We start from the raw sequence: 57671 nt of genomic DNA, 5'->3' as shown, positions 1-57671 counted from the left end.
GTGTGCCACGCGTCCAGCGTCGTGCGCAACCACGTCCCGTTGCGCGTGACGGTCAGGCTGTCCCGGTCCGGCTTGCCGTTGCGCAGCATCAGATCGGGCACCGAATGCCCCGACACGACGAGCGTACCGAGCGCGTCCCCACCCGCCGGATTCAGATGGGTGTCGGCCACGAACACGGATTCATTGGCCGATTTTGCCGATACCACGCCCGATTCGACGCGATCGAATCCATCGGCCGACGACACCGCATGCGGGAGCGACCACGCGGGCCAGCACAATCGTCGCAAGCGTTTCGCGCCGGGTGCGAGCTCGACGAGCCGCGCGGCGTCCGCACGCGTCAACGAGCGTGCATCGACCACGATCCAGTCGGTGCGAAGCGCGCCGGCCGACAGCATCGAGGAAGCGCGGACGATATGACGCGTCGCTTCCGGGCTGAGGACGATACCGTGCCAGTGCGCGTCCGCAGACGCCGCCCGCCGCACAAACGCGGGATCGCCGGCGCTCGCGATCTGGTGCAGCGACAGCCCGGCACTCAGTGCGCCCAGTACCGTCCACAACGCCGTATGCGACAGCGGCCCGTCGCCGAGCGCAACATCCCGCGACGCACCGGCCGGTAACGTCGCGCCGAACGCGCGCGCGGCTTCGACAAGCTGGGCGTGCGTATAGCGCATGACATGCCAATCGCCATCGATATCGCGCCGCAGCAGCGAGCAGGCGCCCTGCACCGGATCCGACCAATCGTCGAGCGTACCGTCGATTTGCCCGTACATCGGATCCTGCTCGTCGAATACGTAACACATGACGCCGGTCAACGGCGTATGCTGCGCGGTCGTCACGCAGCTTCGCAGCGGTTCCGGCGACCAACCGCCATCGACGATCGCATCGAACGTGGACGACGGCAGATTCGGGTCGGTCATCACGCAATCGACGCCATACGTCAGTCCGGACAGCAGCAACACCAGCCCCGACACGGCGTCATCGCATGCAATCAGCACGCGCTCGCCCGGCCGATAGCCGAAACGTCGCCATTGACGCACGGCACGCTGCACGCGATCGGCAATCGTTCCATAGGTGACGCCGTGCGCGTCACCCGGCGACTCGCGCCCGTCCGGTCGGGAAAAGGCGATCCGATCCGGCGTGCGAGCGGCCTGCGCGGCGATATGCGCGGACAACGTCGCGTCGCCGATCGATGCGTGTGCGGATGCGTCGGGCGCGCCGCCGGCACCCGTCGACGATCGCGCATCGAGCACGAGATCGCATACTTTTCGCGGCGTCGCGTCGATCAGGACTTCGAGGAGTCCGCGGTATTGCGAAGCCATGCGTTCAATGAATGCCGCGTCGAAGCGGGCGGTGTCGTAGGTCAACTGAAACGTCAGCGTATCCGTCGGCAATACGACCAGCGCCAGTGCATAACTCGTTTCCTCGACGGCACGCGGCTCGTCGATCCGCCACCCGCAACTCGCCGCGAGCCGGTCGAACGCATCCCGGCCCGGATAGTTCTCGAATACGTAAAGCGTATCGAACAGCGATTGCTGGCGCGGCACTTCGCTGCATTTCAAGACGTCCGTGAGTGCGCTGGGCGCATGCTGTTCCAGCCGCTGCGTATCGGCTTGCAAGCGCCGCAACCAGTCGGCCGTATCGAGTTCGCCGTCGAGCGTCGCGCGCCACGGCAGCGTGTTGATGAACAGGCCGGCCATGCGTTCGATACCGTCCACCTCCGCGGCACGCCCCGATACGACGATGCCGCCGACAACGTCGTTGCAACCGCCGTAGCGCGCAAGCAGCATCGCCCACGCACCCTGGCAAAGCGTGTTGAGCGTCACCCGGGCGGCGCGGCATGCGCGACTGGCCGCCTCCATCCATCCGGCCGGCATCGTGTCGGCCCGAACCGACAGCGTGCGGCGCGTGTCGGCGCCGCCTGCTGCGCCGTTTGCCGGCGAAGGGCATACCGACGGCGCGAATCCTGCCGGCTTGCGATAGCCGTGCAACAGATCGCGCCAATAGTCGAGCGAACTGTCGCCATGGCGCGTGCGCAGCCACGCAACGTAGTCGCGATAGTCCCGCGCGATGGCAGGAAGCGGCGCGTCCGGGCGGGAATAACGTTGAAACACCTCGCCGAGCAGCAACGGCATCGACCAGCCGTCGAGGATCGCGTGGTGATAGGTCCAGAGGAACCGATGCCGCTCGTGACCGAGCTGGATCAGCGTGACGCGCATCAGCGGCGCGACGCTGAAATCGAAGCCGCGCGCACGATCGCTCGCCAGCAGATGTTCGAATCGATCGGCTTGCTCGTCGGCCACGTGATCGCGCCAGTCGATCACCTCGAACGGCAATCCGACCGTATGCCGGACGACCTGCAACGGATTCTCTTCGTGCAGGCGAATGAACAGCGTCTTGAGTGTGTCGTGGCGATGCACGACCGCTTCCCACGCGCCGCGGAATCGCTCGAGGTCCAGCGGGCCATGCAACACGCAGGAAAATTGCTCGACGTAGATGCCGGAGGCCGGATCGAGTCGCGAATGGTGAAGCATGCCTCGCTGCAGAGGCGTGAGCGGGTAAATCGTATCGACGTTTCGGGTCATCCTGGATTCCTGGTGCGGTCATGCTCGACGAACGCGCGGTATCGCGCGCCGCCGCGTTCAGCGCTCGAGTGCGTCGATTTCTTCCAGCAGCGCGTCGAGCGCGTCCTGGTCGACATCGAGTTGAGGAACGTCGTCGGGTGTCAGACCGCCCACCCCGTCGGCGCTGCAATGGCGAATCAGCATCGTCAACGCCTCTTCGACGCGGCACATCAGGCAGCCGATGCTTTCGTCGACGCCCGGCACCCCGAAGAAGCTCGACTCGACGGTCAGCCTGCCGCGCGACACGTATGCGACGACGTCCAGCAGGTGCGTGCGCCGCTGGCGCGGGCTGCGGATACCCGGCGCCGGTTCGGGCGGCCCGCCGTACAGCGGCGACGACGGCCCCGACAATTGCTCCAGTTGACCGAGATAGGTAAACAGGATCGGTGCGCGCGGAAACGACGTCAGCGCATCGGCGCCGGCCTGCGGCTTCGTGTCGAGATAGCGCAGCACGCCATAGCTCGCGCCCTTTCGCGGCACCTCGCGCAGTCGGGCCTTGACCGACTTGACGAGCGCCGACGGATCCGACGCGTTAGCCGGCGTGTCGATCAACACCGGATAGATCGACGTGAACCAGCCGACCGTGCGGCTCAGGTCGATCGCGTCGCCGAGTACGTCCCGGCCATGCCCCTCGACGTCCACCAGCAACGCGTCGCTGCCGCTCCATGCATGGAAACCCGCGTGCAACGCGGCGATGAGCAGATCGTTTGCATCGGTGCCATAGGCACGCGGCGCCGTGGTTCGAAACGCGTGCGTCAGATCCGCATCGAGCGTGATCGCGCAACTGAGCGACGATTCCTGATAAGCATGCTGAACGATCGAGGTCAGCCCGTGACGCATCAGCGCCACCCGCTTCGGCCCGCCCAGCACCTCGCGCACCTGTGCGTTCACGTTGCGCCAGTAGAGGCGATCGTCGTCGAGCGCGTCGCCCTGCGCCAGCGCAAGCCACTGGTCGACCCAAGCCTTCACGGAACTCGTCTTCAACGGCAACGCCGCGGCCGTGCGGGCACGCAATCGCAAATAACAATCGGCCAGATCCTGCAGCAGGATGCTCCAGGACACGCCGTCGATCGCCATGTGATGGACGACGATCAACAGCCGGCTGCTCGACACACTCGTGCTCTCGAGCCACCTGACCGCGATGAGCCGGCCGCCCTCGAGGTCGAGGCTGCTCTGCGCGGCGTCGATCGCGCTGCGCCACATGCGTTCGCAATGCCGGCCGGACGAGTCGATACACGGGACAACCGCAAAATCGACGGCGTCGGCGTCGCCGGCGAACACGTGCCGCATTCCGTCGCCGTGCGCGACGAACCGGGAACGCAACACGTCGTGATGGCGCATGACGACGCGAATCGCCTCGGCCATGACGTTCGCGTCGGGCGTCTCGCCGAGCGGAACGAGCAGCGCCTGGTTGAAGTGCGAACGATCGACGTCGACGCGCTCGACGAACCATTGCGCCGCCGGACCGAGCACGGTCTCGCCCTGCACCGGCCCCTGATCGACATCGAGACCCGGCGTCTCGCGCACCACCGTCGACAGGCTCGCCACGGTCGTATGCAGGAAGATGTCCTGCGGCTTCAAATACATGCCGTCGAGCGCGGCCCGCGACACGATGACCGCGGCCAGAATCGAATCGCCGCCCAGTTCGAAGAAATCCTGATCGACGCCGACGGACGGCTGGCCGAGGACATCGGCCCAGATCGCGGCGAGTTTGCGTTCGATGTCGGACGACGCGCCACGGTCGGCCCGCTCGCTCGCGCGAGGCAGCGGAAGCCCGCCTGCGTCGAGTGCGCCGCCCGCGTCGAGCGGCAGCCGGTCGAGCACCATGATCGCGTCGGGGTGCATCGAGTCCGGCAGCGCATGCTTCAGTGCCGAACGAACCGCGTGTTCGAGTGCATGCGCATCCGCGCGGCCATCCTCCGCGACGAGATAGGCGACCAGCATTTCCTGCGTGTCCCGAACGACGCACGCACCGGCGACGGCGGCCACGCCGGGAATCGCGGAGATGGCCTGCTCGACCGTGCCGATCTCGATCGGCACGGGCCGGTGACGCGCGACCCGCGACGAAGGATCGGCGCACAGCAGGTCGCCGCCACGGCGGACGACCGACACGCCGGTGGGTATCAGCGTCGTGTCCGGGCGCGCGGTTTCGAGCGGCGCCCCCGCACCCGATGCGCGGATCGACGCGCCGTCGAAGAAATGCAGTTTTCCGGCCTGACGATCGTCTGCGAAACTTCCGGACGATCCGAGCGCGAACGCAACGCGCCCCGGATACGACGGCGCCAGCAATTGCCAGCCGTCCGGCCCGGCCGCGAACGCACACAGCGCCGAACCGGTGTCCGAGTGCTGCACCGGAACGAAGTACGCCGCTGCGGCTATCCGGTTGGCGGCGGCGAACGACTTCAACGGTTGCGGATGCTCGCCGTACGCGACGAGCGCGCGTGCCCGCCCCATGCCGGCGACATCGGCACGTTGCAACAGAAGCGACGGCACGAGGAGCGACGGGCCGTCCGCGAGCAACCGGTCGAGCGCCGCGTACGCGCTGTTCGCGATCGCCGGGTCGCCGGAAGCGAGCGCACCGATGGCGGCCTGCCCGGACAGTCGAGCCGTGCCGCCAACGAGTACGACCTGGGCCAGCGCCGCTGCCGACAGCCCGTCATGCGCGCCGTGCGGAACGAGCGTCGTTACGTTGGCGTCGAGATGAAGCAATTGACCGACATAGTCGAGCAGCGGCTCGACCGCCGACGCGTTGCCTGCGGCAACGCCGTCGGCACGCGCGGCGGCCTCGCGCGCATGCACCACTTCGATCGCGTCGATCTCCCAGCCGGACCACCCGTTGCTACGACCGCGGCACACTGCGTCGGCCGTGTCGTCCGACACCGTATAGCATGCGCCCACGGCACGGATCGCGAGCAACGCGACCGCGCGCTCGGCGACACTTTGCAGTCGGAGTTCGACACGTTTTCCGGCACCGATTCCGAGGGCATCCAGTTGCGCACGGACGGCACGAATCGCATCGCGGACCTCGCCGTCGCTGATCGCGCGATGGTCGAATTGCCAGACCACGCGCGAGGCATCCTGCGGCATCTCGGATTCGACATGGGACGTGCGACGCACGAATGCGTCGGCCGCGGCAATGCGGTTTCGCGCATCGTCGCTCGGTGCGGTCGCGAGCGTGTAATGGTGCAGAGAACGGCTGGTGTCAGCCACCACCTGCTCGACGAGATGCGCATACTGGCTCGCGAATCGCTCGATCGTTCCGTCGTCGAACAGATCCGTATTGAACGTCCAGGCGGTCAGATATTCGTCGCCGAGATCCTGTACGTTGAGCGTCAGGTCGTGTGTCGCGCCGCGCGTACCGGTGCTCGATGCGGCGAGACGCTCACGATAGAACGGCACGCCATCCCCGCCTTCGGCGGCGAAATCGCCGCGAGCCTGGTTCCAGTTGTACATCACCTGGTAGATCGGCGACCGGCTCGGATCGCGCGCCGGACGCAGTGCCTCGACCAGCAACGGAAACGGATAATCCTGGTGATCGAGCACGCGCAGCATCATCTCGCGCGTGCGCCGCAGCAGATCGTCGAATGTGTCGTCCGGCCGGACTTCGCACGCGAGCACGACCGTGTTCACGAAATGGCCGACCACGCTCTCGCTGCCCGGCGCATTGCGCCCGGAAGTCGGTGCGCCGATCATCAAGCGCGCCTGCCCGGTATGAAGGTGAAGATGCAATTGATAGACCGCGAGCAGCAGCATGTACGGGGTCACGCGCAGCAACCTGGCCGTGTCGCGCACCCGATGCGATAGCGTCGCGCCGAGCGACCGGTCGTACACGCGGCCATGCTCGGTTTTGCGCGGCGGGCGCAACCGGTCGGTCGCCAGGCTCAGTGCCGGAAACCCGTGTGCCAGCTCGCGCCGCCAGAACGCCGCGAGATGCTCGCCGTCCGCGCCGTCGAGCCGGGCGCGCTCGTGTTCGACGCAATCCTTGTACTGCACCGGCAGAGGCGGCAATTTCAGCGGTTCGCCCGCGCGGGCAAGACGGTAGAGCGTGCGAAGCTCGTTGAGCAGGATCTCGAGCGACCAGAAATCGGCGGCGATGTGGTGGACGTTCAACAGCAGCACCACGCGAATCGCGTCGGCGCCGTCGTGCTCGTTCAGCAGCAGCTTGAGCCGGATCGGCGATTGCGTCAGGTCGAACGGGCGATTCGACTCTTCGTCGATCCACCGGCGGATGGCGGCTTCGTCGGCCGCGAACACGCGATCGACCGAGAACCGGGCGCGCGCTTGCGACCCGACCTGCTGGCGCGGCTCGCCATCGATCACGCGGTACGCGGTGCGCAGGATCGGGTGGCGTGCGATCAGATAGTCGACACAGCGACGCAGCACGGACAGGTCGACGTCGTCGTCGATGCGCGTCGCGTACGTCACGTTGTACGCCGCACTGTCGGGATTGAGCTGATGCAGCGACCAGAGCGATTTCTGCGCGAACGAGAGCGGGTAGGTGCCCGCCGTTCCCGCGAATTGCTCGAGCAGCGCGATGAGTGTCGCCTTGTGGGTCTTCAGCTCGTCGACGAGCGAAGGTGTCACCGCGCCCTTCGGCGCCTTGTATTGCAACTTGCCGTCCTGGGCCCAGAGCTCGATGCCGCGCCCCGCCAGTTCGTTGATGAATTCGATCGAGCTCACAGCTCTCCTCCTTCCATTTCGACGCCGAACGTCGCTTCTCCCGACACCACGTCGATCCGGTCCGCGGCGCGCGATGGCGGTGTTCCGTCGAGGGCCCGCGACTCGCCGCGGTCGAGCGTCGCCATGATCGTGCGCACGACGTCGTCGAGCGTCGCGCCTTCGAGCAATCGCCCGAACGGAACATCGACGCCCAGCTCGCTACGCAATGCATTGCGGAATTCCGCGGCCATCAGCGAATCGAGCCCGAGTTCGATCAGCGGGATATCCGGCGCGATCCGCTCGCTCGACGTATGCAGGGTCGCGGCGATTGCGTCGGTGAGATGTCCGCGCAGCAATTGCATGCGCTCTCCGTCCGGCAACCCCGCGATGCGCTCGCGCAAGCCAGGGCCGGTGCCGGCCGGGCGATGCGCCGGCGGCGGCGTCGGCACGAGTTCCGACAACAGTGCGCCCATCGCCCGGCTCGGGCTGCGCTTGATCAGCGTATCGACGTCCACGTTCCAGATCTGCGTCTGCCCGTCCGGTTCGGCGGCCAGCGTGTCGAACACGCGCAGTGCGACGTCCGGCTCGAGCGGCTTGAGACCGAACGATGCGATGCGGCGCAGTTGCCGCGCGTCGAGCTGATCGACCATCCCGTTGCCGCCCCACAGGCCCCAGTTCATCGTGTGCCCGGGCAGGCCGTCCTGGTTGCGCAAGGCCGTCAGCGCGTCCACGTAGGCGTTCGCGGCGGCATAGGCGCATTGCCCCGGGGAGCCGATGCAGGCCACGATCGACGAAAACGACACGAAGTGCCGCAGCGGCAGATGCGCGGTCGCACGATGCAGATTCAACGTTCCGGCGACCTTCGGCGCGAGCACCTTCACTACGTCGGTCATCGGCTGGGTCGCGAGCAGGCCGTCGTCAAGCGTGCCCGCCGCATGCAGGACGCCCACGAGCGGATGCGCGGAATCCGCCTCGAGCGCATGGACGAGCGCGTCGACGTCGGCGGCCGACGCGACGTCGGCCGCCACGAATTCGACGATCGTGCCGTGCGCATCGGCGATCGATGCAAGCCGCGCGCGTTCGCTGTCGGCCGGCACCTGGCGGCTGGCGGACACGATCTTCGGCACGCCTTTCCGGATCAACTGCTCGATCACCCGCGTGCCGATTGCACCGCGCCCGCCCGTCACCAGATAGGCGCCGTGCGCAAGCGGTTGCGCCGCGCCGGCGTCGCGTGCGACGAGCCGCGGGACGTATACGGTGTCGCCATGCGACACGAACTGCGTCTCGCCGGTCGCCGCGGCGCCCGCCAGTGCGGTCAGCGCGCTCGCGCAAGACACCGCATCCGGTGACGGCAGATCGACCACACACACCGGAACGTCGCCGCTCTCGTGCATGAGGCTGCGGGCGACGCCCCAGGCGGCCGCCTGAAACGGCGACACGCGCACGTCGATGCCGGGCACGCGCTGCGCCGCCTGGGTCACGATGCAGACGGTCGGCGTGCCCTGCGGCCAGCGGGTCGACTGCACTTCGCGCCAGATGTTCGCGAAGCGCCGGTAAGCTGCGCCGACCGCGGCGAGTTCGTCTTCGGATCCCGCATCGTCCATCGACGGCCACACGTAGAGCAGCACGGTCGGTCGTGCATTCGGGCCGTCGAGTGCGTCGTCGTCGAGCGCGGCACGAATGCGCCGGGCACCTGCATCGTCGTCGAACCGGTCGTCCACCGGCAGCGCCGCGATGGCACACGCGTTGCCAGCGTCTTCACATGCGCGCGCCAGCATCGCGTCCAGCGCGGAACCGCTGCCGATCAGCACGAAATTCGCGTGCGCGTCGTCCCCTTCATGTTCGGCCGCCGCAAACGGCCGCCAGACGAGCGTATTCAGCGCGACAGGCTCCGCAGCCCGCTGAAATCGGCGCGGATCGACGGCCATCAGCCGCAGTCCGGAGACGACGGCGACGCAGTTGCCCGCGTCGTCGTACAACCAGAGATCCGCGGTGGCAAGGCTGCGCTTCACCCGCGCACGCACCGCGCACCACACCGCCCGCACGCCGGGCATCGGCATGCAAGCGATCCGCTCGATGCCGATCGGCACGAAGGCGGTGTTCAGTTCCGCATCCCAGAGCGCGCCCGCGACGGTCTGAAACGCGTTGTCGAGCAGCGCCGGATGAACGATGCGGACGAGGTCGTCCGCGCCGTCCGGCTCCATTTCGATTCGGGCCAGCGCCACGTCGCCGTCCCGCGACAGCGCGCGAATCGAGCGAAATGCGCCGCCATATTCGAGGCCGGTGGCCTGCAAGCGCGCGTAGAAACCGTCGACAGGCAACGCGTCGCCGCATTGCGCGCGCCATGCGTCAAGTGCCGGCACGTCGGGAACGCCGTGCGTCGTCCCGATCTGCGCGGCGCATTGCAACGTCCATTCGGGTTCCGAAGCGGCCGTGTCGTGACAGGCGTGAATGTCGATCCGCGCGCCTGCTTCGCCCGGATGCGGAGTATCACCTGCGTGCACGACCGTGCCGAACGTCACCGCGTGGCCGGGCTCCAGCGTGAGCGCGTTATCGAACGACACGTCACGCGCGACCAGCCAGCGGCCGGCCATCGGTTCGGCATCGCCGCCATCGCGCCGCGATCCGGCGTCGAGCAGCGCCTCGACGAACCCTGCCGCCGGGAAAACGAGTTGCCCGTGCACGCGGTGTCCGCCCAGAAACGGCAGATGCCGATCGGATACCTCGCTCTCGTAGCGAAGGTGGTCCGATGCCGGAATCGCGAGACGCCGGCCCAGCACGCCGCGACCGGCGGTCCGCCGCGCGCCGGACGCGCTCGTCAGCACGTTCGCCCGCTGCGCCGGCTCCCGCGCATTCACCCAGTAGCGGTGTGCCTCGAGCGGATACGGCGGCAGCACGCCGCGGCGCGCGGCTTGCCGCATCGGCGCACCGGTTCGGGAGCGCTCGTATGCATGCCAGTCGACACGCCGGCCACACATATAGACATGTGCCAACGCACGCAACAACTGCTCGGTCTCGCGCCCGTCATGGTTCATCGACGGCAGCGCCATCACGTTGCCACGATCCGCCCGCTCCGCCGCGCATGCGGTGACGAGGCTCGAAAGCGTCTTGCCAGGCCCGATCTCGACGACCGTCGTCACCTTGTCGTCGAGCAGGGTGTCGACACCCGCACGGAAGGCCACCGTGGCCCGCACGTGCTCGACCCAGTACGCGGGATCGCACAGGCGTTCGCCCTCGAATCGACCCGTCACGTTGGACACGATCGGAATCGCGGGCGCGCGATACCGCACGGTCGCGGCGACGGCGCCGAATTCGGCGAGCATCGGCTCCATCAGCGGCGAATGGAATGCGCGCGATACCGCCAGCGCCTTCGTCGCGATGCCGCGCGACGCGAACAGTTGCTCGATCGACTCGATCGCGTCCGGGTCGCCGGACACCAGCACGCTCTCCGGTGCGTTGTCCGCCGCGATAGCGACCCGTCCGGGGTAGTCGCGCACGGCATCGGCCACCTGACGCACGCTCGCGAACACGGCGAGCGCACGGCCCGGCGCGGTGAGCGTATCCATCAAACGCCCGCGCGCCGTCACGAGGCGGCAGCCGTCCTCGATCGAGAACACGCCGGCGATGCACGCAGCCACGTACTCGCCGATGCTGTGGCCCATCACGACATCGGGCACGACGCCCCAGTGCATCCACAAGCGCGCGAGCGCGACCTCGAGCGCGAACATCGCCGGTTGCGTGTAACGCGTTTCGTTTATCCGGTCCTGATGGTCGCCCCACAGCACGTCCACGAGCGACAGTTCTCCTTGCGCTTCGATATGGCTGTCGCATGCGTCGAATACGTCGCGAAACGGCGCGAAATCCCGATAGAGCTGTCGAGCCATTCCGGCGCGCTGCGCGCCCTGTCCGGTAAACAGGAACGCAAGCCGATCGCGAACGCCGCCGGGCTGCCCGCTCCGGACCGTTAGGGCCCGCGCCGCGTCCGACAGCGCATCGAGCAGCGTGTCGCGAGCATCCGCGACGATCGCCACGCGATGGCGATGGCTGTCGCGCGCGAGACGCAGCGCGCGGGCGACCGCGTCGGGCGCCAGCGACGCGTCTGCCCGCACGTGCGCCGCGCAGTCTTCGATCGCCTGCTTCAACATCGGCGCCGTGTGGGCGGACAACGGCCAGATGTCGTGACGCGCGTGACCGGCCAACGCGACGTCCGCGTCGGGTTCCGCCGCGCGCGCCTCCTGCCATGCCTCGACGATCAGGTGTGCGTTCGTGCCGCTCATGCCGAACGAGCTGATCGCCGCCACGCGCCGGCCCGGTCGGGACGACGGCCACGCCGCATGCTCGGTCGGCACGCGAATGCCGTTCGCATGCCAGTCGACGTGCGTGGTCGGCATATCGAAATGCAGGTGCCGCGGCAGTTCGCCCTTCTGCAGCGCGCACACGACCTTCATCAGCCCGGCGACCGCGGCGGCCGATTCGAGGTGCCCGATATTCGTCTTGATGCTGCCGACGTACAGGTCGCCGGTGCGATTCGTGTCGCGGCAGTACACGTCCTCGAGCGCACGCAGCTCGATCGGATCGCCGAGCGGCGTACCGGTGCCGTGCGCCTCGACGTAGTCGACGTCGGCCGGCGACACGCCGGCGTGCTCGAGCGCCTCGCGGATCACGTCGCGTTGCGCGCGGCCGTTCGGCGCCGTCATCCCGTTGCTGCGCCCGTCGTGATTGACGGCGGAGCCGCGGATCACCGCCCGGATCGGCCTGCCCTGCGCCCGCGCATCGGACAGCCGCATCAGCGCGACGACGCCGCAGCCTTCCCCGCGCACGTAGCCGTCGGCGGCCGCGTCGAACGTCCGGCAGCGGCCGCTCGGCGACAGCGCCTGAAGCTCGCTCAGCGCGATCGTCATCTCCGGCGACAGCATCAGGTTGACACCGCCCGCGAATGCGACATCGGACTCGCGGGTACGCAGGCTATGGCAAGCCAAATGGACGGCGACGAGCGACGACGAGCACGCGGTGTCGAGATGCAACGCCGGGCCATGAAATCCGAACAGGTAGGAAATGCGTCCGGCCGCGAAGGGCCGCGCGGTACCGAGCGAGGTCTGCGCATAACTGAGCGTGTCGGCTGCTACGCCTTCGCTGACGCGCGCGTAGTCGTCGACCGACGAACCGACGAACACGCCGGTTCGGTACGACGCGATCGTTTCTCGCGAAAAGCCGGCGTCTTCGAGTGCTCGCCACGTGCATTCGAGCAGCAGCCGCTGCTGCGGATCGATGTGCGGCGCCTCGCGCTCCGACACGCCGAAGAATCCCGCATCGAAACGATCGACGTCGTCGATGAACCCGCCATGCCGGCTGTAGCTGGTATCGCGCCGGCCCGGCCGCGGATCGTAGATCGCATCGGTCCATCGGTCGGCCGGCACGGGGCCGACGGCGTCGGCCCCGTCCGCGAGCATCGACCAGAGCGCGTCGGCGGAATCCGCGCCGCCGGGCAGCCGGCAGCCCATGCCGACGATGGCGATCGGTTCGTTCATCGCGCTGCGCGCGTCGGCCAGTTCGCGTTGCAGCGCGTCGATCTTCAGCAACGCTTGCTTCACGGGGGTAAGGGGCGCGGCGGGCGCGCGGTTGGACTCGGTCATGTGTACCACTCCAGACGTTCGCGGAACGAGACTGCCGGGGATCGGCTCAGCGCTGCAGCGCTTTCAGCAGCAGCGCTTCGGCCTGCGCGTCGGAGAGCGCCGCAAGCTGATCCCGGGTAGGCGGCGCGTCGGCGCCGACGATCGGCGCGGGATGCGCGTGCGCGGCGGCCGACGCGGGCGCGTCGCTCGATCGCAACGCATCGGCCGCGCCCTGCATCCGCGCCAGGTGCGCCGCAAGCTGCTCGACGTTCGAACAGTCCCACAGCACGGCGGCGTCGAACGTCAGCCCGATCGTGTGCTGCACCTTCAACGAAAACTGGAGCGCGCTCATCGAGTCGAAACCCATCTCGACCCACGCGGCCGTGCGCGACACCCGCGTCTCGGCGATCTTGAGCCGCTCGGCGACGATCCGTACGATCCGGTCCGCGATCTCGCGCTCGATCAGCATCGGTTCGGAAAGGGTCTCCACCTCGGCGACAGCCGGCGCCACCGCACCGTCCCGTGCAGCGCCCGCCTCCATCGCGTAGGCGCCGTCGGTCCAGCTGGCGACGGCGCGCAGTTCGCCTTGCAGATACGCACGACGGCACAGCGCGCGCGCGATCTTGCCGCTGGAAGTCTTTTCGATGGTCGCCGGCTCGACCAGCACGATCGTGTGCGGCGTGACCCCGAAGTCCTCGCCGATCGCGACCACCATCGCGCGCAGCGTGGCGTCGAGGTCCAGCGTCCGGCGCGCGGTGCGACCGACTTCCTGGATGATCACGAGCTTCTCTTCACCGTCCGCCTGCACCGATACGGCGGCGCCGCATCCGCGACGCAACGCCGGCACGGCGTCCTGCACGCAGGCTTCGATATCCTGCGGATACAGGTTGCGTCCGCGAACGATCAGCATGTCCTTCACGCGGCCGGTCACGTACAGGCGGCCGTCGACGCGCGCGCCCAGATCGCCGGTGCGCAGGAACGGACGTGCGTCGGGCTCGTCATCGAAATGCGCGCCGAACGTCGACCGCGTTGCTTCCGGGTTGCCGTAGTAGCCCACGCCGATCGCGCCGCCGCGCACCCAGATCTCGCCGACACCGTTCGGGTCGGCGACCGGGCGACCATCGGGGCCCGCGATCCGGATCTCGGTGCCGGGCGCCGTGCCGCCGCACGACACGAGACTTTTCGCGTTCGCGGCGCCCGGCGGAACCGGTTCAACGATGCCGGCGGCGAGCTTCACGTTATCGACGTCCAGGTAGTGGGCGCCTTCGCCGTAAGGGACACCCGACACGATCAGCGTCGCCTCGGCCATCCCGTAGCACGGATAGAACGCCCCCGGGGCGAAGCCGTGCGGGCATGCGGCGTCGATGAACTCGGTGACGGTCTGACGATGAATCGGCTCCGCGCCGCAGAACGCGACACGCCAGCTGGACAGATCGAGCCGGCCTCCGTCATCGCTTCCGTCGAGCGCGGCAGCGGCAAGCGCATACGCAAAATTCGGGCCGCCGGACGTCGTCGCACGGTGTGCGGAAATCGCGCGCAACCATCGGCCCGGCTGCTGGACGAACGCAACGGGCGACATCAGCACCACCGACAGCCCGATCGACGCCAGTTGCAACGGCATCGACAGCCCCATGTCGTGATACAGCGGCAGCCACGACAGCATGCGGGTGTCGCGATCGTGCCGCATCAGCAGCGCGATCGACCGTTGGTTGTCGATGATGTTGCCGTGCGTGATCATCACGCCCTTCGGCGTGCCCGTCGATCCCGACGTGTATTGAAGGAACGCAAGATCGTCCGGCGCCGGCATGCGCGGCAACGCCGACGTGTCCCGCGCACCGGCGTCGACGAGCGCTTCGTATGTGACGAGCGTGCAGCCGGTGAACAGCTGCTGCGTCGCGCGCAGGGTCTCGATGGTATCGATCGAGGTCGCCGGCGCCACGATCAGCGTGGCGCCGCAATTGTCGGCAATCGCGTGCAGCTTCGCCCATTGCGCGACCTTGCGGACCTGCTGCGGATGATAGGCCGGCACGGCCACGCGCCCCGATGCCAGACATCCGTAGAACGCGCAGACGAACTCGGCGCTCGTCGGCAACAGCAGCAGCACGCGAGCGCCCGGCCCGGTCAATTGCGCGAGTCCGCGCGCCACGCGCATCATGCCGGCATGCAGATCCCCGAACGTGCTCTCGCTTTCGATCGCTTCGCCGTCGCGCAGGATGGTCAGCGCGACACGGTCAGGGTCCCGCTCGGTGTGATGGGCGAGCGTCTCGATGATGGAGGTCGGTTCGACTTCCATCTGAAACACGTTCGGATTCGGATGCGTCGTCATGGTGTATCCAGAATGAGGTCTGTGCGAGCCCCCGCGCGAAGGCGGCGGCTTGCGCACGGGGGTGATCTCATGCGTCTCGCAGGAACGCGTCCGCGATCGCGCGGCGATTGAGCTTGAGGTTGCGCGTGCGCAATCCGCCTTCGACGTCGAATGCACGGTCGGTGAAAATCACCTTCACCAGTTGCCGTTGTGCCGGCAGCGTGCCGTTGACCGCACGGACGAGTGCGCGCAGCGCGTCGGTGACTTCCGGATCGTCCGGCCGGCGCGTCGCGATGACGACGCCGAGCCCCGCTTGCGGGCCGGCCATCACCACGGCCACGTCGACACGCGGATCGCGATACAGCAGCGCCTCGATCGGCTCGGGATGGAATTTCTCGCCGTTGCTCGTGACGATCGCGTCCTTCTTGCGCCCGACGACGCGCAGAAAGCCGTCGCGGTCGAATTCGGCGATGTCGCCCGTCGCGACCGCATTCGGCGCGATGAATGTCGCGCGAGTGTCTTCTTCCGGCGCATCGAAGTAGCCGAGCGACAGCAGCGCGTTCCGTGTGACGACGACTTCACCGTCCTCCAGTAACGAGACGCTGCCCGGCTCCGCCGGCTGGCCGACCGTACCGACGCGCACGTGCCCGGGCTTGTTCCACGCAACCATGCCGGCCTCGGTGATCCCGAACGCCTCGTACAGCGCGATCCCGCAATCCCAGAAGAAATCGAGCGCCGCGCGCTTGATCGGCGCCATCCCGGTGACCATGTAGCGGATGTTGCCGCCGGTCAGCGCGCTCAGTCGCTCGGCGAGCGTCGACGGGTCGCTGCCCGGCCCGGCAGCCGCGCGCGCCAGCGTATGCAGCGTCTCGTACAGCACCGGCGGGGCGATCACGAACGTCGGACGGTGCCGTTTGAGACCCGGAAAAAGTCCGTGGAACGGCACCGACACGAGATCGATCCCGTGATACAGGCAGAAGTAGTACGTCATCCGTTGCTGATAGTTCGCGAACGGCAAGAACGTCAGGAACCGGTCGCCCGGCGCGACGCCGAATGCGTCGCCATACAGGCCGAGCAAGTGCGCGGTGCCGCGGCGGCTCATCACGAGCCCTTTGGTCCTGCCCGTCGTGCCCGAACTGAACACCAGGGAATGGGTATCGGGCGCATGCTCGACCCGCACCGGCTCGATACGCGTGTGCGAATCGCCGCGGCTGGCGGGATCGATATCCACGACGCGCCCGGCGATCGCGCCGGCGGTATCGAGCCATCGTGCGTCCACGGCCAGCACGCTCAGCCGGTAGCGCTCGATCAACGCGTCGCACGTGTCGATCAGGCCATCGTTCGGAAACGCGACCGATACGCAGCCGAGCTCGATGCATGCCAGATCCCACACCATCCACGGATACCCGTTCGGCGCCGCGATGCCGACGCGCGCCCCGGGTACGAGGCCGATCGCCTTGCCGCGCTCGACCGTGGCAAGCACGTCTTCGAACAGTTCGTGGAAGGTCCGGACGGTTTCGGCCCCCTTGTCGTCGACAAAGGTCAGCGTATGACTGCTGTCGCGCAAGCGCGCGACGAGATCGTCGAAGGTCATCATCGGCGTCGTCCCGTCACGCGTGCGCGACGCCCTCGGCGGATGCGTAATACTTCTGCGCGGCGCTTTCATACATGTTCCAGAACAGCTTGCACGTGTGGCGCACCGCGAACAGCGCTTCCTGTTGCATCTCCGCGGTCGTGCACAGGTCGGTCACGAGCGAGATGCCCTCGGCGACGTGCGCGACGTCCTCTTTCTGGTGAACCGAAAAGAATCGCGTGTCTTCCTCGGTGAGCCCGTAGCACTTCGCCAGAATGGAGTGGCGCGCGTCGCCCGCGCGGGTTTCCAGGCTCTGCCCTTCGCTCGCGATCATCACCGCGGCGGCGCCGATATGGTAGGTGCCCTCGCCCTTGCAGTTCTGAAGGCGATAGTCGATCAACTCGCGCGTGGCCGCGGACGGCGTCCATGCATCGCGCTCCTCGTCGCTGATGTTTTGCGCGCGAATGAAGTCTTCCATGAGCTCGACATGGTTCTTCGTTTTCGAGAAGCGCCCGGTTTCCTCTTCGAACAGGTTGTACAGCAGCCGGCGCTTGTGGTCGGGAAACGGGCAGCGGAAATACAGGTTCTCGATGTACTCGAGAAAGTACCGGGTGATCTGGTATCCCTCGAGCGAGATGATCTTCAGCAAGCGCCAGTTTTTCCGGGGCGTGAACAACTCCGCGAAGATCGGGTGATCGAGCGTGAGCTGCTCGTCCAGTGTTTCGCGCAGCGCGCGGGAAAACGTCGCTTTGTCCATCAGCACGGCTTCTTTGATGAGGGTCATGATCGTTCCCTGTCGGTGAGGTAACCGGCAATGTAATGGCGGCTTTCAAGACTGAAACCTGTCCGTTCGGGCGAGTGTTTCCCCGTCCGCGCCAACCCTGTACGTCAGTGCAGGTAGGCAGTGCGGTGCCTTGACGCTATAAAGCGGAACCCCTACGGCACTTGGAGAATCCGATGGACGACCACGCGAACGTGTTCGCTACGCTTACCGAACTGATTCCGCAAATTGCTGCGCTCGATATTGCGCCGGACATGCTGACGCGGGAAACGTCGCTGACGTCGGATCTGATGCTCGATTCGATCTCGCTGCTGTCGCTGATGGCGCTGACCGAGGATCGGCTCGGCATCAGCTTCGCCTCGCACACGGAGCAGGTCGCGAACCTCGAAACCATCGGCGATGCGGTCGATCTGGTGGACATGCTGTTGTCCGTGAAAGCGTAACGAGATGACGATGAACGATCATCCGCTCGACGCATGCAGGATGTCGTCGGCCGGCGGCGACCGTGTCTTCCTGCTGGATGCCGGCGACCTCGACGCGCTGGGCGCGGCGGCCGAGGCCGGCGACACGACTACGGCACTCGGCGCGTACCCGCGCATCGCCCGGCTTCGCGACGCATTGAACGCGCCCGATTCCGGGCGGCTCGCCATCGTCGTCGACGATCCCGAGATGCGTCGCACGCGCGAATTCGCGTCCTTGCCCCGCCTCCTGTCGGCCACGCTCGACGTTGCGTCCGCATCCGTTGCGAACGCATGCATCGTCGTGCTCGGCGACGCGCTCGCGGACGGCACGGCGGCCATCGGCGAAGCCGGGACGCGCTGGCCGGCGTCGCTCGACACGCTCGCCGACGCGGTCGCCGAAACCGTATTCGAGGTACGCCGCCGCGCCGACACGTACTTCGAGCAGGCACCGCTGGCGTTGCCCGCCGAAACGGCCGGCACGGCTCGCCTGCTGACGGCCGAAGCGGTGCTGGCCTGGCTTGTGACGGAAGCGTCGCCCGGCCTGCACGTCGTGCACGGCGACCGGCGTATTGCGTGGCGCGAACTCGCTGAAAGCGTCGCGCAAACGGTGCCCATTCCGACGCGAAGCGATGCCCACCAGGCCGGCGCCGATGCCATCCTCGCGCTGCTCGAAACGAATCTGAAGCATGCCGAGCACATGCTGGGATACCCGGATCACGCACACGTGCCGCCGACCGACATCCGTTCTCACCGGCTGCGCTGCGACGGCTTCGACTGGCGAGCCCGGATCGCGTCACGCGTCGCCGCTCACGCGGCCCGGCACGAACGGCGCGACGCGCCCCGGTTTGTCGACCTGCCGTCCGCGCGCCGGATCACGACCGGCAGCGGGCATGGGTATCTCTCTGCCGGGCGCGGCCCGCGGGCCATGTTGCTCATCAACGCATTCGGCATCCCGCACGACGTGTGGCACGACTTCGCGGCCGGATTGGCGCCGGATTTCTCCCTCTACCTGGCGGACGACGCAAGCGATACGCCAGCCGATGGAGAACTGACCCGCGCCTACTATTCGAGCCCCGATGCGCCGGACCGCTACGCGCGAAGCGTGGCTGAATTGCTGGACGTCGAGGGCATCGACGCGATTCACGTCGCGAGCTGGTGCGGAGGCGCCCGATACGCGCTGGCGCTGGCCCGCGCACTGCCCGGCCGCATCGCGTCGGTGAGCCTGATCGCTCCGTCGTTTGCCGGCGCGCAGGACTACGACGGCGCCGACAGCGCGTACGAAAACAATCTCAACACGATGTGCTCGCTCGTCGCGCGCATGCCGAAGGCCGCGGACAGCATGGCCAAATCGATGATCGGGTTGCTGGAGAAGCGGGCACGAAGCGACGCACGCGAGGGCGGCCACGCATCGATGTTCGCGCTACCCGATTCGGCGACCCGCCACTGGCTGCACGCACCGTTCGTGTCGCCGGCGAACATGATCGAATACAGCCGGCAATTGCTGAATTTCCGCGCCCATCGGATCGAAGCCGAACCCGACGGATCGATCGCCGGCATCCCCGCGCTGCTCGTGACCGGCGAATACGACGAAATGACCTGCGCGATACGTGCGCGAGCCATTACGTCGGCCCAGCTTCGCCCGATCCAGGTCGAGCTCCAGGCCGGCAGTCATCACATGGTTCACCAGAATGCGGCGCTGCTCGCGCAACTCGTCGGCACGTTCGTCGGCGCTCGGGCGCTGACACCCGACGCACTGCCGCATCCGAGGCTGCGTGTCCTCCGGGCGGCCGACCGTGGCGAGATGGGAACGGAGATGGAGATGGAGTCGGGCGAACTGTGACGCACGCGCGTTCCGATGCCCGTTCGGACAGTTACAGGCCCCGGGCATCGATCACTAAAGTCGCACTGTGAAGCAAGCCGGATCACACGCGGCCGGTCGCGTCGTACAACTCGCAAACGACGCACAAGCCAACGCCAACCCGCTGGTCGGAGATGTCGAATGTACGCAAACAGCCTTGTCGAACTGATCGGCGATACGCCGCTGCTGTATCTGAAAAGCCTGTCGAATGAACACAGGCGAATCCGCGTGTATGGAAAGCTCGAGTGCTACAACCCCGGCAACAGCGTGAAGGACCGGAGCGCGCTGCAGTTGCTCCGCCAGGCCGAGCGCGACCATGGCCTCAAGCCGGGCTGGTCGATCGTCGAATCGACGTCGGGCAACATGGGGCACGCACTCGCGATGCTGTGCGCCACGCGCGGCTATCGCTTCATTTGCGTGCTCGATCCGAAGACACCGAAGACGAATGCGAATCTCGTGCGCGCATTCGGTGGAGAGGTCGAGATGGTCGAACACCCCGACGAGACGGGCAGCTATCAGCGCAAGCGCATTGCGGTCGCGAAAGCGATTGCCGCGAGCGTGCCGAATTGCGTGAACCTCGATCAATACAACAATCCGGCCGCGATCGACGCCCACTATTACTCCACCGGGCCCGAAATCGTCGCCCAGCTCGCCGATCGGCTCGACGCCGTGATCGTGTCCGCCAGCACCGGCAGCCATCTGAGCGGCATCGCACGCTACGTGAAGGAGCGCGACCCGGCCACCCGCGTGATCGGTGTCGAGCCCGACGGCTCGGTCGTGTTCGGCGGCACCTACCGGCCGCATCTGCAGAACGGCGCGGGGCTGAGTTTTCAGCCCGGCAACATCCTGATTCACCTCGTCGACGAAACGATGCGCATCGTCGATCGCGATGCATTCGTCGGCTGCCGCCGCCTCGCGCTCGACGAAGGGTTGCTGCTCGGCGGTTCGTCCGGCGCCATCGCGCAGGCCGCACGCCGCTACGTCGCCACCTTGCAAGGCCCGGCCAACATCGTGCTCGTGCTGCCCGACAGCGGCACCAAGTATCTCGACACGATCTACGACGATCAGTGGCTGGTCGATCATGGCCTCCAGGCCGTGCTCGACGACCTGTGCACCATCGCGCCCCCGCCACGCGCCAAAAGCGCCGTGGCCCTCGAAACCACGTGATCCAGGGACACTCATGAACGACTCCATCCGTACCTTGCTTGCCGACGGCGCGCAGTATCCGATCGTGTTGCCGAAGGCCAACGTCACGCACGTCACCTATCGCTGGACGAACGCCGTCGACGATACGTTGGGCGCGCAGATCGTCGAACTGATGCGGCGCACGAGCGAAAGCGCGCCGATCATCGGCTTCGCCGAAACGATCACGGACGCGGAAGCGAACCGCTATCTCGAGGAACTGCGCTCGAATCTCGCCGCGGAAAAGGTGCGCCTGCTGACGATCTTCGCGAACACCGGGCAATTGATCGGCCTGTGCACGTTGCGCCGCAACCTGAACCCGAACAATCGCCATATCACCGACCTCGCGAAAGGCATGATCCACGACGCCTGTCGCGGCGGTGGCGTGCTGCCCGCCGCGTTCGTCGAGATTGCGCTGCAATGCGATCGGGACAATGTCGAACTGTTGACGCTCGACGTGCGGGACGGCACGCCCGCTCACCGCGTATGGGAACACTACGGTTTTCAGACGTGGGGCACGTTGCCGGACTACGCCCGCGCGAACGGGAAGATGCATGCCGGCCACTTCATGATGCAGCGCGTGGCGGACCTCAAGGAACGTGCGCTCGGCATGCTCTCGGGTCGCGACGCCGAACGCACCGCCCCCGCCAAAGCATCGGTATGAGCCACGCCATCTACGACGGGCCGATCATCGACTCGCACTGCCACATCGCGTCGACGCGCTTCATCCCCACCGCGTTCCTCGAGGGATTCTGCGCCAACGTTCATGTCCGGCTCGTCGCCAACGGCGTACGGAAATCGCGATCGGAACTGCTCGATACCTATCTCGCGCAAAGCCAGGACCACTTCGGCGATGCACTCGTGGCCGACATGACGTCGGCCGGGATCGAGCAGGCCGTGGTGTTGCTGCCCGATTTCACGTACGTGATGAAAAGCGATCTCACGATCGCCGAGATGTATGCCGAGCATCATGCGATTCTGCAGCGTCACGGCGAGCGCTTTCACGTTTTCGGCGGCATGGATCCGCGTTGGGGCGCGGACGGTGTCGCGTTGTTCGAGAAAGGCGTGGTCGAGTACGGCTTTTCCGGATTGAAACTCTATCCGCCGTGCGGTTACAGCCCGAGCGACAAGCGCCTGTACCCGCTGTACGAAATCTGTCGCGCCCACCGGTTGCCGGTTCTTCTGCACGTGGGGCCGACCAGCCCGGCGCTCGAGTTTGCGTACTCGCACCCGGATCTGCTCGACCGCGCGGCGTTCGATTTTCCCGACGTGAACTTCATCCTCGCGCACGGCGCCGTCCATCACGTCGACGCTTGCGCGCGACAGTGCGCGTATCGACCCAACGTGTATCTCGACGTCAGCGCATTTCTCGGCTCGCAGCATCCGCGGGGGTGGCCGGTCGCCCTCGCGGAGCTGTTCCGCATGAACATCAATCACAAGATTCTGTTCGGCACCGACTGGCCGGTCTTTCGCAATTCGGGCGGCCACCGCAAGGTCATGGAGCAGTTCCTCGCCGCCGATGGCCCGCTCGCGGCCGTCGCGCCGGTGCAACGCAAGTGGTTGATGTCGGGCAATACGCGCGCGCTGCTGCCGGCATCGCGCACGATCGATGCGATCGCGTGAGTCCGGCCGTCGCGTGCGACGGCCGTCCCGCACGCACTACGGGCTCACGGCCGCGTCGATGATCGGTGCCCTGCTCGTCTGGACCGCATGGCCGGGGCATCGGGCCGACGCGATGGCGGAAACCGCCGACGCGCCGGACCACTGGCGCGCCGACGAACGCGCACAGCTCGAATCGATGCGCCTGCCCGCGAACGTCGTCGCCAAAGTCGACCCGTCGAATCGCGTGGCCGCATCCCCACGGGCGGCCCAGCTCGGCAAGCAATTGTTCTCGGATCCTCGGTTCAGCCGAAACGGCGCGATCGCCTGCGCAAGCTGTCACACCCCCGATCGCCAGTTCGAAGACGGGCGACCGCTGGCGATCGGCCTGGGCATCGGCGCGCGTCGCACGATGCCCGTCGTCGGCACGACCGATGCGCCGTGGCTGTTCTGGGACGGCCGCAAGGATAGCGTGTGGTCGCAGGCGATCGGGCCGATCGAGGATCACAACGAACACGGCGGCACCCGGCTGCGCGCCGCCCATGTGCTTGCCGAGCACTACCGCGACGCTTACGAGCCGCTGTTCGGACCGTTGCCCGACCTGCGCGCGCTGCCCCGTGACGGGGGCCCGCTCGGCACGGACGCGGAGAAAGCTGCCTGGCAAGGACTCGACGAACGCACCCGCACCGACGTGTCGCGCGTGTTCGCGAATCTCGGCAAGGCGATCGCGGCGTACGAAGCGACGCTTCAATATGGGCCTTCACGCTTCGATACCTATGTCGACGGCGTCCGGGCCGGCGATCCGGTCAAGCTCGCCGCGCTGACGCCGACCGAAAAAGCGGGCCTTCGCCTGTTCGTGAACAAAGGCCAATGCATGACCTGCCACACCGGACCCATGCTGAGCGACCGGCAGTTCCACAACATCGGCGTACCGCCGCGTAGCGGAACGGCTGCCGATCCCGGTCGCGCGGCGGCGGTCGCCAAGGTGTTGCACGACGAATTCAACTGCATGGGGCCGTTCAGCGACGCGAAGCCCGAGCAGTGCGAGGAACTGCAGTTCATCTCGACCGACGATCCCCAAATGCTCGGCGCGTTCAAGACGCCGAGCCTGCGCAACGTCGCGCTGCGGCCGCCGTACATGCACGCGGGTCAATTCGCGTCGCTGGACGCCGTGATGCGCCACTACGCGGACGCGCCCGCGGCCGCGATCGGGCATAGCGAACTGAAAAGGATCGCGTTGTCGGACGAAGAGCAACGGCAACTCGTCGCGCTGCTCGGCGCGTTTTCCGGCCCCATCGTCGAGCGCTGATCGTCCGCGCCGTCGTGCGTCAGCGCGACGCGTCGCGAACGGCGACGCCCATCACCTTGACCTGGCCGCCGAACGGCAACGCAGCGGCCTGATAGACGGTTCGCGCAGGCCGGCGATCCTCAGGAAACAGATCGGCATACACGTCGTTCACCTCCGCGAGCGCACCGATGTCGGAGAACGCGATGTCGACGAACACGAGATCCCGCGGGCTGAATCCCGCCGCCTCGATCGCACGGAACAGGTTCGCGAACGCGCGACGCGCTTCTTCGGCCGGCGTGCCGGGCACATAGCGGCCGTCGACGTCCAGCGAAAGCTGGCCGCTGAGATAGCAGGTATCGTTCGCGACCACCGCATGGCTGATCGGCGACGGCCACTGCGGCAATTCATGGCCCGACGTTACATAGTGTTTCATGCAGTTCTTCTCCTTGGAGCAGGTGGCGCTGCCGCGTCACAAATAGTGCTTGACGAGCAACTGGAAGAGATTCGACTGTGGCAGCGCGCCGTATTCGGTCGACGACGCGCCCGCATTGATCTGCCATTGCAGCGCGACATCGGTTCTGGCGAAGCGATAACGCGCCTCGAGCCAGGTGAGCTGGCTGCGATCGGCGAGATTCAACCGCACGAAACCGGAGAGATCCAGACGCGGGATCCACGCGTCCTGCCACCTGACCATCGCGAAGAGCCCGTCGCGGGTCGTGGGATCCTGCTGGGCGGCCGCGAGGGTTCGATACGCGGCGTAACCGGCCGGCGGGCCATTGCGCAGCGCCTGCCAACCGGCACGATCGAGCGCGGCGCCGTCCCGGTCATACTCCAGCGTGACGGACAGATTGCGCGACGTCGTGCACGTTGCGCCGGTGGCGAGTTTCCAGCGGAACGCGACATCGCTGTACGGCTGCCCCAGCGCACGTGCCAGCGTCGACGGCCCTCGCCCGCCCGACCACTCCACGTATCCGACGCACGCATTGTTGACGAGATGGACCAGGTTGACGCCGAATTGCGGCGAACTGCCGGGCTTGCCGTCATCGTAGATCACGATTTGCGGCGACAGATCCGAGACGACGCGCTGGCTGAACTGAAGCATCCAGCGCGTGCGCTGGTTCGTCGCGCCGAAGTCGGGCGAGAACGATGCGTCGGTCGCGCGATCCGCGATCCGCGGCGCGACGAGCGCGCTGACGGAGCCGTCGGCCCACAATTGCTGGCCGCGCAGCATCACCGTACCGAGCCGGTTCTCGCGCAGGCTCGCGGGATCCACCGAGGTCACGGAACGGACGGCGTTGTCGCGGAAAAAGTCGGTGGGGTTGTAGCCGGTCGCCACGCCGAGCCGCACATTGACGCGGCCGGCCTGCAGCAGCGTGCTGCCGCCGCCAACGCGGCCGTCCACATACAGTTCCTTCAGCGTGTTGATCGCGCCCGAATCGCCATCGAAGCGCCACGGACCGTTCAGGTCGAGTCGGTCGGCAAGACTGATGCCCCAGCCGTTCGAGAATGCATGACGCGCGGTCAGGTCGAGCGACAGCCGCGTGGCCGTCCGCGTGCCGCCCGCGCGCAAGGTGGCGAAACGCAGGCCCGGTTCAAGACTGAACTGGTACTTGCCGTCGTCGACCTTCTGCACCGGCGTCGCGTCGGCCAGCGCCAGCCCGGCCTCTTCCGCGTCATTGGCATGGCATACGCTCGCCATGCCGGCCAACGCGATACAGGCGATGCTGATGCGCGTCATCATTCAGGCTGGAAACGCGCCATGAAATCGGACTGGAACCACGCATCCGGAATCTCCCGAGCCACGTAGTCCGCATATCGCATCACGGTCACGAGATTCGGATTGAGCCCGTCGATGATCACGATCTCGGTGGGCCGAAACGCACCGAGCTGCTGTTGAAAGCGTCGATAGAACGCCGTCTTGAGAAGCTTGCCGCTCTCGCTGAAGAAACGTGCCTTCACGGGTCGCGAGTCCGTCGTGTCGATCCACATCTCGATCGAGTGATACGTCATGTCGGATACGCTCTGGACCAGCTTCAACCGGTAGGCGCGGCGCGTCTGGCGCTCGCCGTCCTGCACGTCCTCCTCCGCCTCGACCTGGGCGCGATATCCCTGGGCGAAATTGACGGTGACCACGTCGCCGTTCGACGCCTGCCCGAGCAGCCGTTGCTGCGGCGAAATACGGATGGTCGCCTTGCTCGCCGGATCGAAAAACCACAGATCGTTGCCGCTCTTGAGCATCAGCTTGTTCGCATCGCGTGCCGGCGCGGCGAATCGAATCAGGCTGCGAAACTGACCGCTCGCCGGGTTGATCCGCGAATAGGCGGTCAGTGCGTTCGAATCCGTTTGCTTGCCGTCGGTGTACTGCGTCAGCGTGACATTCAGCGTGAACGGTTCGCTCGGGTTGCGAACGGCATCGCTCGCGGCGAGGATGCGTTGCGGATCGGGCGCGGCGTGTGCGGTACAGCAGGCGAGTGCGAGGATCGCGGCGGCGCCCAGGCGCGCCATCGAATGCGTCTGCATCGGAATCTCCGGGGCAAATACGGAATGACAGGGACGAGTTCGGCTCCCACCCGAAAACGGGTGGAGAACCGACAGGCTTGGGGAGGAACGGGTTGACGCTGCGGAGTGCAGCTCAGTAGCCCGGATACTGCATCTGCAGTGCGACCCATGCGGCCGTGCGCTTGCCGAACTCGGACGAGATCGCGTTCAGCGATGCATCGAGCGCATGCAACGGGTAGCGCGTGATCGGCGCGGACAGCATTCGCGTCGGCGCGTCGACGCCGGCCACGCGGTCGGGAACGATCGTCAGCCCACGCCGGGTGCGCACGGGTTCGCGGTTCGCGGCCACCGTGTAGGCGGTCGAGCGGAACGTCGTGGAATAGGCGTCGGCCTCGAGCACGAGCGCGATTTCGTCGACACCCGGCGCGATCGGGATACCGAAATCCTCATGCGACCAGAACGACACGTAGTTGGTCGCGATCGTCGCCATCGCCGGCAAACCGAGGTTGAAGCGGTCGCTCGCGATCTCGGACGACCATGCAGGCCGTCCGAGCCGCTCGCCGACCTGCAGCGCGCGTTCGCGCCCGGCGAGCGCCTCGACGAGCGCAAGCGATACCGGGATCGTCGCGGTGACGCCGGTCGTCGTGACGACCTTGCCGTCGGCAACGTAACGCTTGCCGTCGACCCAGCGCGTATCGGCAAACTTCTTGCGCAGATCGTTCATCGAATACCAGTGCCCCGTTGCACGGCGGCCTTCCAGGAGCCCCGCACGGGCGACCACCCAGACGCCATCGCACACGCCGATGATCGTCGCGCCCTTCTTCGCCTGCTCGGCCACCCATGCCAGCAGCGCCGGATCGCTGTCGCGATGCACGGCCGGCACGATCACGTAGTCCGCGCCTTCGGGCACGCGCTGATCGAACTGGGCGGTGGTTTCGTCCGGAATGACGTTCATCGGCGCCGGGAACATCCGGATGGGGCCGGGCTTCGTCGCGAGCGCGACGAGATCCGCCGCGCCCGATTCGGCCACGATGCCATAGGGAACGACGTAATCGGTCAGCTCGGTATAGTAGTTTTCGCCGACGACGGCGACGATCGGGCGCGTGCGCCCGAAGCGCGGCTGATAGGCGGGCAGCCGGTCCGCGCGTGCCGCCGCGGGCGCGGCGGCGGCCGGCGCCGACGCTTCGCTCGCCGGCCCCGCATGGGCAAGGTTCGCGGTACCCGATGCAAACGGCGCGAGCAGCAACATCATCCAGTACAGCATGACTTTTCGCATTGAAGCCTCTCCGTGTAGGGAACTCATCCAGTAATCAGGCATGGCGCCCGTGTCGACCGTCACGACGCCACCGCCGGCGGCAACACGACGTTGAACGTCACTTCGTCGTCGCGCTGCGCGTCCCGGACCTTCAGCGTGATCGTCCACCAGCCGGGCATGCTGAACTTCATCCCTTGCAGCCGATACGTTCCGTTTGCGTCGCCGTCGACCACGCGAGGGCGCGTCGGCAGGCCGTGCCCGTGCTGAGGCATCCCGCCGCTGACTTCGATGCGTGCACCGCGCACGGGCTCGCCGGATGCACGGTTCACGGTAACGGTCCACGCATGGATCCGGTTCAGCGGCGGCGGAGCCGTCGGCGGTTCGAGCGTCACGACGTACGCACCCGACGCCGTCGCTCGCGCCAACGACAGATTCAGACCCGCGGGAACCGGCTGCTCGGCCGGCGCGCCACATGCGCCGAGCATGGCGATGCCGCTCCCGGCGAAGGCTAACATGACAATCCGCCGACGAATCGATTTCATCGACATTTCATCGACGCCCGATCCGATCGTTCGATCATGCATAGCGGAGCGCATCGACGATCTCCATCCGCGACGCGCGGCGCGCGGGCAGCAACGCGGACAGCATCGCCACCACGAGCAGGCCGATCGCGGTACCGACGATCAGGTCGTTCTCGCCCCACACACGAATGATCAGCGGCACCGGCGAGCGGCCCGGCGGCGTCCATGTCAGCCCGCTGACGTTGATGACGCCGGCCAGCAACGCCGCGCTGGCGACGCCGAGCACCGCGCCGATCACGCCGAGCAGCAACCCTTCGCACAGGAACAGGCGACGGACGCCCGCGCGGCGCAATCCCATCGCGCGCAGCGTGCCGATTTCGACCGTGCGCTCGAACACCGCCGTGCTCATGGTGTTGCCGACGGTGAACAGCACGATCGCGGCGATCAGGAGCGCGACAAAACCGAACAGCGTCGCGAACATCGCAAGCGCCTGACCATAGAACGGGTTCAGCACCGTGTAATCGACGACTTCCGTGTCCGTACCGGCGAATTTCGTTTTCAGCAGCGTCTCGATCCGGGCCTTCGCGGCCGGCAAATCCGACGTATGGCGCAACTGGACGACGATCGCCGTCGCCTTCGGCTGCTCGGTGCCGTAGACGAGTCGTTGCGCTTGCGCGAGATGCAGGCCGACGTACATGTCGTCGTATTCCTTGATGCCCTGTCGCTCCGCCTTCACGACCTGCAGTTCCGCCACGTTCGGCGCACCGCGCGCGGTCGCCGCGAGCAGTTCGATCCGCCGGTCGCCCGCCGCGGCAGCCGGCGCCGCGCGCGTACCCTCGGCAAGGGCCGCGATGTCGCCCGGAAGCGGCGAGGCGGGCGTGGTGTCCGTGGGCTTCCTGGGCGGGTTGCAGTCGGGCACCTTGAGCGGTCCGCACAGTTCGAGCACCCGCGCGAGGCCCGTCCCGATCACGGCTGCGTCGCCGGTCGTTCCGGTCAGCGCCATCGGCGGGATCGTCACGGGGAAGTGATAGTCGTTCCAGGCGCGCATCCGGTTCTGGTCGTCGACGCGCACGCCGAGCGCGAGCGCGGTACGCGACAACCCCGCGTCGAAATTGCCCGCGATACCCTGCAACTGCAGCGTGGGCGTCGCGACGAGCACCATCTTCGCCAGTTCCGGATCGGCCTTCACCGCGTCGATGATCGCCGCGTAGTTGTCGATCCCGTACGCGGAAGGATTCCCGCTGCCGAACTCGTAGAACCCCTTGCGTTCGATCTGCAGGTGGCCGCCGTATTTCACGTAATCGGTTTGCAGACCATACGTGATGTTGCGCGTATAGCCGCCGAACAGCAGCACCGCGTGCGCGCCGACGATCATCGCGAGCAGGGTCGTGATCGAGCGGCGACGATTGCGCAGCAGATTGCGGAGCGCGAGCGAAAAAGTCTTCATGCGAACGCCTCCTGGTCGGCGGAGCGGGTCACGTCGGACACGATCCCGTCGGCAATGTGGACGACGTCGTCGCCTGCCGCGATGACCTGCGGATCGTGCGACGAAATCACGAACGACACGCGCCGCTCCCGTTGCAATCGCCGCATCAGCGCGATGATCTGCTGGCCGGTCTTGCTGTCCAGATTGGCGGTCGGCTCGTCCGCCAGCACGAGGTTCGGCGACGCGACGAGCGCGCGTGCGATCGCGACGCGTTGCCGCTGACCGCCCGACATCTGCCCCGGACGATGCTGCGCCTTGTCCGCGAGGCCGACCGCATCGAGCATGTCGCGCACCCGCAGCGCACGTTCGGATTCCGTCAATCGCGTGCCCGCGAGAAGCAGCGGATATTCGACATTTTCGTGCGCCGTGAGCACCGGCAGCAAATTGAAGTTCTGGAAGACGAAGCCGAGCCGTCGCGCACGAAAATCGGACAGCGCGTCGTCCGACAAACGACCGACCTCTTCGCCCGCCACGACGATGCGGCCGCGGTCGGGCCGGTCCACGCATCCGACGAGATTCAGCAACGTCGACTTCCCGCTGCCGGAAGCACCGGCGATGACGGTCAGTTTTCCGTCGCGAATGTCGAGCGTGACGTCGCGCAGCGCGGTCACGTTGACGGAACCCATCAGATACGACTTTTCAACGGCTTCGAGTATTACGGCGTTCATGGTCTCGATATACGAAGTTGGCAGGCCGCGACAGCACGGTGCAAGACGATCGCGCAGCGCAGAATACCAACTTGCATGCAGGGAAAAACCTGTTCGTTGGGGCAGCATCCGGGCGCGAACCCGATGCCGGGATCATATGTCGCGTCCCGCATTCGAGAACAATCACGGCCGGGAGGGATCGTCAACCTGTACCGTCGGACGGCACACGTCGCCGGCCCTTGCGATTACGCTGCACCGTCATCGGCGCGCCGCCCCGGACCGGATCGCGGCCGCGACGCGTCACGACTTCCGCTCTCAATCGGCATGCCAGTCAAGATAACGCCCTGGTTCATCCTGCATCGCCCGCAACCCGCGGCCACGCACCGGCTGTTCTGCTTCCCGTATGCCGGTGCCGGTTCGCTGCTCTATCGGCGCTGGGCGCTCGATCTGCCCGACTGGATCGAAGTCGTGGCGGTCGAACTACCGGGACGCCAGACGCGCTTCTCGGAAGCGCCCCCCACGTCGCTGGATGCGATGACGGATGCGTTGGCCACCGCCGCGAACGGGTTGCTCGACAAGCCGTTCGGCACCTTCGGATACAGCTTCGGCAGTGTCGTCGGGATCGAATGGCTGAAGGAACTCGATCGGCGACGGCTTCGCGGGCCCATTCACGCATTCTGCGCGGCGCACCGCGCACCGCATGTTGCGCCTCGTCCGTTAGCGCTTCATCGATTGCCGGAACCGGACCTCATCGATTGGCTGAAGACGATGGGCGGCACACCGGATGCGTTGCTGTCGGAGCCGGACTGGCTTCGGCATTTCCTGCGCGCGCTGCGGGCCGATCTGGCGCTGGCCGAAGGCTATTGCACCGACACGCCTTTCGCGTTGCGGTGCGGGCTGACCGTATTTGGCGGGCTGCACGATCCGCATGTCGATATCGACGCGTTGCGCGAATGGCGCCGCTACAGCGACGGGCCGTTTGCGCTTCATCGGTTCGACGGCGATCATTTCTTCATCCATGCCAGGGAGCGCGAGCTCCAGGATCACGTTGTCGCGATGCTGGCCGCACACGCATAGTCTCGATACAGCGAGCCGGTCGCGCCCGCGTTGTTCGCGAGGTCGTTTCCTCACAGCATCACGCGCTCGATCCCGCCATGGTTGGCCCATGCGACATAATCGGCCATCCAGTTCTCGCCGAGCACCTGGCGCGCAATTTCGACCACGATGTAGTCGGCCTCCAGGTTCGCGTCCTCGTTGTAGCGCGACAGCCCCTGCAGGCACGACGGGCAGCTCGTCAGGATCTTCACGTCCGGGCCGTTCGTGCCCGCATTGGCCGGCGCCGGCGCGTCGCCCGCCACCACCGGAATCGCGCGCAGCTTCGCCGCGCCCTTGCGGATCTCCTCTTCCTTGCGGAAGCGCACCTGCGTCGACACGTCCGGACGCGTCACCGCCAGCGTGCCCGACTCGCCGCAGCAGCGATCGTTCTTCTCGATCCTGTAGCCGTCCTTCTCCGCACCCATCAGTTCGTTGACCAGCTTCACCGGGTCGATCGTCTTGATCGGCGTGTGGCACGGGTCGTGATACATGTAGCGCGTGCCCGTCACCCCGTCCAGCTTCATCCCCTTCTCGAGCAGGAACTCGTGGATGTCGATGATCCGGCACCCCGGGAAGATCTTGTCGAATTCGTAGCCCGCGAGCTGGTCGTAGCACGTGCCGCACGACACCACCACCGTCTTGATGTCCAGATAGTTCAGCGTGTTCGCCACCCGGTGGAACAGCACGCGATTGTCCGTGACGATCTTCTCGGCCTTGTCGTACTGGCCCGAGCCGCGCTGCGGATAGCCGCAGCACAGGTAGCCCGGCGGCAGCACCGTCTGCACGCCCGCCTCCCACAGCATCGCCTGCGTCGCCAGCCCCACCTGCGAGAACAGCCGCTCGGAGCCGCAGCCCGGGAAGTAGAACACCGCCTCCGAATCGACGGTCGTCGTCTTCGGGTTGCGGATGATCGGCACGATCTTGTTGTCCTCGATGTCCAGCAGCGCCCGCGCCGTCTTCTTCGGCAGGTTGCCCGGCATCTTCTTGTTCACGAAGTGGATCACCTGCTCCACCGCCGGCGGCTTGCCCGTCGTCGCCGGCGGGTGCTGCGTCTGCTTCGTCACGACCTTCTTCAGCATGTCGTTCGCGAAGCGCTGCACCTTGTAGCCCACGCCCATCATCACGCCGCGCGCGAGGTTGATCGTCTGCGGGTTGGTCGCGTTCAGGAAGAACATGCCCGCCGCGTTGCCGGCGTTGAACTTCTTCTTGCCCATCTTGCGCAACAGGTTGCGCATGTTCATCGTCACGTCGCCGAAGTCGATCTTCACCGGGCACGGTGTCGCGCACTTGTGGCACACCGTGCAGTGGTCGGCCACGTCGTTGAACTCGTCCCAGTGCTTGATCGACACGCCGCGGCGCGTCTGCTCCTCGTACAGGAACGCCTCGACCAGCAGCGACGTCGCGAGGATCTTGTTGCGCGGGCTGTACAGCAGGTTCGCGCGCGGCACGTGCGTCGCGCACACCGGCTTGCACTTGCCGCAGCGCAGGCAGTCCTTCACCGAATCGGCGATCGCGCCGATGTCGGACTGCTGCATGATCAGCGACTCGTAGCCCATCAGCCCGAAGCTCGGCGTGTACGCATTGCGCAGATCGGCGCCGTCGAGCAGCTTGCCCTTGTTGAAGCGGCCGTTCGGGTCCACGCGCTGCTTGTACGCGCGGAATTCGGCGATCTCGTCGTCGGTCAGGAATTCGAGCTTCGTGATGCCGATCCCGTGTTCGCCGGAGATCACGCCGTCCAGCGAGCGCGCGAGCGTCATGATGCGCGCGACCGACGCGTGCGCGTCCTGCAGCATCTCGTAGTTGTCGGAGTTGACCGGGATGTTCGTGTGGACGTTGCCGTCGCCCGCGTGCATGTGCAGCGCGACGAACACGCGCCCGCGCAGCACGCGCTTGTGGATCGCCTGCGCTTCGTCGAGGATCTGCTTGAACGCGCCGCCGTTGAAGATCGCGCGCAGCTCCGCGCGGATCTCCTGCTTCCACGAAATCCGGACCGTGCGGTCCTGCGTGATGTGGAACACGGTCGCGCCCGGCTGCTCGTCCGCGCGATCGGCGAACTTCTCGGCGAGCGCCGCGTAGCCGAGCTGCACCAGGTAGTGCTGCGCCTCGCGCAGCGGCTGGTCGAGCCGGTCACGCACGAATTCCCAGCGCGCACGCACGCGCTTGAGCAGCTCCAGCGCCTGCTGCACGCGGTCTTCGAGCAGTTCCGCGCTCGGGATCTCGTTCGCGTCGTCGGTCTTGCCGAGCGGCAGGTTGCCGCCCCTGAAGAACGCTTCGAGCGCGTCGACCAGTTGCAGCTTGTTCTTCAGCGACAGCTCGATGTTGATCCGCTCGATGCCGTCGGTGTACTCGCCCATCCGGTTCAGCGGGATCACGACGTCTTCGTTGATCTTGAACGCGTTCGTGTGCTTCGCGATCGCGGCCGTGCGGCTGCGGTCGAGCCAGAAGCGCTTGCGCGCCTCCGCGCTGACCGCGACGAAGCCTTCGCCGCTCTTGCCGTTCGCCATCCGGATCACTTCGGACGTCGCCTGCGCGACCGCATCGGCGTCGTCGCCGACGATGTCGCCGATCAGCACCATCTTCGGGAACGCATTGCGCTTGCTCTTGGTCGCGTAGCCGACCGCGCGCAGGTAGCGCTCGTCGAGGTGCTCGAGGCCCGCGAGGATGGCGCCGCCCTGCTTCGACGTCTCGAACAGGTAGTCCTTGATCTCGACGATGCTCGGGATCGCCTCGCGCGCCTGGCCGAAGAATTCGAGGCAGACGGTACGCGTGTGCGCGGGCATCTTGTGCAGCACCCAGCGCGCGGACGTGATGAGCCCGTCGCAGCCTTCCTTCTGCACGCCCGGCAGGCCGGCGAGGAACTTGTCGGTCACGTCCTTGCCGAGCCCTTCCTTGCGGAACCGGCGGCCTTCGATCTCGAGCATTTCGGTGCGCAGCAGCTTCTCGCCGGGCGCATGCGCGCCGTCGAACCACTTCAGCTCGAAGCGCGCGACCGCGATGTCGTGGATCTTGCCCTGGTTGTGCTCATGGCGCGTGACTTCGAGCCAGTTGCCGTCCGGGTCGACCATCCGCCACCACGCGAGGTTGTCGAGCGCGGTGCCCCACAGCACGGCCTTCTTGCCGCCCGCGTTCATCGCGACGTTGCCGCCGATGCACGACGCGTCGAGCGAGGTCGGATCGACCGCGAACACGTAGCCGGCCGCCTCCGCCGCCTCGGTCACGCGGCGCGTGACGACGCCCGCGCCGGAGAAGATCGTCGGCACCTTGTGCGCGACGCCCGGCAGCTCGGTCAGCTCGACCGCGCCGAGCTGTTCGAGCTTCTCGGTGTTGATCACCGCGGAGAACGGCGTGAGCGGCACCGCGCCGCCCGTGTAGCCGGTGCCGCCGCCGCGCGGGATCACGGTCAGGCCGAGCTCGAAGCACGCCTTGATCAGCGCGGCGATCTCGGCTTCGGTGTCGGGGGTCAGCACGACGAACGGGTATTCGACGCGCCAGTCGGTCGCGTCGGTCACGTGCGACACGCGCGACAGCCCGTCGAAGCGGATGTTGTCCTTCTGCGTGCAGCGGCCAAGCGCCTTGGTCGCGCGGCGGCGCAGCTCGGCCATCTTGTCGAATTCGTCCGCGAATTCGTCGACCGCGCGCTGCGCGGCGGTTTCGAGCATCTCGACGCGCGATGCGCGTTCGCGGCCGGCGTCGTCGTACCATCCGCTCACACTCACCCGACGGCGTCTTGCAATTTCGGACAGCCGATCATGCAGCGTGGCGATCAGGAACCGGCGACGCCTTCGGTTATCGAGCAGGTCGTCCTGCAGGTACGGGTTGCGGCGCACGATCCAGATGTCGCCGAGCACTTCGCCGAGCATCCGCGCCGAGCGGCCCGTGCGGCGCTCGGCGCGCAGTTCGTCGAGCACCGCCCACGCGTCCTCGCCGAGCAGGCGGATCACGATCTCGCGATCGGAAAACGACGTGTAGTTATACGGAATATTGCGCGACGGTTCATGTAATCCAGCTATTGCCCGAATACGCTCCAGCAATTGTACGGTTGGCAGTCGGGCATTCATTGGCGTCTATGAAATGAATGATGAAGCGATCGAGAACCACGCTCGGGAAAGCGGAATCGTATTCGGCAATCAGCAGGGAAACTAAACGGAAACGGCTGTCCGGATCAAATCGAATGCACCTTTCAGAATCATCGCCGTGGCGATACCGACCAACGGAGGCGCAAGCACGCCGGTCACACACAGCAAGACGCGGCCCGGCATCGGCAAGCCCGGTCGCTTCCATGCGATATAAAGTGCTGCCGGCGGCAGAAAGAGAATCGACAAAATATAGGCTTTGTACGTCAACCCGTGACGCGCGACAAATGCCTTGACCTTTTCCTTGAAAGACATTCCCGAACTCTCCTAGATCAATCCCAGACGGCTCACCTTCGCCACCGCTTGCGCTCTATTCGACACACGCAGCTTTTCATAGACGTTCGTCAGATGAAATTTGACCGTCCTTTCAGACATCGAAAGGATCCGGCCGATTTCCCACGCAGTCTTGCCTTCGACTACCCATTTGATTACGTCGGATTCCTTTCTCGTGAACTGAATACTGTTCGAGCTTTCGCACGCATCCGGCTCGAGGCCGGCCGCGCGCGGTTCCGCGCCTTCCCGGTTCTGCCGCGCAATCTTCTGGGTCAACGCCGCATGCAAATGCATGGCGATGAGACTGACGAGCAATGCCGAATGCAGCGTCGTGTCTTCGCACTTCAGCTGCAAAACGGTCCGAATGGCCGTCGAATCGCCGGGTGGAGCGCCGATGCAAGCGACCACACCCCGCCCCCGCATGTACGACGCGACATCGCTGACCTGCGCATCGCGTTGTGGCGCTTCCCCGTCGAGATCGCGCCAGCGAAACGTATGATCCTGACGATCGGACAACGCGAAGCAACCCAGATATCGATCGATATCGATCCCGGGGCCGAACAAAGTCACGCCTCTTCGGGCTCCCGCGTCGCTCGCGGCCCCATAGCGATATATCAGCCCGTGAGAAGCCGTATCGCCGCTTCCGCCGTGCAAAATCAAACACTTGTCGAACGGAATCACGCGTCCGATTTTTTCCGCGAGTTGATCGATCCCCTCGGTCAAACCGTTGGGACGAAGAATCTCGCCAATGATGCGAGAAAAGGTCTCCAATTTTCTGGGCCCTTATTGAAAAGACAAGATTCGTATTCGTTGACATGCTCTGGCAGCCGAATAGCTGCCAAAGCTTCAAGGCCTTATCGGATTGGCAATCCAACGCCACTTGCTTTCTACGCGCCAGTACTGCGACAGTATCCGATGGCAACGTCTAGCCAGCCATCGTTCGCGAACCATGTTTTGAGAACCAGTACTCATGTGGAATACAAACCAATTACGCAAGACCATTAACATCTGAATTATTTACTTGCCAATGGCTGAAACAGTTCACCACACGCCTATCCGTCTAGACTTCGTGCTCTAAAGTTGAAGTTGCGCAAGTATATCGGAGGACAGAAGACAGAAACATTACTTTCCGAAAAAAATATGTAATGAACCTTTCTTTGATATTACAGAGCGAAATTGAGATTTCGTTGCGTAAAAATGCGCCAAATCAACAGAATATTTCAATAACTCTGCGAAGTGCGGCATCTTGTCACGATTTTGAATTCGAAGCGCCAGAAAACTTTACAAATCAATCGACGTCAATTTCACCGGCTCGTATAATACGATGCATTATTTACATCGCGCGCATCCACGGCAATCAATTACCGCTTCGATAATTCATAAAATGCGGCCGGCCAAATCATGCTTTCCAGATGTGGTTATATCCGCCTCGCTCTTTCGACCTCGATCGGCCGAATTAGGAAAATTTACTGACTACGAAAACGCTCCACCGACGCATCTCGTCGGCATACGATTCGCGCACTCATGAGCGATGACCGTCACGGCTTGTGCATCCCCAAAGCGGAATACGCCGGATGAGGCGAGTCACGACCACCATGCCGCGCACCGGGTCGGTCGCGGACAAAGACAGGTTGCCGTCTATAAACGACAACGCATGCGGACAATCGGGAATTCGGCCGGCATTCCGCCGCTGGGGAAACGAGCGGAAGTGCCGCGTTCGATGCAATACCGGCCGGTACTTCGGGAATTCGGTGCACGGCGTGCGCCGGTGCACGCATTGGAAACTTCGTCGCGTTCACGAATGTCCGTCTTGCATTCGTTCCGTCATCGCGCGAAGGCGGCCCTCGAACTTGTGCAGCAACATCGACGCCGTTGCCGCCAGGCCGATGGCAAGTCCGCTCCAGATACCGTAGATGCCGTATCCCAGCAGCACACCGGCCGCCCAGGCGACCGGCAGACCGATCAACCAGTATCCGACGATCGATATCCGAAACGAACTCGTTACGTCACCGAGGCCCCGCAAAATGCCGACGCCGATGTTCTGGCTGCAATCGAAGATCTGCAGCAGCGCCGCGATCGTCAGCAGCCCCCCCGGCGAGGCGCAGAACTTCGGCACTCGCGGCCACACCGTTATCGAGAAATGGCGCGAGCACGCGGGTGGGCGCAACGAGATACGGCAGCGCAACGATCAGCATGGTCACGACGCCCAGCGCGAGCCCCGTATAGCCGAGTCGACGCGCACCGCGATAGTCGTGCCGCGCACACGCATGGCTGATGCTGATCGACGACGCGTGAGACAAACCGACCGAAACCATGAACACGATGTAGATCATCTGATTCACGATCGTCTGGGCGGCCAGCGCATCGGCGCCGAGCGTCCCGATCACGAGCGTGAGGACGGTGAAGAACGCCGCCTCCGATCCATAGGTTGCCGCGATCGGCAAACCCATCCGCCACGTCCGCGCCAACGTATCGGCATCGGCACGCCAGACGACAAGCGACAAGTGTTCGGATAGTTCCGGCCGGCGCCTGGCGATCGTCAGAAACGCGATGAAGGAAAGCAGGTACACGCTGCTGGTTGCGCACGCAATACCGATCAGGCCGAGCTTCGGAAATCCGAACCGGCCGAACATCAACGCGTAGTCGAGCGCCGCATTGACGACGATCGATACGATCGTGATCGCCAATAGCGGCCCGGGCTTGCGCAGTCCGACGGTGTATTGCCGAAGCACCTGAAACCACAGACACGGCAACATGCCGGGTGCCGCCGCCGCGAGATAGAACGATGCTTGCCGCGCGACGTCGGGATCCTGCCCGAGCCAGACAAGCGGCATTTCGATACACAGCATCATCAATGCAAACGCCAGTGCCGCGAGCGTCGACAGCGCAAAGCCGGACCGCACCAGCCGCATGATGTCCGCATGCGCGTGTTGACCGTTCGCGAACGCGACGAGGTTGCCGGTTCCCGTCACCAGCCCGGTTCCCATCGTCCGGAACTGGTTGAAGATCGTCAGCGCGAGGCCGCCCGCGGCGATCTCGCGCGGGCCGAGCATGCCCATCATGACGATGTCGGTCGTCGTCAGCGCCACCTGGGCGAGTTGCGTCAGGATGAGGGGAGCGGCAAGCACGCCGATTTGCGTGGCATCGAGCCAGACTTGTCGATGAAGTTTCATGCGGCGCGGGAAAATATCGATTCAAGTTCCCGGGCAATCGACGCGTCGAGCAGATTTCGCTCTCGCATCCAGTCGTCGTCGAACACCGTGTCGAGATATTTCTCCCCGCCGTCACAGACGAGGACCACGAGCGTCGCACCCGCGGGCAGCGAGTCGAACATCTTCAACGCGTGCCAGATGACGCTGCCCGCCGAGCCGCCGACGAGCAGCGACTTCTTGCGCGCGATATAGCGTGCCGTATTGAAGGCGGCCGCGTCGGTCACTTTGTAGCCTTCGTCGAGCAACGCATAGTCGACCAACGCGCCGATCTCGGCGCCGGGCGGCGTCCCGGTGCCGGACTGATAATACGATCCGCCTTCGCCGCCGAAAACGATCGAGCCGACGGGCTCGACGCCAATGACTCGCGGCGCCGGCCCTGTCGCGAGCAGCTCTCGCGCAGTGCCGAACAGCGAGCCTCCGGTGCCGACCGAACCGACCAGAAAGTCGATTCGGTCGCCGAGGATGTCGCGCAGTTCATGTGCCAGCCCGCGGTAGCCGTTACCGTTCGCGGGATTGTTGTGCTGCTCCGTCCAGATGCTGTCCGGATCGTGGGCTGCCATGCGCTTGGCAAGCGCGTCGCGGTCCGCCGTCGCGATCGCGTCGCCGTCGCTCACGCAGACGAGCTTTGCGCCGAAGGCCTGCATCGCGCGCAGCTTGTCTTTCGACGCGTGACTGTCCACGATCGCGGTGAACCGATAGCCGCGCTCGGCCGACAACAGCGCGAGCCCCATGCCCGTATTGCCGGACGTCGATTCGATCACGTGTCCGGCCGGCCGCAGACTGCCGTCCTGTTCGGCTTCGTCGAGCATCTGCCTTGCCATCCGGATCTTGGCGCTGCCGGTCGGATTCGTCGATTCGAGTTTAAGCAGGATGCGCGCGCCGTTGGCGCCGCGAATCAATTCGAACAACGGCGTGCGGCCGACAAGATCCGATACCTTCGACACGATCGCAGGTACGGCGATCGTGGCTTGCTCACCCATAAAACGCACATTCATGGTCAGGCTCCCGGAAGCTGAAAGAGGCGATCGACGCGCCAGCGTGGCCGCGCGCCGTCAAGTGTCACGACAAGCTTGGGGGGAAGCGGCAGCTCGTGAAATGGAGATTCGTTCGAATCCATCTGATAGCCGGCCGTGTTCGGGTAGATCAGCAGATCGCCGGGTTCCGGGCGCTGCCCGAATGCGATCTTGCGCCAGGTCAGCATGTCCGAATCGAGGCAGCTCGCACCGCCGACACAGGCGCGATAAGGCGTGCCCGGGCGCGGCGATCGCGAAGGCGCGCGCACGACGCTCACCAGTTCCGGATCGGGCAGGAATTCGCTGGCAAACCATTGCTCCGACACGCTGAAGCTCGTGCCATTGACGGTCGCTATGCCATAGTCGCCGCAGTCCTTCATGCCTTGCACGGCAAACGCCGTGAACCCTGCCTGATCCAGCAGCGCACGCCCCGGTTCCAGCATCAGCGTCAGGCCGTACTCGCGAAGCAGTTCCGCGAGCGATGCGGACGCCGAATCAGGAGTCCCGGCCAGGATCGCATCGAGCATCTGCGCGCCGCTACACGCCGAGTGATACGGATAGAATCCGTCGAATACCTTGTTGGCGTGGTAATCGTCCGCCCGGTGCGCACGCTGGAATGCGTGCCAGTCGCGCTCGCTGGCATACGACATCGCGAAGCCGCCACCGATATTGATCGTGGTCGGCGCAAGACCGAGCTCACGCGCGGCCATGCAAGCGCGCATCGCGGTCGCGGCCTGATTGCAGCGCTCCGTCGCGCTGTAACCGGACAGATGAAACGAGAACCCTTCGAGGACGAGTGACGCCTGCATCGCGGCACAGGTCGACAGCGCGACGCGGAGTGCGTCGGCACTCAAACCGAATCGGCTGTCGTTGCGTGCCGTCGGCGCCATCCGCAACAGAATGCGTGCGACCCGCTTCGCCTGCCCCGAAATCGCGATCAGCCGATCGAGTTCTTCCCCGCTGTCGATGGCGATCAACGCATCGTGCAAAACCGCGAGCCGCAGCAGCGCACTCGACTTCGACGGGCCGGATACACCGATATCGGTTCCGCCCACCCCCGCGGCCAACGCTTCCGAGAACTCGCCCGTGCTTGCGACGTCGATGCCGATCCCCGATGCCGCCGCCGCATGCGCGAAGCATCGCGCCTTGTTCGCCTTCTTCGCGTAATAGAGGCGCCCGGACACCTGGCGACCGTCCAGTACGCGCTGAAAATCGGCGACATTGCGCGCGAAGCGCTCGGGAAACAAGAAATGAACGGGCGCGTCGAAACCATGCACAAGGTCGTGGATCGTCGCCTGATGTTCGTCCACGAAAGCCCGCAGCAGCGGGTCCCACAACGCCGGCAGCCGTGGAATATCCGTCACCATAGTTCGACTTCCCGGCCGAGCCCTTTCGTCAGCGCGGCATCGGCCAGCACGCGCCCCAGCGCGATGTCGGTCACGATCATGCCGCTGTTGAACGCGTAAACGACATCGGCATCGGTGCGCCGCGCAGGCTTGCGGCCAAGCAGTATGTCCGGCAACTCGGCATCGACGGCAGGCAGTTTTCCGGCTTCGTCCGCGAGATCGGCACCGGTCACTTGCATTTGCGCCTCGCTCGTCGCGATGCGGTAATCGGCGCCATGCAGCGCGTCGGCGTGAATGCCGTATCCGACCAGAAGCGCGAGCGCGCCCGGCTTCAGCGCCGCGTGCCGCACGGCCTCCGATACACCGGCGCCGGCCACCCCGAGCACGATGTCCGCTTCATTCGCGGAGGCCACGAGATCGGTCGACACTTCGATGTCACGGCCCGGATGAAAGCGCTTCAACGTCTTGCGGACGGCGTCGATCCCCGACGCATAGTGGCCGTGCACGATCACGCGCTCGATGTCCGGCAAGGCGGTCAGCAGGAACGGCGCCGCCATCCGCCCCTGCGTCCCCGTGCCGACGACGAGCGCCGTTCGAGCCCGCGGCGCGGCGGTGCGCGCGATCAGGGCAGACACCGCCGGCGTGCGCAGCGACCCGACAAGGCTGCCGTCCATCAGCGCGACAGGCAGGCCGGTTTCGTCGTCGAACAGCAACAACGTCGTGTAGTACTTCTGCAGTTCGCGGTTATGTTCCGGATCGAACTTATACGACGTCTTGAAGCCGACTGTTCTGCGTCCGCCGTCTCGACCCAGCATCGAGTACGCGACGGAATGCTTGTCCGGGGGCTGGCTCATCAGCTTGCGCGGATTGTCGGATTCGCCGCTACCGAGGCCAAGGTATGCGCGTTCGACGGCATCGAGCACCATCGACGGATCGTAGTCGAGTTCGTCGATCGTGCGCTTGCCGAGCACGAGGAGTCGCGAGGGTTGCGTTGCGAGCCGCGGTCGAACGTCCGCGTCGGGTTCAGCTCCATCTGCCATCGTGGATATCATCGTATTCACTTGTGTCTCACCGGATGTCACGTATCGAACGGGCCTGCCACACTGGTCGTGCAGGTTGACTTGAACATTGACGTGCCGCGACCGGCACCGACGCACCAGATCGCACATTCCTGTTCCGCGGCGTTGCCGCTGCGAATCGCGCGCGCGACATGAAGGCGGATGCGCCGGAGGGCTGGCGACACGCTCAATTACTGCGGGTGCTTCATGCGCTGCAACGTATTGATCCTGGAATCTTGTCTTCCGAAATGCGGATCGCGCAGCAAGGAACGGGATCGTCAATTATTTCGTTTTTCATTTCATACGACCCATTCATTTTGTAATCCGAATCAAATTGATTAAAAAAACACATTGATACCAGCGTAACAACAAGATGTCTCGCGATTGATGCTGATCGCGATAATCAGCATTTCGATAACGAAAATACCGTGTTCCCTCCGAGATTCACCAGGTGCTGGCTGACGAGTTCAGCAATATCGACGGGATTCCCTCACGTCGGCATAGCTGTCTGGCAGGCGGCATTCATGTCGCGCCAACGCGCGCACATGATGAAACACAGCGAACCGTGTCACGATCATCCGGGCGTTCCGTCAACCTCGATGGTTGCGACCGGTAGAGAAAATACAAATCGCTCGTATTTATAAACTAGCTTCCACTTTCCTTGCAAATACTTTATTTCATCATTGCAAATGCATTTACGGCGGCCGCCATTGAATCACGAAAGCGAAATTTGAGGCCGCCAGCCGCTCGATGGCGATATCGAAAAGCAAGCTCGGCTCGCTGCTCGAAAATACCGCCTGAGCGATACCTCGTTGAGGGAAAAAAGTGCCCTGCATCGAAAGCCGCCGAATCGTTCGGGTGGGATATGTCGTGACGGTGCGAGGCTCTACGCAGCCGGTGCCGGTGGTTCGGAGAACCGCCTGCGGGCCGCATGGCGTTCCACCCGCGCGGCCTTCGCGCCGTCAGCTTGCCGCTGCGGCCCGACAGTCGTCTCTTTCTGGCGTCGAATTCAGTCGACCCGTCGTTTATTATTCTTTGCAATCCCAAGCAATATCGATACATCCGTTTTCCCGCCTTTCGACAGGAGGGGCCGTGCGCGACGTAGCGCGTTCCTCAATGAAAAAACCCGGCCCGCATCGAAGCGGGCCGGGCCATGACGGGATGCGTGCTGCTTGTTACAGCGCGCCGCCTTGCGCCGACGCCGAGCCCTTCACGCCGACCGACGCACCGCCCTGCACCGAATTCGTCGCGCCTTCGAGCGCCTCGCCGGTCTTCGCCTTCGCGCCGCCCGCCACGTCGCCTGCGGTCAACACTGCGCCTTGAGCATGGCGCTTCGTCGAGGCTGCGACGTGCTTCACGTGCGACTTCGTCGCGTGCACGGCCGATGCCGCCGCATTCTTCGTCGCGCCAGCCGCCGAACCGACCGCCTGCGTCGCGCCGCCCACCGCCGTACCGGCCGCCGTGCCCACGCCGCCGACCGTCTGGCCCACGCCGTTCAGCGCGCCGCCGACGACATTGCCGGCGCCCGAACCCGAGCCGGCCGCATTCGCGCCGGCGCCTGCCTGCACACCCACGCCGCCGCCGAGCAGCGGCGTCTGGACCTGCGCACCGACGCCTGCGGAACCCTGGGCGCCGGTCTGGGCCGTCTGTGCAAATGCAGCCGACGTCGCCATCGCCGTCAGAGCGGCACCCAGCAGAATCGTACGAATCTTGTTCATGGTCATTCTCCCCAAAGACGTTGTTGCTGCGCGCCGCGTTCGTGCGGCTGGTCGCATGCCTTGCCGCGACATGCGGCAGGTGGAGCTAATGTAGCGGCGCCGGCGAGCAAAACGACTGCATTGCGGGGACTGTTACTTCGGTTGCAAATACTGACGATTGACTCACGCTGTTTGACAATCGGAGGGTTTGCCGCGGAGGTGGCCGCTGTATTTGACGACGGACGGGCGCGGCACGGGCCGGCAGGCGTGCTTCATGCCGACCGATTTCATCTGCATTCCGAATGATAAGGATGACGTGGCTCTATGCGGCCGCTTCACGATGCACGGCCCCGGCCGCCAGCAAGCGGACCGGGGCCGTGCGCACGCTGTCCGATTACGGCCGGAACGTATCGCCGAGCACGACGCCTTCTCGACGCGGATCGGTGCCGCCCTGCAACGCCGGCGACTGGCCGACCGTCACGCGCATCACCGTGTTGACGCCGCTCGCCTGCGCGGACGTCGACACCTTGTGCCCGAGCGCGAGCAGCCCCGTGATCAGCAGATCGTTCGCGCCGTTGTTCGCCGCGTTGACGTTCGGATGCTCGCCGCCGATCGTGGTCGTCGGGCTGTTGCTCGCGCCGAAGTCGACGAGCCCCGCCGACTGCTGCGCGTCGAGCCCCCAGTCGAGCGCGCCGACCAGCGTCTTGACCACGTATTGCGGAATCGTGCCGCCGCCCGGCGAACCGGTCGCCATCACGAAGTCGCCGCGCGAGCCGTCGGCGGCCCGCCCGAACACGATCGTCGGCGCCATCGAGCTGCGCGGCCGCTTGCCCGGCTGCAGGCGGTTTGCCACCGGATTGCCCGACGTGTCGACCGGGTTCGCGGAAAAGTCGGTCAGCTGGTTGTTCAGCAGGAAGCCGTTGGTCATGTGAAACGAGCCCATGCTCGACTCGACCGTCGTCGTCGCGCTCAGCACGTTGCCGTCGCCGTCCACGATCGTGAACTGGTTCGTGCCGTGCTCGATCAGCGTCGTGTCGACGCCGAGCGGCACCGCGCCGAGATTGCCGGGCTGCGCGGTGCCCATGCTTTTGGTCGTGTCGATCAGCGCCGCACGCGATTTCAGGTACGGCTTGTTCAGCAGCGTGTCCCACGTGCCGCCCGGCAGCGGCACGAAGTCGGTATCGGCGACGTACTTGTCGCGGTCGGCATACGCGAGCCGTTCGGCCTCGGTGATGAGGTGGACGCCCGCGACGGTCGGCTTGCCGCCTTCGAGATCGATCGCCGTCGGCTTCAACGACTTCAGATCGTAGTTCTCGAGAATGCCGAGCGCCGATGCGACCGCGATGCCGCCCGACGACGGCGGCGGCATCCCGCAGACCCAATAGCTGCGATAAGTCGTGCACACCGGTTCGCGGCGCTTCGCCTGATACGCGGCAAGATCGGCGACGCTCGTCTTGCCCGGCGTGAGCGTCGAGCCGTCCGCGCCCTTCGTCACCGCGATCTTCGCGACGATGTCCTGCGCGATCTGCCCCGTGTACAGCGCATTGGCGCCCGACTGCGCCATCAGCGACAACGTGTGCGCGTAGGCCGGATTCTTCAGTACGGTGCCGAGCGGCTTCGGCGAACCGTCGGCGTTCAGGAAATACGCGGCGGCTTCGGGGTCGCGCTTCAGGTTCGCGGCGTTCGCCGCGATCGCGTCGGCCAGCCGGCCGCCGATCGGAAAACCGTTGGTCGCGAGCGTGATCGCGTCGCCGAACAGGCTCTGCCACGGCAAGCGGCCATGATCCTGTTGCAGCGCCTCGATGAGCCGCGGCACGCCGATCGTGCCGATCGAGCGGCCGCTCGCGCGCGCGTTCGGCAGCGGCGCCGAATGATCGGTGGCGTCATCGACATAGCGCAGGTAGTTCTCCGTCGCGGCGGCCGGCGCGGTTTCGCGGCCGTCGTACGCCTGCAGCGTCTTGCCGCGCGCATCGTAGTAGAGCAGCACGCCGCCCGACCCCAAGCCCGTCGCCTCCGGCACCGTCAGGCCGAGCACGGCCTGCACGGCGACCGCCGCGTCGGCGGCCGTGCCGCCCTTCTTCAGCACCGCACAACCGGCCGCGCTCGCGTATGCGTTCGACGTGGCCACCAGGTACGTTTTCGCATAGACAGGCTTCATCCCGGTGCGATAGCCCGACGACGCTTCAGGCAGCGACGGGTCGCCCGGCTGGTTCGAGCCCACCACGACCGTCGCGCCGCTGTTATCGACCGCGAGACAACTCGTCTCGGTGGAAGGTGGGGTCGCGCGGCCCGCCTCGTTCTCGACGTCGCCGCCGCAGGCGGTCAACAACGCAGCCGCAAGCAACGCGGACGCATACGGAAAAATCGCTGTTCTGTTCATTGTCTGCCGATGTGCTGGTCGTTGCGATGGATATCCTGTCGCCAGCGACCCCCTCGGTGCGCGGGCGATGCGTTCGATAGTCCCACGAACGGAATTTTTTTCGCAATCGGGAAACGACGTCATGCAACCGGACGTTGTGTGCGCAACGTCACCGAACCGGCATGCGGTTCTATCTGCTGCATTGCAGCGCAGCGCATGGGCGTGTCGTGACGTCGTTACCTTTTCGCCCGGCGTCGCGTGCCGGCCGCCCGGCCATCGGGACGATTGCCGGCGTCGCCACGTCCGGCTATAAAGCGGGGATGGATACGGATCGCTGGATTCACGACCCCGTCGGCGCGTTTCGCGCCTGGCAGGAAACCGCCGCGACCGGCGCCGGCCGCCGGCCGTTCGCGCCGCGTTCGATCGTCCAGCATGTCGCGATGTTCGAGCGATTCCTGCGTCACCTGAGTGCGCGGCACGTGTCGCTCGCGACGTTCGGGCCCGACCACGTCGCAGCCTTCCTCGCGGAGCTCGACCGTACCTGCGCGCCCGGCACGTCGACGCGCGTGCGCTATGCGAAGCTGATCGACCGGCTCGGCCGGCATCTGGTCGATACCGGTGTGCGGACGATTCATCCGGCTGGCCGATCGACTCACGATCTCGCATGGCCGGACGGCGAGCCCGAGCCGTGCTACCTGCCGCCCGACGCCGACGCGGCGCTGCAGCACCACGTGCAGCCCCGAGCGGACGATACACCCGCCGACTGCCGGAATCGCGCCATCGTCGCGCTGCTGCTCGCGAGCGGCATCACGTCGGCCGAGATTCGCTCGGCGACAGGCGACGCACTCGATCTCGACGCGCGGCCAGCGGTGTTGTCGGTGCCGCGCGATCGCGCGCGGCCGGCGCGCCGGATCGCGCTCGCCGCGTTCGCGCTGGCGCCGCTCGCCGCCTGGCTTGCGCGCTCGGACGTGCTGCCGCCGATGCGGCTGTTTCCCGCGCCGCGCGGCGGCGCAATGAACGACATGTTCCTGCTGCTCGTCGTGCGCGATGCGCTGAACGCGATCGGCTTTCACACGGCGGACATGAGCCCGCGCGTGCTGCGCAATACGTATGCGCGCCGCCAGTTGCTCGCCGGCCACGCGCATGCCGATGTCACGGCGATGCTCGGTCTCGCCAGCCTGCGAACGGTCACGCGCATTCGGCAAACGCTGCCGCCCGATGCGGCCGCGAATCGTGCGGCCCACGAGCGGTGATCGCGCGCCGCCGGCGCGAACCGCGTTCCCCCGGTGCGCTATTCGCCCGGCTTCGGCTGCACCAACCGCAGAATCCGCGTGTCGTACGGCGATTGCATCACTTCCGCGACGCGGATGTCGGACGCGGCCGGATGCAACGGGTTCAGCAGGAAGTTATGGGCGTGTGGCACGACGACGCTCGGCACGCGCAGCAGCGCGCTCGGCTGCGTGGCCAGCCACTCGGTGCCGGCGCTGCGGGTCCAGTCGACGTTCGTGCGCCAGTCGCCCGGCGCATCGCCTTCCACGATTTCGGCCACGTCCACCGAATCGGGCACCTCGATACGCAGCAATTGATATGCGCTCGGCAATTGCGCGACGGTGGCGATTTCGAAATGAACCAGCGTCTCGAGCAGCGCCAGCGCCGGATGCTCGGCGAGATACACGACGGGCTGCCCGGCGAAATGCCAGCGCCCGCCGGCCCGCAACCCGCCGATGCCTTTCAGGTCGGCGTAATTGCTGATCCGCCACAGCGTCGTCAAGCGAAGTACCCTTCGTCGATCTGCGTGAGGGCCTCTTCGACGAGCCGCGCGCCATGCTCGGTGCTCGCCATGTCGAGCGACGTGCGGCCGCCGAAGCGCTGGAGCCCGTTGCGCAGCCACGCCATCGCCTTGTCCTGGTCGCCGAACGTGGCCGCCGCCTGCGCGACGATGCGCGCGAGACGGATCGCCTTGTCCGACTCTTCCGGCGACAGGCGTTCGTGCGCCTGCCGACGATGACTCAGCGTGCGGCGCGGAATGATGAAGGCCAGCTCGTCCGATTTCAGCCCGTGCTCCGACAGCCGGTCGATCACCGATACGTCGACGCGCGCGCTCGCCAGCTCGGCCAGATCGGCGCCCGACCGGACGCGGATCGCCAGCAGTTGCTCGAGAATCGTGAATTCGGCCTGACGCGGGTGCGCGACGCCCGACGGGTGAAATGCGATGGTGCTCATGACCTCCCTCCGGCAATTTGCCCCACCATTATAGGCGTTTTGCCGGCGAGATGCGGATGGTTGAGGGAGGGGTTTGCCCACCGGGGCCGGCGGACCGGTTTTTGGGGTACGCGAATCGGAGATTCGCCCCGTTGAGGAGGTGCAAAAATTCAGTATATAAAGTCCCTCTTCGCAATGATCTGAAGTTGTCACGTAACAATTTTCCAACGGTAATACGAGAGCCACAGGCATCGGCGCTTTTCTCTGCTGCCCGCCGGGCAAACGACCACCGTCGGCTGATGCGCAGCCGATCGTCGAGGGTCATCCGGCCCATGCCGACGACCGGATCACGCTGCAGAAGTTGCCCGCATGGAAATGCGGATCCTTGTCCGCGAGCACGTCGGCCTTCACGTTGCCGAACGTCGTGCCGGGCTTGTGCTTGATGCCGTCGTAGAACGCCTGAATGATGTCTTCCTTGAAATGCGGCGTGCGTGGATGCGCGCGCACGACCGCCTCCCGCTCGATGTCGCTGTATTCCGGGTAAGCGAGGCCCAGTACGTCCATTTCGACGCCCGCCGTGACCAGCGCGACGACCGGATGCATGTGCTGCGGAATACCGGGCGTGGTGTGCAGCGCGATCGAGGTCCACACGACATCGATGTCCTGTTGCGAGATCCCCTTTGTCTTCAGAAAATCGCGGGCGGCATTGGCGCCGTCCACTTCGAAGCGCTCGCATGCGCTGCTGTGCCGGTGCGTCAGTCCCATGTCATGGAACATGCAGCCGCAATAGAGCAGCTCGGGGTCGTACTCGAGCCCGCGCCGCCGGCCCGCCAGCGCCGCGAAATAGAACACGCGGCTCGAGTGATGGAACAGCAGTTCGGATTCGGTATCGCGCACGAGTTCGGTGATCTCGCGCGTCAGTCGAGTATCGGGAAGGGTGATGCCGGCAACGTTCACAGTCATGATCGACCTCCATGGAAAACATGCTCGATTGTCCGGGGACCGACAGGTGTCTCAAATAGGCTGAATGCGACAAATCCTGCCATTTCGCGCGAGGAACGGACACGGTGCCGGCGCGGCGAAGAAAGCGTCCCTATACTGCTGCGCATCACGTTCGATACGACACGCAACCGATCATGCCGAAGGTCGTGGGTATTTTTGCCGTTCCTGGCGTTCAGCTGCTCGACGTCTCCGCGCCGCTCGACGTGTTCGCACAAGCGAACGTCGAATGCGGGAAACCGTTCTATGCGCCGCGGATCATCGCGAGCGGGGCCGGTGCGATCCGCAGTTCATCCGGTGCGCGATTGCTGCCCGACTGGATCGCCCCCGACATCCCCGAGCGCATCGACACGCTGCTGGTCGCCGGCGCGCCGAACGCCGGCCAGATCGCGCTGCGCACCGACGTCCTCGCGTGGTTGCGCGCGGCGGCCGTGCAGAGCAGACGCTATGGGTCGATCTGCACCGGGGCATTCATCCTCGCCGCCACCGGCCTGCTGAAAGGGCGTCACCTGACCACGCACTGGGCCTTCGCCGATGCACTCGGCGAAGCCTATCCGTCGCTCGTCATCGACGCCGACGCGCTGTACGTGCGCGACGGCAAGCTGCGCACCGGCGCCGGCGTCACGGCCGGGCTCGATCTCGCGCTCGCGCTGGTCGAGGAAGATCTCGGCCGCGAGATCGCGCGGCGCGTCGCCGCGCAACTGGTGATGTTTTTCAAGCGTCCGGGCGGGCAGCTCCAGTTCAGCCGCAAGGGCGAAGCGCGCCCCGCCGGACGTTCGGTGCTGCAGGAAGTCCAGCGCTGGGTCGCGGCCTACCCGGATCTCGAACATTCGGTGGCCGAGATGGCCAAACATGCAGGCATGAGCCCGCGCCATTTCGCGCGGCTGTTCCGCGCGGAAGTCGGCATGACACCAGCCGCGTGGGTCGAATCGACGCGCATCTCTGCTGCCCGCCAGTTGCTCGAGAACGGCCATCACACACCGAAGCAGGTCGCCGCGAAATGCGGCTTCGCAAACGTCGATACGCTCAGGCGAGCGTTCGCCCGGCACGTCGGCATCACGCCGGCCGAATATCGGAAACGGCAGGCGACCCAGGCTGCGTGAGGCGGAACGCGCGGCGCTGAATGAGCGGCGCCGACGGCCTCGCTCAAATATTTCGGAATACGATTCAATCGAGCGAGCCGCTTGTTCCGCGCCGATCGACCTCATCGCTCCTTCCCCCTGCTCCGGCGCACCGGAAATCATCAGATGAAATGGCGGGCCGCGCGAATCGTTTACCCAGTTGCAATAATGATTCGCTGCAACGCGTATTTCCGACCGGGAACGCGATCGTTACGATGCAATCAATCGCTGAACGCAACGAGCGAAGCGCGAAATCAACAGAACCGGAGGTCACCATGAAGTCGTTCATCACCGCCGTCGTCGCCGCAACCGCGTTATCCGCGTCGTACGGCGCATTCGCCCAGTCGAACCCGGCAGGCCAGCTCACGCGTGCCCAGGTGCGTGCGGAACTCGTCCAGCTCGAACAAGCCGGCTACAAGCCCGAAGTCTCCGATCAGTATTACCCGCGTGCACTGCAGGCCGCGCAGGCCCGCGTGACGAACGCCGACGAAGCCGGCTACGGCGCGCAAGCAGCCGCCGGCGCGCGTGCCGGCCGCGCGATCGCGGTCAAGCAGGAAGGCCGCAACTCGATCTACTTCGGTCAGTAAGCCGGATACCCGCCGACGTATTTCCGGCGTATTCCGGATACCCCCGTCGTACCCGCGACACCCCGCTCCCGTTCATCGGGGCGGGGTGTTCGTTTTCCGGTTGTCCGCTCCCTTCGCTGCTCGCGTGCCGCGCGGCGCCGTTCGCGCAAGCGTCCGGTGTTTGCGCATAGAATGGCCGCGTGGTCGGCGTCGGCCAGCACGAACGCGAGCGGTATCACGACGCGCGCTGGCCGGCCCGATGTCGCACTCGGCGCATTTTTCGAAAAGGAGCGGTTTCATGTCTCAAACATCCGGTTCCACGATCACGTTTCGCCGCCCGGACGGCCAGGAACTGCAGGGCTATCTCGCCACGCCGGCACGCACCGAAGGCGCGCCCGCGGTCGTCGTCATCCAGGAATGGTGGGGGCTGAACGACCAGATCCGCGGCGTCGCGGACCGTCTCGCGCGCTGCGGCTACTTCGCGCTCGTGCCCGACCTGTATCGCGGCAAGTCGACGGTCGAGGAGGAAGAAGCGCACCATCTGATGACCGGCCTCGATTTCGGCGATGCCGCGTCGCAGGACATTCCCGGCGCGGTCGCCTACCTGAAGACGCTGGCGCCGCGGGTCGCGGTGACGGGCTACTGCATGGGCGGCGCCCTCACGCTGCTGTCGCTGCAGTACGCCGACGCGGATGCCGGCGTCACGTGGTACGGCCTGCCGCCGCTCGACTACATCGATCCGGCCAAGCTCAAGGTGCCGCTGATGGGTCACTGGGCCACGCAGGATGCGTTCTTCACGATCGACCAGGTCGACGCGCTGGAAAAGAAGCTGACCGATGCGAAGGTCGGCTTCGAATTCCATCGCTATCTCGCGCACCATGCGTTCGCGAACGAAACGGCCGTCGGCCCCGGCCGCATCGCCGGCACGCAGTTCGACCCGGTGTGGTCGGAAACGGCGTGGGATCGCACGCTCACGTTCTTCGGCCGAACGCTCTGGACGAAGCACGCGTAACGTAATGCCGCTTCCCGCGCGGCGACGGTACAAAGGAAAACGCCACGGATTTTGCGTCCGTGGCGTTTTCGTTTTCACACCCCTTCGGATGGACCGACAGGCACGGCCTACCCGTTCGTCGCCGTTGCAGACGCAGGCGCCGGAACCGCCGCCTTGTCGTAATCGACCGGCGCATCCGGCGCGCGCGGCGCTTCGCCTGCATGCTGGATCCACCCGCCGCCCAGTGCACGGTACAGGTCGACCAGGTTCGTCCAGCGCGCCAGACGCGCGCTGATCAGCGACTGCTGCGCCGAGTACAAATCCGTCTGCGCGGTCAGCACCGACAGATAGCTGTCCACACCATTCTTGTAACGCAGGTCCGACAGGTCGAAGCGACGCTGCTGCACGTGCTCGTTGCGCTCCAATGCCGCGATCTGCTGATCGTACGTGCCGCGTGCGGCGAGCCCGTCCGACACTTCGCGGAATGCCGACTGGATCGCCTTCTCGTAGTTCGCGATCTCGATGCGCTTCTGCACGTGCGCGAGATCGAGGTTCGCGATGTTCTGCCCGCCCTCGAAGATCGGCAGCGCGATGTTCGGCGCGAACGACCACGCCGCCGTGCCGGCCTTGAACAGGCCGCCCAGCGTCGGGCTCGCGGTGCCGAACGCGGCCGTCAGCGAGATCTTCGGGAAGAATGCCGCACGCGCCGCGCCGATGTTCGCGTTCGCGGCCAGCAGCGTCTGCTCGGCCTGCATCACGTCCGGACGACGCGTCAGCAGATCCGACGGCAGGCCGGCCGGCACGTCCGTCAGCAGGTTCTGTGCGTCGAGCGGCATGCCCGCCGGCAGGTCGTCCGGCAGCGGCTCGCCGATCAGCAGCACCAGCGCATTCAGCGCCTGCGCGCGGGCACGGGCCTGCGCCTGCTGGTTCGCGAGCGCCGTCTCGACCACCGTCTGCGCCTGACGCAGCTCGAGCTCGGAGCCCGTGCCGTTGTCGAACTGCAGCTTGGTCAGGTCGTACGACGCCTGCGCGGTCTTCAGCGTGTCCTCGGTGACCTTCAACAGATCATCGGTCGACAGCAGCGTCAGGTATTGATCCGCCACCTGCGACACCAGCGAGATCTCCGACGCCTGCCGCGCATACGCGGTCGACAGGTACTGCGCGAGCGCCTGGTCCTTCAGGCTTTGCACGCGGCCGAACAGGTCGAGCTCCCACGATGCGGACAATCCGACGTTGTAGGTGCGCGAAATCAGCGGCTGGCCCGTCTGCGAGACACCGGCCGGGAAACGCTGGATGGTGCCCGTGCCCGTACCGTCGAGCGTCGGGAACAGCCCCGCGCGCGTGATCTGGTACTGCGCACGCGCGGCCTCGATGTTCAGCACCGACACGCGCAGGTCGCGGTTGTTTTTCAGCGCGATCTCGATCAGCCGCTGCAGGCGCGGATCGACGAAGAACTCGCGCCAGCCGATGGCGGTCGCCGCCTGGCCGTTCGCGCTGCGCGCGCCGGCCGCGCCCGGCTGCGTCGCGTAAACGCCGCCGGCCGGGTACGCCTGCGCGACGGGTGCGTCGGGCCGCTTGTAATGCGGCGCCATCGTGCAGCCGGCGGCAAAGAGCGCGGCAGCCAGTGCGGCCGCGGTTGCAGTCAAAGCATGTTTTTGCATCGTTACTGCCCCTTCGAATCGTGTGCGTCGTCGTGACCGCGCTGCAGGTCGCCCTGCACGAGGCGCCACGCGTCGTCGACGTTTTCCGTTTCGCCGCTGAAGATCGCACGCACCCGCACGAAGAACATCGGGATCATGAAAATGGCGAGGAACGTCGCCGTGATCATCCCGCCGATCACACCCGTGCCGATCGCGTGCTGGCTCGCCGAGCCCGCACCGTTGCTGATCGCGAGCGGCAGCACGCCGAGCATGAACGCGAGCGACGTCATCAGGATCGGGCGCAGCCGCAGGCGTGCCGCCTCGATCGCCGCGCGCACCGGCCCCATGTTCCCGCCCGCCTGCAGTTCGCGTGCGAACTCGACGATCAGGATCGCGTTCTTCGCGGACAAGCCCACGGTCGTCAGCAGGCCGACCTGGAAGAACACGTCGTTCTCGAGGCCGCGCAGCATCGTCGCGAGCAGTGCGCCGACCACGCCGAGCGGCACGACCATGATCACCGAGAACGGAATCGACCAGCTTTCATACAGCGCCGCGAGACACAGGAACACAACGAGGATCGAGATCGCGTACAGGATCGGCGCCTGCGAACCGGACTGGATTTCCTGGAACGACAGGCCCGTCCACGAATAGCCGATGCCTTCCGGCAGCTTGCTCGCGAGCGCTTCCATCGCGGCCATCGCCTGGCCGGTCGACTTGCCCTCCGCGGCCTGCCCCTGGATCTCGATCGACGACACGCCGTTGTAACGCTCGAGCTTCGGCGATCCGTAGATCCAGTGGCCGCTCGAGAACGCGCTGAATGGCACCATCCCGCCGGCGCTGTTGCGCACGTACCAGATGTTCATGTCTTCCGGCGTCATCCGGAACGGCGCATCGGACTGTACGTACACCTTCTTGATCCGGCCGTCGGTATCGAGAAAGTTGTTCACGTACTGCGACGCCCATGCGATCGAAAACGTCTGGTCGATCGCCGCGGCCGTCACGCCGAGCGCGTTCGCCTTCTCGCGATCGATGTCGACCTTGTACTGCGGCGTATCGTTCAGGCCGTTCGGGCGTACCAGCGCGAGCGTCGGATCCTTCGCGGCCATCCCGAGCAACTGGCCGCGCGCGGCCATCAGCGCTTCGTGACCGAGGCCCGCGTTGTCCGTCAGCTCGAAGTCGAAGCCGGCAGCGGTACCGAGTTCGGGAATCGACGGCGGGTTGAACGGAATCACCATCGCGTCCTTGTACGTCGAATAGTGCGCGAAAGTCCGGCCGATCAGCGCCTGCACCTTTTGATCCGAACGCTGGCGCTGCTCGTACGGTTTCAGCTTCACGAACACGAGGCCCGCGTTCTGGCCGCGGCCCGCGAAGCTGAAGCCGTTGACCGTGAACACCGAGTCGACCACGTCCTTCTCGGCGGTGGTCAGGTACGTGTTGATGTTGTCGAGCGTCTTGCCGGTCGTTTCCTGCGTGGAGCCGGACGGCGTCTGCACGATCATGAACATGTAGCCCTGGTCCTCGTCCGGCAGGAACGACTTCGGCAGCCGCGCGAACATCACGCCGACCGCGAGGAACACGGCCAGGTAGATCACGAGCCAGCGGCCCGAGCGGCGGATCACGTGATTCACGCCGCTCGTGTAGCGATCGCGGCTGCGATCGAACGTCCGGTTGAACCAGCCGAAGAAACCCTTCTTCTCTTCGTGATGCCCCTTCTCGATCGGCTTCAGGATCGTCGCGCACAGCGCGGGCGTCAGGATCAACGCGACGAGCACCGACAGCACCATCGCCGACACGATCGTCAGCGAGAACTGACGATAGATCGCGCCGACCGAGCCGCCGGAGAACGCGACCGGCACGAACACCGCCGACAGCACGAGCGCCACGCCGACGAGCGCGCCGGTGATCTGGCCCATCGCCTTGCGGGTCGCCTCCTTCGGCGACAGCCCCTCCTCCGCCATCACGCGCTCGACGTTCTCGACCACCACGATCGCATCGTCGACCAGCAGGCCGATCGCGAGCACGAGCCCGAACATCGACAGCGTGTTGATCGAGAAACCGACGATACCCATGATCGCGAACGTGCCGAGCAGCACGACCGGCACCGCGATCGTCGGGATGATCGTCGCGCGCAGGTTCTGCAGGAACAGGTACATCACGAGGAACACGAGCACGATGCCCTCGATCAGCGTCTTGACCACTTCCTCGATCGACAGGCGCACGAACGGCGTCGTGTCGTACGGGTAGTGCACGACGAGGCCATGCGGGAAATACTTCGACAGCTCGTCGATCTTGGCCCGCAGCGCGTTCGCGGTCGCGAGCGCGTTCGCGCCGGTCGCGAGCTGGATGCCGAGGCCGGCCGTCGGCTGCCCCATGTACTTCGTGTCGAACGTGTAGTTTTCCGAACCGAGTGCCGCGCGGCCGACGTCCTTCAGGCGAACCTGCGAGCCGTCCTGGTTGACCTTCAGCAGGATGTTGCCGAACTGCTCGGGCGTGCGCAGCAGCGTCGATTCGGTGATCGTCGCCTGCAGCACGGTGCCCGGCTTGGCCGGCGTGCCGCCGATCTGGCCGCCCGCGATCTGGACGTTCTGCTGCGTGATCGCGGCCGTCACGTCGGTCGGCGTGAGGCTGTAGTTGGTCAGCTTGACGGGGTCGAGCCAGATCCGCATCGAGAATTGCGAACCGAGCAGCAGCGTCTGGCCGACGCCGTTCACGCGGCTCAGCGGGTCGAGCACGTGCGACGCCACGTAGTTCGTCAGGTCCTCCTTCGACATCCGGCCGTCCTCGGAGTTGAACGCGAACCACATCAGCCAGTTGCTGCTCGACTTCGTGACCTGCATGCCCAGTTGCTGCACGACCTGCGGCAGGTTCGGCGTCGCGAGCGACAGCTTGTTCTGCACCTGCACCTGCGCGACGTCCGGATTCGTGCCCGGCGAGAAGGTCAGCGTGATCGTCGCGTTGCCCGAATCGTCGCTTGTCGACGACATGTACAGGAAGTTGTCGAGCCCGCTCATCTGCTGCTCGATCACCTGCGTCACCGTGTCTTCCACCGTCTTCGCGGAAGCGCCCGGGTAGTTCGCCTGGATCTGGATCGTCGGCGGTGCGATCGTCGGATACTGCGCGATCGGCATCTTGAAGATCGATGCGACGCCGGCCAGCATCAGCACGATCGCGATCACCCACGCAAAGATCGGGCGATCGATAAAGAACTTGGCCATGAAACGGACTCCCTGTTATTGCGCGCTCGACGCGGCGGCCGAACTCGCTGCGGCACTGGCCGCGGTAGTCGCCGACGCGGCGCTTGTCGGCGCGGCGCCTGCCGTGGTGGCGGAGGCGGCGTCCGGCGCCGGTGCGAGCTGCGAGGCGACGGTCTTCACCGTCGCGCCCGGGCGCACCTTGTCGACGCCTTGCACGATCACGTGATCGCCCGCTTGCAGACCGCCTTCGACGATCCAGTTCTGGCCTTGCATCCCGCTAGTCTTCAGCGGACGCGGCTCGACCTTGTTGCTGGCGTTCACCACCATCGCGATCGCCTGCCCCTTCTGGTCGTGCGTGACGCCGATCTGCGGCACCAGGAATGCGTTCTCGTTCACGCCTTCCTCGATCCGGGCGCGCACGAACA

General features: G+C 65.8%; 40 protein-coding genes and 2 pseudogenes (1 of these 42 running past the window's edge). 11 read left to right on the top strand and 31 right to left on the bottom strand.

All coding sequences use genetic code 11. From position 1 onward, the window contains the following. The 6 genes from CFB89_RS29095 to CFB89_RS29070 all read right to left on the bottom strand — a co-directional run. Positions 1-2582, bottom strand: partial view of a thioester reductase domain-containing protein gene (locus tag CFB89_RS29095; RefSeq protein WP_089470973.1) — the 5' portion only. It extends 1789 nt beyond the left edge of the window; only the first 2582 of its 4371 coding nucleotides appear in the window; the start codon lies at positions 2580-2582; its stop codon lies beyond the left edge, outside the window. Positions 2583-2639: 57 nt separating this feature from the next. Continuing rightward, entirely contained in the window at positions 2640-7301 is a 4662-nt protein-coding gene (locus CFB89_RS29090) for a condensation domain-containing protein (RefSeq protein ID WP_089470972.1), read from the bottom strand. Further along, the gene (locus CFB89_RS29085) at positions 7298-12913 is read right to left on the bottom strand and encodes a type I polyketide synthase (RefSeq protein WP_089470971.1); all 5616 of its coding nucleotides are present in this window, start codon (positions 12911-12913) and stop codon (positions 7298-7300) included. The genes CFB89_RS29090 and CFB89_RS29085 overlap by 4 nt, the downstream gene beginning before the upstream one ends. Before the next feature lie 46 nt (positions 12914-12959). Beyond that, the gene (locus CFB89_RS29080) at positions 12960-15218 is read right to left on the bottom strand and encodes an AMP-binding protein (RefSeq protein ID WP_089470970.1); all 2259 of its coding nucleotides are present in this window, start codon (positions 15216-15218) and stop codon (positions 12960-12962) included. Positions 15219-15285: 67 nt separating this feature from the next. Then, a complete protein-coding gene (locus CFB89_RS29075; RefSeq protein WP_089470969.1) occupies positions 15286-16794 on the bottom strand; it encodes an AMP-binding protein in 1509 nt (502 codons plus the stop codon). Positions 16795-16807: 13 nt separating this feature from the next. Beyond that, entirely contained in the window at positions 16808-17554 is a 747-nt protein-coding gene (locus CFB89_RS29070) for a TenA family transcriptional regulator (RefSeq protein WP_089470968.1), read from the bottom strand. A gap of 173 nt (positions 17555-17727) precedes the next feature. Here CFB89_RS29070 and CFB89_RS29065 point away from each other — a divergent pair, with 173 nt between their 5' ends. The 6 genes from CFB89_RS29065 to CFB89_RS29040 all read left to right on the top strand — a co-directional run bounded on the left by CFB89_RS29065 (position 17728) and on the right by CFB89_RS29040 (position 23960). Then, entirely contained in the window at positions 17728-17994 is a 267-nt protein-coding gene (locus CFB89_RS29065; RefSeq protein ID WP_089470967.1) for an acyl carrier protein, read from the top strand. A gap of 10 nt (positions 17995-18004) precedes the next feature. Next, the gene (locus CFB89_RS29060; RefSeq protein WP_144030175.1) at positions 18005-19852 is read left to right on the top strand and encodes a hypothetical protein; all 1848 of its coding nucleotides are present in this window, start codon (positions 18005-18007) and stop codon (positions 19850-19852) included. A 159-nt stretch (positions 19853-20011) separates the two neighbouring features. Further along, positions 20012-21037, top strand: a complete 1026-nt coding sequence (locus CFB89_RS29055) for a PLP-dependent cysteine synthase family protein (RefSeq protein WP_256979791.1) — start codon at positions 20012-20014, stop codon at positions 21035-21037. A gap of 13 nt (positions 21038-21050) precedes the next feature. After that, on the top strand, positions 21051-21716 hold the full coding sequence (locus CFB89_RS29050; RefSeq protein WP_089470965.1) for a GNAT family N-acetyltransferase: 666 nt from the start codon (positions 21051-21053) through the stop codon (positions 21714-21716). Next, the gene (locus tag CFB89_RS29045) at positions 21713-22675 is read left to right on the top strand and encodes an amidohydrolase family protein (protein ID WP_089470964.1); all 963 of its coding nucleotides are present in this window, start codon (positions 21713-21715) and stop codon (positions 22673-22675) included. The genes CFB89_RS29050 and CFB89_RS29045 overlap by 4 nt, the downstream gene beginning before the upstream one ends. A gap of 13 nt (positions 22676-22688) precedes the next feature. Continuing rightward, positions 22689-23960, top strand: coding sequence for a cytochrome-c peroxidase (locus CFB89_RS29040; RefSeq protein WP_256979790.1), 1272 nt, complete (start codon positions 22689-22691; stop codon positions 23958-23960). 19 nt (positions 23961-23979) lie between these two features. Here CFB89_RS29040 and CFB89_RS29035 read toward each other — a convergent pair whose 3' ends face one another. The 7 genes from CFB89_RS29035 to CFB89_RS29005 all read right to left on the bottom strand — a co-directional run bounded on the left by CFB89_RS29035 (position 23980) and on the right by CFB89_RS29005 (position 30368). After that, a complete protein-coding gene (locus tag CFB89_RS29035; protein ID WP_089470962.1) occupies positions 23980-24372 on the bottom strand; it encodes a RidA family protein in 393 nt (130 codons plus the stop codon). A gap of 36 nt (positions 24373-24408) precedes the next feature. Then, positions 24409-25680, bottom strand: coding sequence for a hypothetical protein (locus tag CFB89_RS29030; protein WP_256979789.1), 1272 nt, complete (start codon positions 25678-25680; stop codon positions 24409-24411). Then, a complete protein-coding gene (locus CFB89_RS29025) occupies positions 25677-26459 on the bottom strand; it encodes an outer membrane lipoprotein-sorting protein (protein ID WP_089470961.1) in 783 nt (260 codons plus the stop codon). Before CFB89_RS29025 ends, CFB89_RS29030 begins: the two co-directional genes overlap by 4 nt. A 112-nt stretch (positions 26460-26571) precedes the next feature. Beyond that, the gene (locus CFB89_RS29020; RefSeq protein ID WP_089470960.1) at positions 26572-27714 is read right to left on the bottom strand and encodes a DJ-1/PfpI family protein; all 1143 of its coding nucleotides are present in this window, start codon (positions 27712-27714) and stop codon (positions 26572-26574) included. Between the two features lie 59 nt (positions 27715-27773). After that, a complete protein-coding gene (locus CFB89_RS29015) occupies positions 27774-28208 on the bottom strand; it encodes a FixH family protein (protein WP_256979788.1) in 435 nt (144 codons plus the stop codon). A 61-nt stretch (positions 28209-28269) separates the two neighbouring features. Then, complete coding sequence (locus CFB89_RS29010) at positions 28270-29661, bottom strand: ABC transporter permease (protein WP_089470958.1); 1392 nt, start codon at positions 29659-29661, stop codon at positions 28270-28272. Beyond that, on the bottom strand, positions 29658-30368 hold the full coding sequence (locus CFB89_RS29005; protein WP_089470957.1) for an ABC transporter ATP-binding protein: 711 nt from the start codon (positions 30366-30368) through the stop codon (positions 29658-29660). Before CFB89_RS29005 ends, CFB89_RS29010 begins: the two co-directional genes overlap by 4 nt. A 75-nt stretch (positions 30369-30443) precedes the next feature. On the opposite strand from CFB89_RS29005, the gene CFB89_RS29000 reads away from it, so the two are divergent. Continuing rightward, entirely contained in the window at positions 30444-31424 is a 981-nt protein-coding gene (locus CFB89_RS29000; protein WP_089470956.1) for a thioesterase II family protein, read from the top strand. Between the two features lie 50 nt (positions 31425-31474). Here the strand turns inward: CFB89_RS29000 and CFB89_RS28995 are convergent, their stop codons facing one another. From CFB89_RS28995 to CFB89_RS28955, 11 genes and pseudogenes are all read right to left on the bottom strand, one after another. Continuing rightward, on the bottom strand, positions 31475-35500 hold the full coding sequence (locus CFB89_RS28995) for a DUF3683 domain-containing protein (RefSeq protein WP_306427137.1): 4026 nt from the start codon (positions 35498-35500) through the stop codon (positions 31475-31477). A gap of 81 nt (positions 35501-35581) precedes the next feature. Beyond that, complete coding sequence (locus CFB89_RS28990) at positions 35582-35830, bottom strand: hypothetical protein (RefSeq protein WP_089470955.1); 249 nt, start codon at positions 35828-35830, stop codon at positions 35582-35584. 12 nt (positions 35831-35842) lie between these two features. Further along, positions 35843-36619 (bottom strand): LuxR C-terminal-related transcriptional regulator, encoded by a 777-nt coding sequence (locus CFB89_RS35565; protein WP_256979787.1) that lies wholly within the window; start codon positions 36617-36619, stop codon positions 35843-35845. Positions 36620-37643: 1024 nt separating this feature from the next. Further along, the gene (locus tag CFB89_RS35560; protein ID WP_256979795.1) at positions 37644-37814 is read right to left on the bottom strand and encodes a hypothetical protein; all 171 of its coding nucleotides are present in this window, start codon (positions 37812-37814) and stop codon (positions 37644-37646) included. Between the two features lie 36 nt (positions 37815-37850). Next, positions 37851-37964, bottom strand: a pseudogene (locus CFB89_RS35555) (hypothetical protein); the annotation flags it as partial. A 70-nt stretch (positions 37965-38034) separates the two neighbouring features. After that, a pseudogene (locus CFB89_RS35550) lies at positions 38035-38907 on the bottom strand (MATE family efflux transporter); the annotation flags it as partial. Positions 38908-39017: 110 nt separating this feature from the next. Next, positions 39018-40040: a cysteine synthase family protein gene (locus tag CFB89_RS28975; protein ID WP_089470953.1), complete on the bottom strand. Its 1023-nt coding sequence runs from the start codon at positions 40038-40040 to the stop codon at positions 39018-39020. Between the two features lie 17 nt (positions 40041-40057). After that, complete coding sequence (locus tag CFB89_RS28970; protein ID WP_089470952.1) at positions 40058-41440, bottom strand: alanine racemase; 1383 nt, start codon at positions 41438-41440, stop codon at positions 40058-40060. Further along, positions 41434-42759 carry an ornithine cyclodeaminase family protein gene (locus CFB89_RS28965; protein WP_256979786.1) on the bottom strand — a complete coding sequence of 442 codons (1326 nt, stop codon included), beginning with the start codon at positions 42757-42759 and terminating at the stop codon, positions 41434-41436. The genes CFB89_RS28970 and CFB89_RS28965 overlap by 7 nt, the downstream gene beginning before the upstream one ends. 893 nt (positions 42760-43652) lie before the next feature. Next, complete coding sequence (locus CFB89_RS28960; protein ID WP_089470979.1) at positions 43653-44195, bottom strand: hypothetical protein; 543 nt, start codon at positions 44193-44195, stop codon at positions 43653-43655. 373 nt (positions 44196-44568) lie between these two features. Then, entirely contained in the window at positions 44569-46554 is a 1986-nt protein-coding gene (locus CFB89_RS28955) for a gamma-glutamyltransferase family protein (protein WP_089470951.1), read from the bottom strand. Positions 46555-46853: 299 nt separating this feature from the next. Between CFB89_RS28955 and CFB89_RS28950 the strand changes: the two genes are divergently transcribed. After that, a complete protein-coding gene (locus tag CFB89_RS28950) occupies positions 46854-47786 on the top strand; it encodes a tyrosine-type recombinase/integrase (protein WP_089470950.1) in 933 nt (310 codons plus the stop codon). Between the two features lie 38 nt (positions 47787-47824). Here CFB89_RS28950 and CFB89_RS28945 read toward each other — a convergent pair whose 3' ends face one another. From CFB89_RS28945 to CFB89_RS28935, 3 genes are all read right to left on the bottom strand, one after another. Continuing rightward, entirely contained in the window at positions 47825-48304 is a 480-nt protein-coding gene (locus tag CFB89_RS28945) for an RES family NAD+ phosphorylase (protein ID WP_089470949.1), read from the bottom strand. Then, a complete protein-coding gene (locus CFB89_RS28940) occupies positions 48301-48756 on the bottom strand; it encodes an antitoxin Xre/MbcA/ParS toxin-binding domain-containing protein (protein ID WP_034208821.1) in 456 nt (151 codons plus the stop codon). The genes CFB89_RS28945 and CFB89_RS28940 overlap by 4 nt, the downstream gene beginning before the upstream one ends. 300 nt (positions 48757-49056) lie before the next feature. After that, a complete protein-coding gene (locus CFB89_RS28935) occupies positions 49057-49698 on the bottom strand; it encodes an HD domain-containing protein (RefSeq protein ID WP_089470948.1) in 642 nt (213 codons plus the stop codon). Positions 49699-49871: 173 nt separating this feature from the next. Between CFB89_RS28935 and CFB89_RS28930 the strand changes: the two genes are divergently transcribed. After that, on the top strand, positions 49872-50837 hold the full coding sequence (locus CFB89_RS28930; protein ID WP_089470947.1) for a GlxA family transcriptional regulator: 966 nt from the start codon (positions 49872-49874) through the stop codon (positions 50835-50837). Between the two features lie 64 nt (positions 50838-50901). Here the strand turns inward: CFB89_RS28930 and CFB89_RS28925 are convergent, their stop codons facing one another. Beyond that, complete coding sequence (locus CFB89_RS28925; protein WP_089470946.1) at positions 50902-51144, bottom strand: hypothetical protein; 243 nt, start codon at positions 51142-51144, stop codon at positions 50902-50904. Between CFB89_RS28925 and CFB89_RS28920 the strand changes: the two genes are divergently transcribed. Further along, positions 51131-51442 carry a DUF4148 domain-containing protein gene (locus tag CFB89_RS28920; protein ID WP_089470945.1) on the top strand — a complete coding sequence of 104 codons (312 nt, stop codon included), beginning with the start codon at positions 51131-51133 and terminating at the stop codon, positions 51440-51442. The two genes, CFB89_RS28925 and CFB89_RS28920, sit on opposite strands and share 14 nt — an antisense overlap. 277 nt (positions 51443-51719) lie before the next feature. Beyond that, complete coding sequence (locus CFB89_RS28915) at positions 51720-52433, top strand: dienelactone hydrolase family protein (protein WP_069619573.1); 714 nt, start codon at positions 51720-51722, stop codon at positions 52431-52433. A 107-nt stretch (positions 52434-52540) separates the two neighbouring features. Here the strand turns inward: CFB89_RS28915 and CFB89_RS28910 are convergent, their stop codons facing one another. The 3 genes from CFB89_RS28910 to CFB89_RS28900 form a co-directional block, all read right to left on the bottom strand. Beyond that, positions 52541-54073 carry an efflux transporter outer membrane subunit gene (locus CFB89_RS28910; protein ID WP_089470944.1) on the bottom strand — a complete coding sequence of 511 codons (1533 nt, stop codon included), beginning with the start codon at positions 54071-54073 and terminating at the stop codon, positions 52541-52543. 2 nt (positions 54074-54075) lie between these two features. Further along, positions 54076-57267, bottom strand: coding sequence for an efflux RND transporter permease subunit (locus CFB89_RS28905; protein WP_089470943.1), 3192 nt, complete (start codon positions 57265-57267; stop codon positions 54076-54078). Positions 57268-57282: 15 nt separating this feature from the next. Further along, positions 57283-57671, bottom strand: a 389-nt coding sequence (locus CFB89_RS28900) for an HlyD family secretion protein (protein WP_179233553.1), incomplete at its 5' end; no start/stop codon positions are given.

The sequence above is a fragment of the Burkholderia sp. AU16741 genome (assembly GCF_002223345.1).
GTDB classification, from domain to species: domain Bacteria; phylum Pseudomonadota; class Gammaproteobacteria; order Burkholderiales; family Burkholderiaceae; genus Burkholderia; species Burkholderia sola.
This window is presented reverse-complemented; position numbering and strand designations above follow the sequence as displayed.

Excerpts from the sequence above, each read along its gene's own strand:
- CFB89_RS29085 (WP_089470971.1), bottom strand. The coding sequence starts at position 12,913 with ATGACCGAGTCCAACCGCGCGCCCGCCGCGCCCCTTACCCCCGTGAAG.
- CFB89_RS29080 (WP_089470970.1), bottom strand. The coding sequence starts at position 15,218 with ATGACGACGCATCCGAATCCGAACGTGTTTCAGATGGAAGTCGAACCG.
- CFB89_RS29075 (WP_089470969.1), bottom strand. The coding sequence starts at position 16,794 with ATGATGACCTTCGACGATCTCGTCGCGCGCTTGCGCGACAGCAGTCAT.
- CFB89_RS29070 (WP_089470968.1), bottom strand. The coding sequence starts at position 17,554 with ATGACCCTCATCAAAGAAGCCGTGCTGATGGACAAAGCGACGTTTTCC.
- CFB89_RS29065 (WP_089470967.1), top strand. The coding sequence starts at position 17,728 with ATGGACGACCACGCGAACGTGTTCGCTACGCTTACCGAACTGATTCCG.
- CFB89_RS29060 (WP_144030175.1), top strand. The coding sequence starts at position 18,005 with ATGAACGATCATCCGCTCGACGCATGCAGGATGTCGTCGGCCGGCGGC.
- CFB89_RS29055 (WP_256979791.1), top strand. The coding sequence starts at position 20,012 with ATGTACGCAAACAGCCTTGTCGAACTGATCGGCGATACGCCGCTGCTG.
- CFB89_RS29050 (WP_089470965.1), top strand. The coding sequence starts at position 21,051 with ATGAACGACTCCATCCGTACCTTGCTTGCCGACGGCGCGCAGTATCCG.
- CFB89_RS29045 (WP_089470964.1), top strand. The coding sequence starts at position 21,713 with ATGAGCCACGCCATCTACGACGGGCCGATCATCGACTCGCACTGCCAC.
- CFB89_RS29035 (WP_089470962.1), bottom strand. The coding sequence starts at position 24,372 with ATGAAACACTATGTAACGTCGGGCCATGAATTGCCGCAGTGGCCGTCG.
- CFB89_RS29030 (WP_256979789.1), bottom strand. The coding sequence starts at position 25,680 with ATGATGACGCGCATCAGCATCGCCTGTATCGCGTTGGCCGGCATGGCG.
- CFB89_RS29025 (WP_089470961.1), bottom strand. The coding sequence starts at position 26,459 with ATGCAGACGCATTCGATGGCGCGCCTGGGCGCCGCCGCGATCCTCGCA.
- CFB89_RS29020 (WP_089470960.1), bottom strand. The coding sequence starts at position 27,714 with ATGCGAAAAGTCATGCTGTACTGGATGATGTTGCTGCTCGCGCCGTTT.
- CFB89_RS29015 (WP_256979788.1), bottom strand. The coding sequence starts at position 28,208 with ATGTTAGCCTTCGCCGGGAGCGGCATCGCCATGCTCGGCGCATGTGGC.
- CFB89_RS29010 (WP_089470958.1), bottom strand. The coding sequence starts at position 29,661 with ATGAAGACTTTTTCGCTCGCGCTCCGCAATCTGCTGCGCAATCGTCGC.
- CFB89_RS29005 (WP_089470957.1), bottom strand. The coding sequence starts at position 30,368 with ATGAACGCCGTAATACTCGAAGCCGTTGAAAAGTCGTATCTGATGGGT.
- CFB89_RS29000 (WP_089470956.1), top strand. The coding sequence starts at position 30,444 with ATGCAGGGAAAAACCTGTTCGTTGGGGCAGCATCCGGGCGCGAACCCG.
- CFB89_RS28995 (WP_306427137.1), bottom strand. The coding sequence starts at position 35,500 with ATGAATGCCCGACTGCCAACCGTACAATTGCTGGAGCGTATTCGGGCA.
- CFB89_RS28990 (WP_089470955.1), bottom strand. The coding sequence starts at position 35,830 with ATGTCTTTCAAGGAAAAGGTCAAGGCATTTGTCGCGCGTCACGGGTTG.
- CFB89_RS28975 (WP_089470953.1), bottom strand. The coding sequence starts at position 40,040 with ATGGGTGAGCAAGCCACGATCGCCGTACCTGCGATCGTGTCGAAGGTA.
- CFB89_RS28970 (WP_089470952.1), bottom strand. The coding sequence starts at position 41,440 with ATGGTGACGGATATTCCACGGCTGCCGGCGTTGTGGGACCCGCTGCTG.
- CFB89_RS28960 (WP_089470979.1), bottom strand. The coding sequence starts at position 44,195 with ATGAACAAGATTCGTACGATTCTGCTGGGTGCCGCTCTGACGGCGATG.
- CFB89_RS28955 (WP_089470951.1), bottom strand. The coding sequence starts at position 46,554 with ATGAACAGAACAGCGATTTTTCCGTATGCGTCCGCGTTGCTTGCGGCT.
- CFB89_RS28950 (WP_089470950.1), top strand. The coding sequence starts at position 46,854 with ATGGATACGGATCGCTGGATTCACGACCCCGTCGGCGCGTTTCGCGCC.
- CFB89_RS28940 (WP_034208821.1), bottom strand. The coding sequence starts at position 48,756 with ATGAGCACCATCGCATTTCACCCGTCGGGCGTCGCGCACCCGCGTCAG.
- CFB89_RS28935 (WP_089470948.1), bottom strand. The coding sequence starts at position 49,698 with ATGACTGTGAACGTTGCCGGCATCACCCTTCCCGATACTCGACTGACG.
- CFB89_RS28930 (WP_089470947.1), top strand. The coding sequence starts at position 49,872 with ATGCCGAAGGTCGTGGGTATTTTTGCCGTTCCTGGCGTTCAGCTGCTC.
- CFB89_RS28920 (WP_089470945.1), top strand. The coding sequence starts at position 51,131 with ATGAAGTCGTTCATCACCGCCGTCGTCGCCGCAACCGCGTTATCCGCG.
- CFB89_RS28925 (WP_089470946.1), bottom strand. The coding sequence starts at position 51,144 with ATGAACGACTTCATGGTGACCTCCGGTTCTGTTGATTTCGCGCTTCGC.
- CFB89_RS28915 (WP_069619573.1), top strand. The coding sequence starts at position 51,720 with ATGTCTCAAACATCCGGTTCCACGATCACGTTTCGCCGCCCGGACGGC.
- CFB89_RS28910 (WP_089470944.1), bottom strand. The coding sequence starts at position 54,073 with ATGCAAAAACATGCTTTGACTGCAACCGCGGCCGCACTGGCTGCCGCG.
- CFB89_RS28905 (WP_089470943.1), bottom strand. The coding sequence starts at position 57,267 with ATGGCCAAGTTCTTTATCGATCGCCCGATCTTTGCGTGGGTGATCGCG.